The sequence below is a fragment of the Pseudarthrobacter defluvii genome (assembly GCF_030816725.1).
GTDB lineage: Bacteria > Actinomycetota > Actinomycetes > Actinomycetales > Micrococcaceae > Arthrobacter > Arthrobacter defluvii_A.
Genome location: NZ_JAUSYG010000001.1, coordinates 4,447,771 through 4,504,450, shown reverse-complemented (window position 1 = coordinate 4,504,450; position 56,680 = coordinate 4,447,771). Strand labels below are relative to the sequence as shown.

The window sequence follows — 56,680 nt, the reverse complement described above, 5'->3', positions numbered from 1 at the left end:
CCCTTGGAGCACCCATGTCCAAAGCCTCTGCCGCGCCCGGCGCCGGAGAAACCCTGACGCAACGCCAGATCGTCACCGTGATGGTGGGCCTGATGCTGGGCATGTTCCTGGCATCCCTTGACCAGACCATCGTCTCCACATCCATCTACACCATCGCCAACGACCTGGACGGGCTCTCCCTGCAGGCATGGGCCACCACCGCGTACCTGATCACCTCCACCGTCAGCACCCCGCTGTACGGCAAGCTGAGCGACATCTTCGGCCGCCGTCCGCTCTACCTGACCGCGATCGTCGTCTTCCTGGTCGGCTCGGTCTACGCCGGGTCCGTGCACTCGATGACCGAGCTTGCCGTGGCCCGCGGCATCCAGGGCCTCGGGGCCGGCGGCCTGCTGGCCCTGGCGCTGACCATCATCGGCGACATCGTCTCCCTGAAGGACAGGGCCAAATACCAGGGCTACTTCATGTCCGTCTTCGGCATCTCCTCGGTCCTGGGCCCGGTGGTGGGCGGGGCCTTCGCCGGCTCTGCCAACATCCTGGGTTTCGACGGCTGGCGCTGGGTCTTCTTCATCAACGTCCCCATCGGCCTCGCCGCCCTGGTGGTGGTGTTCCTGTTCCTGCACCTGCCGGCCAAGCACCTGAAGCAAAGGATCGACTACTGGGGCGCCGCCGCCATCACGGTGGGCATCGTTCCGCTTCTCCTCGTGGCCGAGCAGGGCCGCACGTGGGGCTGGGCGTCACCCAACTCGTTCCTCTGCTACGGCGTGGGCGTACTGGGCATCGTGTGGTTCCTGCTGGCCGAGAAACGTGCCGGCGACTACGCCCTGATCCCGCTGCGGCTCTTCCACAACGTCACGTTCGGGCTGTCCTCGCTGCTGAACTTCATCATCGGCATCGGCATGTTCGGCGCCATCGCCATGCTCCCCATGTACCTGCAGTTGGTGAAGGGCCTGACCCCCACCGAAGCCGGCCTGATGATGATCACCTTCACCATCGGCATCCTCTTCGGCTCGATCACGGCCGGCAGGACCATCTCGGCCTCCGGCACGTTCCGCATCTTCCCCATCATGGGCACCGGCATCCTGACCGCGGCTGCACTGGTGATGGGATTCGTCCTGGGAGTGGACACCGGTCTATGGGTGCCCGGCCTGATCGCGGTGTTCTTCGGCGTCGGCCTGGGCTTCTGCATGCAGCCGCTCACCCTGGCCATGCAGACCTCCGTGCCGCCGCGGGACATGGGTGTGGGAACCTCCTCCGCCGCCTTCTTCCGGTCCATGGGCGGCGCGGTGGGTACTGCCGTCTTCATTTCCATGCTGTTTAGCCTTGCTGCCGACCGGATTGCCGACGGCATGAAGACTGCCGCCGCCGATCCCGCCTACCCGGCAGTCCTCAAGGACCCGGCCGTGGCATCGGATCCCGCCAACGCCAAGCTGTACGACTTCTTCAAGGAGGGCGCGTCCAACGATTCGCTGAACGACACCAGCTGGCTGCACACCGCCAACAGCACCCTGACCCGGCCGATCACCGAGGGGTTCGCCGACTCGATTGACACGGTGATGCTGACGGCCGCGGCGCTGACCGGCCTGGCATTCCTCATCAGCTTCGCCCTGCCGCGGAAGAAGCTGACCGACCAGAACGCATCGCCGGAGGATAAGGACACCATGCAGGTCCCGGCGCATTAGCTGACAGCGCACTGACGGAACAGCGCCCCGGCCGGGAGCGCACCGAGCAGACGACGACGGCGGCACGGCCCGCCGTCGTCGTCTTCTTTTGGGCGCGCAACGGCGAGCCCGGGCAGCCCCGAAGTGGATCGAGGAGCCACGGCATGGAACACTGGCGGAAGCGCGCCGGCGTTGTGTCCGGTTCTGCAGCCGACGACGTCCGCACCGCTTCCACCCAATCCAGAACCCAGGGAGAATCATGCCCACTGCACAGGAGCAGACCAAAACCGGGACGCCGCGGCGCGTGATCTGGCTGGCGCTTGCGGGGGCGGTGGGCGGATTCCTCTTCGGTTTCGATTCGTCCGTGGTCAACGGCGCCGTGGATGCCATGAAGGATGAATTCGCGCTGTCGGAGGCCGTGACCGGCTTCGCCGTGGCCGTCGCACTGCTGGGCTGCGCCGCCGGCGCCTTCCTGGCCGGCAAGGTGGCAGACCGCTACGGGCGCATCCCGGCCATGAAGCTGGGCGCCCTGTTGTTCCTGGTCAGCGCACTGGGAACCGGCTTCGCCTTCGGTGTTTGGGACCTCGTATTCTGGCGCCTGGTAGGAGGACTGGGCATCGGCCTGGCCTCCGTCATCGCCCCGGCGTACATTTCGGAAATATCGCCCCGCCAGGTCCGTGGCCGCCTGGCTTCACTCCAGCAGCTGGCCATTACCACCGGCATCTTTGCCGCCCTGCTCTCCGACGCGGTCCTGGCTACCAGCGCGGGCGGCGCGGACCAGCGGTTCTGGCTGGGCATCGAGTCGTGGCGGTGGATGTTCCTGGCCGCCGCCGTTCCTGCCCTCGTATACGGCTGGGTTGCGTTCACCCTGCCCGAATCCCCGCGGTTCCTGGTGTTCCAGGGCAAGGACAATGAGGCCCGGAAGATCTTCGCCTCCATCGCCCCCGCCGAGGACACCGAGCGGCACATCCGGGATATCCAGGAAGCCATTGAAGAGGACAAGATCGCCGGCCAGAAAGGCTCCCTCCGCGGCAAGACCTTCGGGCTGCAGGCCGTGGTGTGGGTGGGAATCATCCTGTCCGTACTGCAGCAGTTCGTGGGCATCAACGTGATCTTCTACTACTCCACCACACTGTGGAAGGCCGTGGGCTTCCAGGAGAAGGACTCGCTCACCATCTCGGTGGCCACGTCCGTCACCAACATCCTGGTGACCCTAGTGGCCATTGCCCTGGTGGACCGGGTGGGCCGCCGTCCCATCCTGCTGACCGGTTCCGTAGGCATGGCCGTTTCCCTGGGCGCGATGGCCCTGGCATTCTCGTCGGCAACGGGCAGCGGCGAGGACATCTCCCTGCCGGGCGCCTGGGGCCCCGTAGCCCTGGTGGCGGCAAACATCTTCGTCATCAGCTTCGGCGCATCCTGGGGTCCGCTGGTGTGGGTACTTCTGGGCGAGATCTTCCCCTCCAAGATCCGAGCCCGGGCCCTGGGCCTGGCCGCCGCCGCACAGTGGGTGGCCAACTTCGTGATCACCCTCAGCTTCCCGGTGATGGCCTCCGCGTCCTTGCCGCTGACCTACGCCATGTACGCCCTGTTCGCGGCGGCATCCTTCTTCTTCGTCATGTTCAAGGTGCCGGAGACCAACGGCATGGCCCTGGAGCAGGCGGAGACCCTGTTCGTGCCGAAAGGTTCGGCAAAGGCCCTGTAACGCCCCATCACCTTTCGCAGGAAAACAGCAAACCCTCCATCACATGGCGTGATGGAGGGTTTGTTTGTTATCCGGCTGCTTACACGACATGCGGTTCGTGCGAGGACAGGTAGGCCCGGCCGCCGAAGGCGATCAGGATGGCGATCACCATGGCCACTGCGCCGGCGAAGAACGGAACCTGCGGGCCAAAGTGTTCACCGAGCTGCGCCGCCAGGAACGGGGCCAGCGCGCCGCCCATCCAGCGGACAAAGTTGTAGCCGGAGGATGCAACGGGCCGGGGCGAATCGGAGACTCCCATGGCCAGTTCCGTGTAGATGGTGTTGTTGACGCCCAGCAGCGCACCGGCAACGATCACCAGGACGACGACGGCAGGCACCGAGTGCCCGGCCGCCAGTCCCAGACCCGCCAGGTCCAGCATGAGCAGGAACAGCGTGCCGGTGAGTACCTTGACGGCACCAAAGCGGGCCTGCAGGGGCGGTGCGACGAAAACGGAGAAGATGGCCACAGCCACGCCCCAGCCGAAGAAGACCCCACCGATTCCATAGGCATTCATGCCCAGGATGAACGGGGTGAAAGCCAGGATGGTGAAGAAGCCGTAGTTGTAGAACAAGCCGCTTGCCGCCGTCGTCCGCAGTCCCTTGTGTCCCAGCGCCAGGAGGGGGTCCCGCAGCCGCACCTTGCGTTCGGGCAGCGGCGTGTTGGGCAGCAGGGCGATCAGGGCGATGAAGGCGGCGGCCATCAGGACGGCGGTGCCGAAGAACGGTGCGCGCCACTGCCAGCCGCCCAGGAGGGCACCGAGCAGGGGGCCGAGGGAGATGCCCAGGCCCAGGGCGGCTTCATAAAGGATGATGGCGGTGCCGGCGCCACCGCTGGCCACGCCCACGATCACGGCAAGCGCGGTGGCCACGAACAGGGCATTGCCCAGCCCCCAGCCCGCGCGGAAGCCCACCAGCTCACCAACGCTGGCGGACAGGCCGGAGAGCGAGGAGAACACGACAATGACGGCCAGGCCGATCAGCAGGGTCTTCTTGCCGCCGATCCGCGAGGAGACAAACCCCGTGATCAGCATCGCGAGCGCAGTAACCAGGAAGTAGCTGGTGAAGAGCAGGGATACCTGGCTGGGGCTGGCATCCAGGTTGGTGGCGATGGCAGGGAGGATGGGGTCCACCAGGCCGATGCCCATAAAGGCAAACACGGCGGCGAGGGCGGTGGCCCAAACCGCCTTCGGCTGCTTCAGGAACGAGGCTTTCTCGGCCTGCAAGGTGGATTCTGGTGCCTGCAGGGATTCTGCGAGCTGGCCGTCCATACGGAGGGTACTCCTAAGTTTCGTTTCTAATCAGTTCAGTTCTGGAGGGATGCGTTGATCTTGTCGATGACCGGCAGAGCTTCCGCCAGGGCTTTCCGGTCCTGGTCGGTGAGGGTGCTGAGGATTTCGGCCATCACCTGGTTGCGGCGCTTGTTCGCGGAGTCGACGGCGGCCCGGCCTTCGTCAGTCAGGATCACCCGGACGGCGCGGGAGTCTGCCGGGTCCGGTTCGCGGCGGGCCAGGCCTGCGCGTTCGAGCTTGATGATCTGTTCCGTTGCGCTGGGCACCCGGACGCCGAGGTTCCGGGCGATCTCGCCAACGCGCTGGCCTTCCCCAAGCAGCATCTTGAGCGTGCTGAGCTGGGCAGCGCTGAGTTCACCGTCGGCGTCGAGGCGTCGGACCAGGTAGACACTGTGGCGGAGGGCTTCGCGGAAACCGCTGGCAAGTTCCTGGAGGCCGTCATCGTTGATGTTCATCGTTAGGTAGCCTAACATTTAGGGTACCTAACGGTCAAGGGCTACAGAGGCAGCTTCATGCCGACGTGACTGGCTTCGAATCCCAGTTGTTCATAGAAGCGGTGCGCAGCGGAGCGGCTTTTGTGGGTGGTTAACTGCATGAGGCTGCAGCCGCGACGGCGGGACTCCCCGATGGCCCATCCCACCATCAGCTTTCCGATACCCTGTCCGCGAAGGGACTCCGCCACCCGCACGCCTTCGAGCTGGGAACGCCAGGCTCCGTGCCTGGAAATGCCAGGGAGGAAGCTCAGCTGGCGTCGTCAGCCAGCAACTGCACGATGGCGGGGGCGTTGCCGCCCGGGGAACTCACGACGCCGGCACCCGCCACTGGAATGTAAGTGGTAAGCGCCGGCGTCGTGGTTTATGCAGTACGTCGGTGAGCGTGGAAGACGGGCCGGGTCAGGCGGGGGCGCTGGCCATCTCTGCCTGCCGCTCCTCCACCAGGGTGGCAACGGCGTTGAACAGCGGATGGTCCTTCTCCAGCCCGGTGATCTTCGCCGTGGCGTCGGCCGGGCTGGCCGAGCCCAGGATGCCCGCCAGCTCGGTGGCCTCGGCATCTGCGGGATCGGTGAAGCGAAGAGCGGCGGCGATGGCCCCCAGCAGGGCTTCGGGCACCACGCCGCGTTCGGCCAGCTCCGCGGCCGGCCCGATGAAGCGTTCGTGCCGGCTGAGCTTCCGCAGCGGAGCCCGGCCCACCCGGTTCACGGTGTCCGGCAGGTACGGGTTGGAGAACCGGACCAGGATTTTCTGGACGTAGGCCTCCTGTTCGTCGTTGCTGAACCCGTGCCTGGCCACCAGGAGCTGCTTGGTTTCCTCCAGCACGGCCCGGACGTCCTCGGCCACATCCTGGTCCGCCATGGCATCGGAAATCTTTTCCAGGCCCGCCTCGAACCCGAGATACGCCGCGGAGGCATGCCCGGTGTTCACCGTGAACAGCTTCCGCTCGATGTACGGCGAAAGGTCGTCCACGAAGGTGGCGCCGGGGATCACCGGAGCTGCATCGCCGAACGCGGTGCGGTCGATGACCCACTCGTAGAAGGTCTCCACGGTGACATCCAGGCCCTGCCCCGCCTCCTGGTTGGGCACGATCCGGTCCACGGCCGTGTTGGCGAAGACCGCCTTTCCGTCGAGGACGGCGGCGGTGACCCCGGGCTGGGACGCCACTTCCTTGGCCAGGATGTCCGTGGCGTTGATGGCGTTCTCGCAGGCCATGACCTGCAGGGGCGCCAGGCCGGGCTCACGCGCGACGATGCCCTTGGCGATCACGGGCGCCACGAACTTCAGGATGTGCGGCCCCACCGCGGTGGTGACGATGTCCGCCGTCGCGATTTCCTGGACCAATTCCGCTTCCTGGGCGTTGGAATTCAGCGCCCGGAAGTTGTCCACGGTCCGCACGGCGGGGTTCTCGCCCACCTCGTGCACGGCATAGCTGCCCGCTTCCTTGAGCCGGTTGATGAGTTCCTCGGCCACATCCGCGAACACCACCTCGTAGCCTGCGTCATGCAGGAGCAGGCCCACGAAGCCGCGGCCGATGTTGCCGGCACCGAAATGTACTGCCTTCACTATGCGTTGACCTTTCCGAAGAGCTCCAGGACTTCATCCTCGGTGGTGGCGGCCTCAAGCCGGGCCACCTGCTCCTTATTGGTGAACACCTTGGCGATGGAGGACAGGATGTGCAGGTGCTCGTTGTTGATGCCTGCCACGCCCACCACGAACTTGACCTGCTTGCCGTTCCAGTCGATGCCCTCCGGATAGCGGATGACGGACACCGCGGACTTGCGGATGTGGTCCTTGGCGGCGTTGGTGCCGTGCGGGATGGCCAGGAAGCTGCCCATGTAGGTGGACACCGACTCCTCGCGTTCGTGCATGGCGGCAATGTATCCCTCGTCCACGGCGCCGCGGGCCAGCAGGAGCCGGCCGGCCTCGTCAATGGCGGCGTCACGGGTGGTGGCACTGCCGGTCAGGACCACGCTCTCGCGGGCCAGGATCTCGGCCGAGCCGTTGGCGCCGGCAGCGGGCGCTGCGTCCGCCGGGGCGTTGGCGGCGTGGGCACCGCGAGTGGTGCCGGCGTCGGACGCTGCCGCCATTGCAGGCCCGGATGCGGAGGCCCCGCCCGGCGTGCCCGCTCCCGCGTCCGGTCCTTCGGTTGCCGCAGCACCCTCGGTGTTGCTTTCGCGGACCAGCTCGACAATCTCGTCATAGCGGGGGCTGTTCATGAAGTTGTCCACCGAGTAATGCATGGCGCTGGAAGTGACGGGTTTGGCGCGTTCGGTCAGGTCCTGGTGGGTGACCACCACGTCGTAGGTGTCGCTGAGGTTGGCAATGGAGGCGTTGGTGACCTTGACGTCCGGGAAGCCGGCCGCCTTGATCTTGTTCCGCAGCACGGAGGCGCCCATGGCGCTGGAGCCCATGCCGGCGTCGCACGCGAACACGATGTTGCGCACGGGACCGGCCAGCACGCCCACCCCGCCGCGGCCGGCGGCACCGGCAGTCCCGGCACCAGTGAGGGTGGAGGCGACGGAGCTCTTCTTGCCCTTCATGGCCTCCATGCGGGCGGTGGCGTCGCCCAGGTCCGCCTCGTCGCTGTGCTTGGTGGTGCGGAGGATGACCGAGGACACCAGGAAGGAGACCGTCGCGGCGAGAACCACGGAGAGGATCACGCCGAAGTAGCTGTCGCGGGAGGTCTGCGCCAGGACGGCGAAGATGGAGCCAGGCGCGGCGGGTGCCACGAGGCCGGAGTTGGTGATGGCCAGGGTGGCGATGCCGGTCATGCCGCCCGCGATCGTACCCAGGATCAGCAGCGGGCGCATCAGGACGTACGGGAAGTAGATCTCGTGGATGCCGCCGAGGAACTGGATGAGGGCTGCGCCGGGAGCCGATGCCTTGGCGGCACCGCGTCCAAAGAATGTGTACGCAAGCAGGAGGCCCAGGCCGGGACCGGGGTTGGCTTCCAGCAGGAACAGGATGGACTTGCCCTGCTCCAGGGACTGCTGGACGCCCAGCGGGGTGAGGACGCCGTGGTTGATGGCGTTGTTCAGGAACAGGACCTTGGCCGGTTCGATGAAAATGCTGGTCAGCGGCAGGAGCCCGTTCTGCACCAGGAACTCGACGAACCTGCCGGCAGCTTCACTGAAGGCGGTGACCAGCGGGGATATGCCGTAGAAGCCCAGCAGGGCCAAGAGTGCGCCCCAGATCCCCGCGGAGAAGTTGTTCACCAGCATCTCGAAGCCGGGCCGGATCTTGCCGTCCCAGATCGAGTCAATCTTCTTCATGGTCCAGCCGCCCAGGGGGCCCATGATCATGGCGCCGATGAACATGGGAATGCCGGCACCGACGATCACGCCCATGGTGCCGATGGCCCCCACCACGCCGCCGCGGACGTCGTAGACCATCTTGCCGCCGGTGTAGCCGATCAGCAGCGGCAGGAGGTAGGTGATCATGGGGCCTACCAGGCCGATGTTGGGCTTCCCGCCGGTCTCGCCGAAACCACCGAGCTGCGGTACTGGCAGCCACCCCTTCTCAATGAAGAGGGCGGTGATGATGCCCCAGGCGATGAACGCCCCGATGTTGGGCATGATCATGCCGGACAGGAATGTCCCGAACTTTTGGACGTGCACGCGCGCGCTGGTGCGGGGTTTTGCAACTGTTTCTGTTGCCATGTGATTTCCTAACCGTCATTCCTGCTGCTCCGCAGGATTGGTCCGATGATTACGACGACGTACTGCTGGGTGTTGCGGTGTTGTGGGGCTAACCGGCCGGGCTGGTGGAGATCCGGTGCAGCCATTCGAGGAAAAGCTTGAGTTCCGAGCTGGAAAGCTGGTCTGAGTGCGAGGCCTGGAGTGCGGCGTTCAGGGCGATCGCTGCCACCACCACCGAGGACTTCCCGGTGCCGCCCGGGGCCGGGCCGCTTGCGGGCTCGGCGGACACCGCGAAGATCATGGCGTCCCGGGTCATGGTGGACAGTTCAAGGTTGCGTTCGGTGGCGGGCTCCGCAATCAGCATGAGCGTCACGCCCACATTGGCCGCCAGGATGGACCTGGCCGCTTCCCTGGGCTGGACGTTCAACTGGCCTGCCACCGCTGCCTTGTTCAGCATCTCCTCCATCAGCGCTTCGGCGTCGGCCACGATGGCCGGCCGGCTTTCCGGGCGGATGTTGCCGAACATCACCAGGTACAGTTCGGGCTGGTTCAGGCCGAACTGTACGTGGTTGTCCCACATTCTCCGGATGTCCTCAAGGGGCTGTCCGGAGGGGGCGAAATCCCTTTCGCCCGCGACATATTCTTCAAACCCTGCGGCGACGACGGCGTCGAACAATCCTTCCTTGTCACCGAAGTGGTGGTACAGCGTGGGAGCCGATACCCCTGCCAGCTGGGTGATCTGGCGGGTGGATACCGGAGCTCCCGCGGATTTTGCCAGCAGTTCCGCGGCAGCACGAAGCAGTCGCATTTTGGGGGGAAGCTGGCCATCCAAACTCATAACCGCTACCCTAGCACCTATAGCGTTGCTATATGAACTGAATCACATACACTTTTTTCAGGCACGTTTCCTGCCCCTGGATGTAACAGTCCTCCGGCTGGACCCGGCACGGCGCCGGAGCACTTGGCGGGCCTGTCTACCGGCAGAGAATGAGGACCTTCAGTGCAGAACTTCCCAGGAGTAGGCGTCAGCCCCGGCCGCGTCATCGGCACCATCCGCCAGATGCCCAAACCGATCAGCGAGCCTCCTGCCGGTGAACAGTTGGCTTCGGACACCACTGCCGAGGAAGCCACCGCAGCGCTGAAGGCAGCTTCCCAGGCCGTGCACGATGAACTGAAGGAGCGCGCCGCACACGCCACCGGTGACGGCCAGGCCGTTCTGGAAGCCACCGCCCTGATGGCCAAGGACACCATGCTGATCAAGGGCGCTGCCAAACTGGTGGCCCGTGGCGTTTCTGCCGAGCGCGCCATCTGGGAATCCGGCTCCTCCGTGTCCGAGATGCTGCACAACCTGGGCGGCTACATGGCCGAACGCGCCACCGACGTCCTGGACGTCCGCGCGCGGATCGTCGCTGCACTGCGCGGTGTGCCCGCCCCCGGCATCCCCGCCTCCAACACACCCTTCGTCCTGGTGGCAGAGGATCTGGCCCCCGCGGACACCGCGACGCTGGACCCCAACAAGGTCCTGGCCCTGGTCACCGCCGGCGGCGGCCCCCAGTCCCACACCGCCATCATCGCCCGGTCCCTCGGCCTGCCCGCCGTGGTGGCCGCCGTTGGCGTTGACGAACTCCCGGACGGCACCGAGGTGTACGTGGACGGCGCGGCCGGCCTCATCACGTCGGAGCCGGACGAGTCCCTCCGGGCAACAGCGGAAGCATGGGCGGCCACGGCGTCCCTCCTGGCTGAGTTCACCGGAACGGGCGCGACGGCGGATGGCCATGAAGTGCCGCTGCTCGCCAACGTGGGCGGCGGCAAGGACGCCGAAGCCGCTGCCAAGCTGGGCGCCCAGGGCGTGGGGCTGTTCCGTACCGAGTTCTGCTTCCTGGAACGGGATACCGAACCCAGCGTTGAGGAACAGGCCGCCGCCTACAAGAGCGTCTTCGACGCCTTCCCGGGCAAGAAGGTGGTCCTGCGGACGCTGGACGCCGGCGCCGACAAGCCGCTGCCCTTCCTGACCGACTCCACCGAGCCCAACCCGGCCCTTGGCGTCCGCGGCTACCGCACCGATTTCACCACCCCCGGCGTCCTGGACCGCCAGCTGGAGGCCATCGCCCTGGCGCAGCAGCAGTCCGAGGCCGACGTCTGGGTCATGGCCCCCATGATCTCCACGGCGGACGAAGCTGCCCGTTTCGCGTCCATGTGCGCAGACGCCGGCATCAAGACCCCCGGCGTCATGGTTGAGGTCCCGTCCGCAGCCCTCACTGCCGAAGCCATCCTCCGCGAAGTGGGCTTCGCCAGCCTTGGCACCAACGATCTGACCCAGTACGCCATGGCTGCCGACCGCCAGCTCGGCCCGCTCGCCAACCTGAACACCCCGTGGCAACCCGCGGTCCTGCGCCTCGTTGGCCTCACCGTCGAGGGATCCCGGGCAGAAGGCCACAACAAGCCCGTGGGCGTCTGTGGTGAGGCGGCCGCCGACCCCGCCCTCGCCGTCGTCCTTACCGGCCTTGGCGTCAGCACCCTGTCCATGACGGCCCGCTCACTCGCCGCCGTTGCCGCGGTCCTGAAGACTGTCACCCTGTCCGAAGCCCAGGAGCTGGCCAAGCTGGCCCTCTCCGCGCCCAGCGCCACTGATGCCCGCGCCTGGGTCCGGGAAAAGCTGCCGGTCCTGGCGGAGCTGGGCCTCTGACGCCTCAGGGCAGGCCGGCAGCGTCCGGGATAGGCTACGTGCATGGCACTGATAGCCCCCCGCGTCACGGCCGGCCTGCCCGCCGGCGACGCGCGCAGCCTCGCGCGCGCCCTTGAGGACAGCAACGACATCACCGTGTTCGTGGACGGGACCGTCCACCGGCTGCCCGGACAGGCGAGGGACGCCGTCGTGGACCTCCTCGCCAGGCTGGGACGCGGCGAAACGGTGACCGTGAGCAGCGTGGAGGAGATGCTGACCACCTCGCAGGCGGCTGAACTGGCCGGGATTTCGCACACCTACCTCCGCAACATGACTGACCGCGGCGAGATCCCGGTGGAGTACCGCGGCTCGCACCGGCGCATCCGGACGGCTGACATCATGACCTGGCTGGAAAAGCAGAAGCTTGCGGAGCAAAAGCGCAAGCAGGGAAAGAACGCCGGGGACGACGCCGGCACGGAGGAATAGTGCAGGCCCGAAAGCCTTGGCCAAGGGGCCGGAAAGCCGTTGCGCTTCACTCAGCCGACGTGGAAGCAAACGGTTTGAAGGGCCGCATCCTCTGGGCCGACGGGACACCCGCCCCGGGACCGGATGCTGCAGCCGGCACGGCGGCCCCGGCCTACATCCTCATCCACGGCATCGGGGTTTCGCACCGCTACCTGCGGCGGCTCCACCGCGAGCTCGCGGCCGTCGCCCCCACCTATTCGCTGGACCTGCCGGGGTTCGCCGCAACGCCCAAGCCCGGCAGGCAGCTGTCGGTGGCAGACTACGGCGCGTTTATCGCCCAGGCCTTGAAGGCGGGCGGCATCAGTTCGTACATCCTGGTGGGGCATTCCATGGGCGTGCAGTTCGCCATCGAGTCCGCGCTCTACGCACCGGGGCAGGCACGGCGGCTGGTACTGATGGGCCCCGTAGTGGATTCCCGGCACCGCAGCGTCCTGCGGCAGGGCCTGGCCCTGTTCCTTGACGCTCTCCTCCGCGAAAACGCGTCCTCCAACTGGCTGGTCTTCTCGGACTACTTCCGCTGCGGACCGCGCTGGTACTTCACCGAACTCCCCGTGATGATGTCCTACCCCACGGAGTCGCGGCTGGCAGGAGTGAACGTTCCCGTCCTGGTGCTGCGGGGCAATCATGACCAGGTGGCCGGCGCCGATTGGTCGCTCCGGCTCTCGCAGGTGGTGCCGCAGGGCAGCTTCGTGGAGATCCCCCGGGCCGGGCACGTGGCACAGCACCTGCGTCCGCGGGAGGTGTCCGAGGCCATCAGATCCTGGGCCGCGCCGCCCATCGACGCATCTTCAGGGCAGCGTGCAGTTCCAGCCGGGGAAGCCCCTTGAGCGGGTCCACGCCCAGCAGCTGCCGGATCCGGCCCAGCCTGTTGTAGATGCTGCTCCGGTGCAGGTGGAGCTTGCCGGCCACGTCCTGGACCGACCCGTCGTTGTCGTAGAGCAGCTCCAGGACCGGGATGAGCTCGCCGTTGCGGTCGTGGTCCTCAAGCATCCGGAAGTACACAGAGCCGGAGTCCGCCCAGGCCCCCACCCCTCCCCCGGCAGAGGCCAAGAGCTGATACACGCCGGTTGACCTGCAGTCCACCAGCTCGCCCAGCTGCGGATCCACCGCCGCCGCCTGGGCTGCTACCTTCGACTGCCGGTATGCCTCCGCGAGCTGTCGGGTCTTGGCGAAGCCCTCACTGATGCCCAGGATGATCCGGTGGACCGGCCGGCCGGAGCGCTTGGCCAGCTCCAGCTGGTAATGGACCAGGACCTGGGCATGGTTGGCACGTCCCGTCGACTCGCGGAACAGCACCACCGAATGGGTCTCTGTTCCGGCGCTGAAAAGGGCGGCGTCCATGCCCACCGTCGCCTGGAGTGCGGTTGAGCGGTGGATCAGGGTGGACGCGATGGGGTCCGGGCCGCCCGCCCAGCCATCTGCGTCCAGTACCGTGACCATCTGCCACGGCCCCCGGCCCTGGACTTCCTTCCATCCCGCCACTGCCGCCACCGCATTGGGTTCTCCGGAACATGCCAGCAGGAACTCACGCTCCCGGCCCCGCCGGAATTCGGATTCCGCCGTGTTTGAGTCGAGCAGGAGGCCGGACAGCAGCTCAAGCTCGTGGCTGACGCCCGGCAGCTGGGTGAGGATCGCCGTCGGGCTTTCCTCGGCCGAGTCCTGCTGCACCCAGAGGTACCCCACCCGGAAGCCCCGCACCATCAGCGGGACACAGACGCGGCCCAGCATGCCCAGGTCCGGATTGGCCGGGACGGCAACCGGCCGCACCGCGGTGGCGATGCCATGCGAGAGCTGCCACGCGCTCACGTCCGCCGGCACCTTTTTGCTCAACAGGAAATTTACCCGCACGCGGTCGGCGTGGGACTGGTTGGAGCTGTAGGCGAGCAGGAGGCCGTCCAGGTCCTCGAGGGACAGGCCGCGGCCCAGCTTCTGCGCCACCTGCTCGACGAGCTGTTCCACACCCTGCTGCTGCATGGGCCAACAGTACTGCCTCCGTGCAGCGGCGAACGAACCAACACGAGGCGACACTTGACGCTTCAGGGCTCGACATGTGTCGAGCTGAGACTGGGAAAAACCGCTAGTTTCCGCGGTTCCCGGACTTCCCGCACCAGCACGTTCATGTCGCCTGGCTCACACCGGGATTTATCGTTGAATCACGCAAACCCTTCCACCTTTCCGGCCCACCGGCCCCAAAAACTGGAGCAGACGATGATCATCGGCGTCCCCAAAGAAATCAAGAACAACGAATTCCGTGTGGCCATCACCGCAGCCGGCGTCCACGAGTTCCTTACCCACGGCCACACCGTCCTGGTGGAGCGCGGGGCCGGCCTGGGCTCGGGCATCACCGACGAGGAATACTCGATTGCCGGTGCCGAGATCGTCAACGAAGCCGATGACGTCTGGGCCCGCGCCGACATGGTGATGAAGGTCAAGGAACCGGTCAAGTCCGAGTACCACCGCTTCCGGAAGGGCCTGATCCTCTTCACCTACCTGCACCTGGCCGCCGAGCCGGAACTGACCAAGGAGCTCATCAACTCCGGCGTCACCGCCATCGCGTACGAAACCGTCCAGGAAGGCCGCGCCCTCCCGCTGCTGGCCCCGATGTCCGAAGTCGCAGGCCGCCTGTCCGTCCAGGTCGGCGCCACCTCCCTCATGGCTCCGGCCGGCGGCAAGGGTGTGCTCCTCGGCGGCGTTCCCGGCGTCCGCCCCGCCAAGGTCGTTGTCCTCGGTGCCGGTGTCGCCGGCACCAACGCCGCCGCCATGGCCCTGGGCCTCGGCGCCGACGTCACCATCCTGGACATCAACATCAACCGCCTCCGCGAACTGGACGCCCAATACCAGGGCCGGCTGAAGACCGTTGCCTCCAACGCCTACGAAATCGAAAAGTCCGTGGTGGACGCCGACCTGGTCATCGGTTCAGTCCTGATCCCCGGCGCCAAGGCCCCCAAGCTGGTCACCAACGACCTCGTGGCCCGCATGAAGCCCGGCTCGGTCCTGGTGGACATCGCCGTGGACCAGGGCGGCTGCTTCGAGGACACCCACCCCACCACGCACCAGGAACCCACGTACAAGGTGCACAACACCATCTTCTACTGCGTGGCCAACATGCCCGGCGCCGTGCCCAACACCTCCACGTACGCGCTGACCAACGTCACCCTGCGCTACGCCGTGTCCCTCGCCAACCTGGGCGTCAAGGCCGCCTTCGACCGCGACTCCGCCCTCGCCGCCGGACTCAACATCGCCGCCGGCCACGTGGCGCACCACTCCGTGTCCGAGGCCCACGGCCTGCCCCTCGTCGCTGACTGGCACGAGCTCGTTTCCGCCTAAGCCCCTCTGCTGGGCCCTTGCTCGTCCTGCTGCGCCGGACGACAGACATCCTCTGCGTGCTGCTCCTTCGTCGCTTTGACGCACGCTGCCGGATGCCTGTCGGCCGGCGTTCGGCATATCAAACGTCCGTCGAGGCGAGCTTGCGGGAAACTTCGATGATTTTGAGGACGTCGACCGCGTCCTTTGGATCTACTGGGAGGGGAAGGCTGGACTCTGCTCCGCCGTCGAGGATCTTGGCTGCCAGGATCCTGTAGAACTCCGGGTAGTTTCCGCGTTCCGTGGGGAACCGGTCCAGGTGGCCGTCGCGCCCCAAGAGGCCGGCCCACTCGGGTGCCTCCACGCCGTACGCCCCGTCCAGCGGGCTGCCCCCGGCGGCCATGTAGGGCTCCTGCGGGTCCACGCCGTTCTTGGTGAAGCCGCCAATGGAGCCCAGGACCCGGAAGCGGGGCCCCTGCTGCGCGCACAGCGCATTCATGGTCAGATGGCTGACCACCCCCGCATGATGTCGCAGGACCAGGAAGACGTCGTCATCCGCCCGCTCGTCGGACCGCCGCGCCTCCAGCTCTGCATGGAGGACGGTGGCCGGACCGAAAAGCTGCAGCGCCTGGTCGATCAGGTGGCTGCCGAGATCGAACAGGACTCCTCCCCCGTCGGCAGCGGTGGCCCGAGCCTTCCAGGCCTTGCCGATGCTCGGCGACCAGCGCTCGAAGTGCGACTCGAACCGGGTCACCGTACCCAGGGCCTGGGCGGCCAGCAGCTTTTGCAGGGTAAGGAAGTCTCCGTCCCACCTCCGGTTGTTGAACACCGTCAGGACCCGGCCACGCTGCCGGGCCAGGTCTACGAGTTCCTGTCCCTGTCCGCTGGTGACCGCGAAGGGCTTGTCCACCACCACGTCCAGCCCCGCCTCAAGCGCTGCCCTGGCCAGGGGGTAGTGCGTCGCCGGCGGTGTCGCCACGACCACGAGATCAAGGTCGGCTGCGCGCTCCAGGACAGCGGCGCCGTCGCGCACCACCTCCACACCCGGAAGCCGGGATGAGGCAGCTCCCTGCCGCCCGGCGTCGGACGTGGCAACAACCTCCAGCGAGTAGCTGGTATCGGCGGTGAGCAGCGGCGCGTGGAACACACTGCCGGCAAGGCCATAACCGACGACGGCCGTGCGGATGGTGCGGGAGTCACCTTCAGTTCCGGTCATGCAGGCAACGCTACCCCCGGTTTCGCCCGGTTAAAAGAAGCCGGCACCCCCGGTGAACTGGGCCAGTTCAGAGCAGGGGTGCCGGCTTTTGTTACGCGGCTGCGGCCGAGGGAGTGGTTGTTACTTCTTTTCCCAGCCGAGGGTGGTCCAGTCCGGAACCTGGGACAGGCTCTGGAACAGGGACGGCCCGTAGTTGGCCAGGCCCGTGCGGACGAAGGAGATCTGCGGCCCGTTCATGACCACGCCCATGGAGAAGTACTTCGCCATGTGCTCCTTTTCCACGTCCATGGCTGCCTTGTTGCGGGCTGCGTTGTCTTCGATCGAGGCGAGGTCCGCAATCTTCTTGTCCAGCTCGGCGTCGCCCAGCTGGTTCTCGTTGGTCTTGGAGTCGTAGTACTGCTTGACCGCATCCGTGGCGTCCGCGCCAACTGTGTACCCGGAAACGCTCATGTCGAACTCGCGGGAACCGAGAACCTTGCCGAAGTCGGCGGAGGCGCGCTGGTCGATGCCCACGTCCATGCCGCCGGCCTGGAGCTGCTTCTGCAGGGTCTGGGTGAAGGCGAGGGTGGTGGGATCGTCACCGAAGTTGCTGATCTTGAAGGCGGCGGGCTTGCCGTCCTTTTCCATGATGCCGTTGGCGTTGGCCGTGTAGCCGGCATCGGTGAGGACCTTCTTGGCGGCGTCAGGGCCTGTTTCCTTGACCGGGTAGTTGTCCTGGTAGTACTCGGAGAAAGGCAGCAGCATCATGGACCCGGAGCTGGGTTCTTCCCAGTTCAGGCCGTTGAAGCGGACCTTGCGGAGGGCTTCGCGGTCCACGGCGGCGAAGATGGCCTTGCGGACGGCAACGTCGGTGATGCGCTGGGCATTCAGGTTCATGCCGCCGGCGAAGAGGCGCTGGCCGCGGCGGATGTCGGAGTTCTTGGTGCCGTCAAGCTGCTTGTAGAGGGAGATGGTGTTGGCGGACATGGCGTCGATCTCGCCGTTCTTGAAGGCGGCGATCTGGGCGCTGGTCTCCAGCTGGCGGAAGGTGACGTTGGCCAGGACGGGCTTCTGGCCCCACCACTTGTCGTTCGGCACCAGGGTGACCGTCTTGGCTGCGGTGTCGTACTGGTCCAGCTTGAACGGGCCGGCCATCCATTCGGGGTGCAGGTTGCCGTTGTAGCCCTCGTTGAAGATCTCGGGGCTGTTGACGGCGGGGTGGATGAGGCCGAAGAAGAGCGAGTCCACCGGGAAGACCGGGCGGCTGGTCTTGACGATGACTTCCTTGTCGTTGCTGCCTGCCTCAACGGAATCAACGAACTCGTAGGCGCCGGAGCTGACGATGTCGTAGCCGGCATCCGGGCTCTTGAGGATGTTCCAGGTGTTCTTGAAGGCCTTGACGTCGATGGGGGTGCCGTCGTTGTAGGTGGCCTTGGGGTTGACCTTGATGGTGATGGTCTGCTTGCCGTCCTTGACCTCGCTGTCCACCGACTCGCAGAAATCCGTGTTGGGGGTGACCTTGCCCTTGAAGTCCACCTTCCAGCAGCCGCCCAGGCCGCCGCTGTTCATTCCCACCGGGTTCATGGGCACCTGGAGTGCGGAGTTGTCCGCGCTGTTGCCGTTGTTGGAGAACCCGTTGAAGTCGGGGCCGATGTTGCCCAGCGGCAGGGTGACGTTGCCGCCCTGCTGGAGATCGGCTGCCGGCTTCTCGTTGATGCTGATCAGCTTGGACAGGTCGCTTCCCGATTCCTGTCCCTTGGCCGTTTCGGGGCCGCTGGCACCGCCACCGCCGCCGCAGGCCGTCAGCGCCAGGGCCGCAGCAACTGCTGCAGCTCCGCCGATCCTGTTCAGTTTCCTCATGGTTTTCCCTTCATAGGTGCGAGTGGTGGAGCGTGTGGGTGGAGAAGTCTCAGGGTGCATGGTGGTCCGCCGGTTCGTGGACCACCAACATGTCCTCATCCAGTTCCCCGTCGGGGAAGAAGCAGGCGAACCGCTGGTCCGTGGCCGATGCAGCGGCTTCCAGGGGCGGTTCCAGGGTGAGGCACTTTTCCTGCTTGGCCGCCGGCAGCGCCGCGAACACAGGACAACGCGTGGCGAAGTTGCAGCCTTTGGGCGCCTGCAGCGGCGAGGGCAGGTCACCCTGGAGGATGATGCGTTCGCGGGTGCGTTCCAGCTGCGGGTCCGGCACGGGGATGGCGGAGAGAAGCGCACGGGTGTAGGGGTGGCGGGGGTTGTCGAACACCCGGTCCACGGCTCCGATCTCCACGATTTTCCCGAGGTACATGACGGCCACGCGGTTGGAGATGTGGCGCACCACGGACAGATCGTGCGCCACCAGGAGGTAGCTCAGGCCCAGTTCGGCGCGCAGGTGGTCCAGGAGGTTGATGACCCCGGCCTGGACGGACACATCCAGCGCCGAAACCGGCTCATCCAGGACCACCAGCTTGGGGTTCACGGCTAACGCCCGGGCAATCCCGATCCGCTGCCGCTGGCCGCCGGAGAACTGGTTGGGGAAGCGGTTGACGTGGTCCGGCTGAAGGCCCACCAGCCGCATCAGCTCCATGATCCGCTTCTTGATGGCGGGGCGGTCCATGCCCGCGTTCTGCAGCGGCTCGGCCAGGACTTCGTACACAGTGAACCGCGGATCCAGGGCGCCCGTGGGGTCCTGGAACACCATTTGGAGTTCGCGGCGCATTTTCGCCTTGGTCTTGGCGTCGGCCGCCTGCTTGTTGCTGAGGCCGCCGATCACCACCTCGCCGTCCTGGTCCGGATGGAACTCCATGATTTCCAGCAAGGTGGTGGTCTTGCCCGACCCCGACTCCCCCACGATCGAGAAGCACTCGCCTTCGCGGATGTCGAAGCTCAGCCCGTCCACGGCCTTGACGGTGCCGATTTTGCGCTTGATCAGGGCACCCCGGGTCAGCGGGAAGTGCTTCCGCACGTCCCTGAGCTGCAGCACCGTGGACCGCTCGGCGCGGGGAATCGCGTCGAAGCGGGACACCGGGACCGGCGGGGCGGCGAACACGTCGAGGACGTCCACGTCCCCGCCCAACGCGTCGGACTTGATGCAGGCGGCGCGGTGCAAACCCTGGCCGTCGACGGGTGCCAGGGCAGGCTCGCCCTCAAGGCATGCGTCCGACGCCAGGGGGCAGCGGGGTGCGAACGAACAGCCGGTGGGCGGGTGCAGGAGGTTCGGCGGCATGCCTTCGATGGGAACCAGCGAGGTCTTTTCCGCCACGTCCACCCGCGGAACGGCGCCCAGCAGGCCCAGGGTGTAGGGCATGCGCGGGTTGTAGTAGATGTCGTCCACCGCCCCGGTCTCCACGGGCTTGCCCGCGTACATGACCATAATGTCGTCCGCCATTCCAGCCACGACGCCGAGGTCGTGCGTGATCATGACGACGGCGGCTCCGGTTTCCTCCTGTGCCGTGTGCAGTACCTCAAGGACCTGCGCCTGGATGGTGACGTCCAGGGCGGTGGTGGGCTCATCGGCGATCAGGACGCGGGGATTGTTCGCGATGGCGATGGCGATCATGACGCGCTGGCGCATGCCGCCGGAGAATTCGTGCGGGAAGGCCTTGAGCCGTTCCTTTGGACTGGGGATGCCCACCATGGCCAGGAGTTCGACGGCGCGCGCCTCCTTGGCTTTGTTGCTCATGGTGGGGTGGTGGATGGTCAGCGCTTCGATGATCTGGGTGCCCACGGTAAAAACGGGCGTGAGGGAGGACAGGGGGTCCTGGAACACCATGGCAAGGTCATTGCCGCGGTACCGGCACATCTCTTTGTCGCTGAGCCCCAGCAGCTCCCGGCCTTTGAGCCGGACGGAGCCCGAGACCTCCGCCGTTGGCGGGAGGAGCCCCATGATGGCCAGGGAGGTGACGGATTTGCCGGAACCCGATTCGCCAACGATGCCCAGCGTCTTTCCGGGCATCAGGTCAAAGTCGACTCCCCGGACCGCATGCACCACGCCGTTCTCGGAATTGAACCGGACGTTCAGGTCGCGGACCGACAGGACCGCGTCGGTAGGGGCATGAAGTCCCGCCACGTGCAGGCGCTCGATGTCCGACCGCACTGGTTCGGTGGCTCCGGTGGTGGTTTCGCTGCTCATGCCGTCTTCTTTTCCGCGGTAATTTTCCGGACCCTGGCCTTTTTGGCCTTGCCGATGGAACTGGAGCTGGGGTCGAAGGCGTCGCGTAGGCCGTCGTTCATCATGGCCAGGGATCCGGTCAGCAGGAACATGACGGTGAGCGGAACCCAGAACATCCATGGGAAGGTCTGCACCTGGGATGTTGCGCCGCCGATCAGGACGCCGAGGCTCACGTCCGGGACCTTGATGCCGATGCCGATGAAGGAAAAGGCCACTTCGGCGAGGATTGCCGCGGTGACGCCGCGGGTGATGTCCAGGATCAGCAGCGAGCCGATGTTGGGCACCAGGTGCCGCCAAACGATCCGGCGCGGCGGGACTCCCATGTACTGCGCCGCCTTGACGAAGTCCCGCTGCATGAGGGACATGGACATGGAGCGGATCAGGCGGGCGGTTCCCATCCAGCTGAATACCAGCAGGACGATGATGAGGAGCAGCCACGAGGGAAGGTCGCGTTTGAGGCCGGCGCCTCCGCCGCTGGTGGCCACCGCCACCACCAGGAGCGCCGGCATCATGATGAGCGCTTCCAGGATGAACAGCATGACCTTGTCCACCTTGCCGCCGAAATACGCCATGCTGCAGCCGTAGACCGCGGCGATCAGGACCGAAACCAGGCCCACCACCAGGCCGATCAGGATGGAGATCCTGGTGCCCTCGACAGTCATGGCGTAGAGGTCGATGCCCGCCTGGGAGGTACCGAGGTAGTGGTCGGCCGACGGCGGCATCCCGATGTTGAAGGGGTCGATGGTTTCCTTGTCCCACTGGGTGAAGAAGCCGCCGATGAAAGAGAAAACCGTCAGGGCCAGGAAGATGGCCAGGCCGGCCACTGCCGTCTTGTTGCGCAGGAAGCGGCGGAAGATGATGGTGTTTTTGCCGATGACGACGTCGGCATTGTCCAGGTGCGCGTCCTGCGCCACGGCTGCCGGGTCAACGGCGTTCAGGTTGGTCATGGCTACTGCACCCGCACTCTCGGGTCGACAAGCGTGGTGGCGAAGTCCGCCAGGATGGCGCCAATGGCGAAGATCACGGAGCCGTAGGCCAATGTGGCCGTGGCGGCATTGACGTCCTGGAGGGAGATCGCATCAATGCTCCAGGAACCGACGCCGGGCCAGGCAAAGATTTTTTCGGCGAAGAAACCGCCGGCGAAGATGGCCGGGATGGTGAAGGCGATGCTTTGGGCCACCGGGATGAAGGAGACACGGAGTGCGTGCCGGGCGATCGCCTGGTTCCGGCTGAGCCCCTTGGCACGGGCAGTCCTGACGAAGTCGGCGTTCACGTTGTCAAGCAGGTATTGCCGCTGCGCTATCTGGTAGGCGCCCCAGCCCACCAGGGTGATAGCCACCGTGGGCACCACGTAGTGCGCCAGCAGGTCAATGAACTGGGGCCACCCGGGCGCAACGCCTGGAGTGGAGATGCCGGTGACAAAGAAGATGCGGTCACCGACGGATTCGTTGATGCTGATGGCGCCCAGCTGCACCAGGAAGTAGGCGATGGGTGCGGGCACGATGTAGGCGAGGTAGCTGTAGGACGTGATGGCGCGGTCCTGGAACTTGTACTGCCGTGCCGCCGAATAAACGCCAAGGGCGACGCCGATCACCAGGGTCAGGATGATGGACGCCAGGAAGAGCCGGGTGGAGATCCAGACCCTGTCCCCGAACTCGGCGTTGATGTAGGCGCCGTTGGGGCTGCGGCCCCAGTCCCAGCGGGTGACGATTCCGGTCAGCCAGTCAACGTAGCGCTCCCATGGGCTGAGGTCCGGGTCCAGCCCCTTCAGCCGCATGGAGTTGGCCACCTGTTCCGGGGTGGGACGGGGGATCCGCTCCTGCTCGAGGAGGGCCGGCTTAAGCGAGCTGACAGCCAGGAAGTAGCCGGCGGACGTGGTGAGGAAGATCATCACGACGTACGTGATGCCGCGCTTGGCGAGGTACTTGAGCATTGGCGCTGCTGGATCCTTCCGTCTTCCCGGACAAGCACGGGTTGTGCCGCCTCACCGGGTCCTGCACCAGCGGGTAGCTGGCATCCCGCGGCCTTGGGGGCTGGCCCTGGTGGACTATGTCGCGGGTCACATTCCAGAGGAAACTATCACAAGCGCCAAGCTGAAAAGCGCGGTATTCCCCTGAAACCGGCGCGCCGTATCAGATCGTTATGAACAGTTCTGTGAAGTTGGTGTGACTGGACGCGCGCACTTTCCAACGGGTACTATGCGCGCGTTACAATACGTGTCACAAGCTCCCGCCATGAGTTGGCAAGCCGCTCACTTGTCACTCCATGCTCACGGATGAGGTACAGGAGCCGTTCGGGGTCCAAGGTGGCGGTAAGGGAACCGGCCATCAACCAGGGGTCCGCGGACCCTGCCCCCGCTTCCCGCAGCAGCATCTCCACGTGCTGGTTCCAGAGGGCCACGGCAGGGACCTCGAACCGCCCACGGGAGCCATGGCCCGCAGCGAGGACCAGGTCCCCATACTCCACGACATAGGCAATCCGCTCGGCGCCGAAGGCGACCAGCCGTTCGAGGGGCGCCGCGCCTGGCCCAAGGGGCGGCGGGCCAAAGAGGAAACGGGCCTGAAAGGCGGCCTCCGAGTCGTTCAACAGGCTCAGCATCAGTCCGGCCCGGCTGCCGAAACGGCGGAAGACGGTGCCCTTGCCCACACCCGCATGCTCCGCCAGACGGTCCATGGTGAGCGCCGCGGCGCCGCCCTGCTCGATCAGTTGCCGGGCGGCCAACAGGAGGCGCTCCCTGTTCCGGGCGGCATCGCTGCGCTCCGCGGCCGTTACCGGCACCCTCTCCGGCCGCATTGGGATGGAACTCACAAGGACAGTGTAGCCAGAGGGAATAGAAGCGGACCGCGGTCCGTTTAGTCTGGGTGAAAGGCTCCCCGAGCCTGAAGTATGACCGCACACGGCCCCCGCCGTGCCCCTAGCCAGGAGTTCCCATGACCAAGAGCACCGTACTGACCCTCGTCGGCAGCCTCCGCACCGAATCCACCAACCAGAAGCTGGCCGAAGCCATCCAGCTCAACGCGCCGGAGCAGGTGGATGTAGTGATCCACGAAAGCCTGGGCAACATCCCGTTCTACAACGAGGACATCGACGTCGAAGGCAAGGTCCCGGCCGCCGCGGCGGCGCTGCGCGCCGCAGCCGAAGAGGCCGACACCGTCCTGCTGGTCACCCCCGAGCACAACGGCACCGTCCCGGCCGCCCTGAAGAACGCCATCGACTGGCTGTCCCGCCCCTTCGGTGCCGGCGCCCTCGCCGGCAAGCCGACCGCCGTCGTCGGCACCGCTTTTGGCCAGTACGGCGGCGTGTGGGCCCAGGATGAGGCACGCAAGGCGGCAGGGATCGCCGGCGCCAAGGTTCTGGAAGACGTCAAGCTCGCCGTTCCCGGCTCCATGGTGCGCTTCGCCGAAGTCCACCCGAAGGATGACGCCGATGTCGTGGAGCAGATCAAGGGCGTTTTCGACGTCCTGACCGCAGCCGCACCGGCCGCCTAGCCGCTCCCGCAGCACGCAATGCCCGGTACGCCCTAAGCGTGCCGGGCATTGGCTGCTTAAGAGCGTTCCTGGAATGCCGTGACCAACTCTTGTCCCAACCGGTACCTTGCGGACATCCGCGGCGCGGGAGGCAGCCGTAGCGTTAATCCACTGGAACTACCGGATCGGATTGCGGTGCCCCATGGCAGAAAAAAGACGCTCGGACCGCTGCGGGCCCAGCGCCATGGCGGCTGCGGGCTGCCTGGCCCTGCTGCTGGCCGGATGCAGCAGCCAGCTCCCGCTGACAGATCCACCCCTGCCCGCACAAGGTGGCCCCGGGTCCAGCGCCGCCCCACTGGCCCTCCTGCCCGCCACAACTTCCGGTACTGAAGCGGGGGGCGCCGCGGTGGGGGCTTCCCCGCTCCCGGGCAGCAGCACCGAGGCTACAGCCGCGCCCGTCACGGCGTACTTCGTGTTGGTGGACGACGGCGGCAGGCACGGCGTCCGCTTTGGCTGCAATGACAGCCTGGTCGGCGCGGCCCGGGCCGGCGGGGCGGGGGACGCCAGGCTTAAGGCCGCGGTCAGCGCCCTCCTGGACGGAGGGGGCCAGCCAGAGAACCTGTACAACGCGCTTGGCACCTCCCGCTTGAGGTTCCTGTCCGGCAGTTTTGACGGTACTACGGTCACGGTCTATCTGGCAGGCACCCTCAATCCCGGCGGTGCCTGCGATCTTCCCCGCGTGGAGGCCCAGCTCACCCAAACAGCCCTGGAGGCCGTGGGCGCCGTCAAGGCTGCGATCTATATCAACGGCGAAAGCTTGGCAGATTACCTGAAGCTGAGGTAGGAGCGGGTGAATCAGCAATCAACAGCCGTTGCTTTGAGAGCAACAGCGGACTGTATCCTGACACTGTGACCCACGAAACACTTGACGCTTCGGCAGGCACGCTGCCGGCGGAGGCCATCGATGCGATCGAGCGTGCCGCCACCTCGGCGCACCGCCATGAGGAGCTCTTCTCCGAGCGCGCGGCCAACATCCACCAGTCGGCCGTGCGCGACGTCTTCGATATTTCCCTGCGCCCCGGCCTGGTGTCACTGGCCGGGGGAAGCCCGTACCTGCAATCGCTTCCCCTCGACCGGCTGGCGGCGACGGCTGCGAAGATCATCGCCGAGGACGGCCTGAGTGCCCTGCAGTACGGCGCCGGGCAGGGAACCGAGGAACTGCGCGCGCAGATCTGTGAGGTCATGGCCGCCGAGGGCATCCTGGATGCCCACCCCCGCAACGTGGTGATCACTGCGGGTTCCCAATCTGCGCAGGATGTTGCCACGAAGCTCTTCTGCAATCCCGGCGACGTGGTGCTGGTGGAGGACCCCACGTATGTGGGCGCATTGAACACTTTCGAGGCTTACCAGGTCCAGGTGGAGACCGTGGAGATGGACCAGTACGGCCTGGTTCCCGAGCTGCTGGAGGCCCGCATCGCGGCCCTGCAACTCGCGGGCAGGAGCATCAAGTTCCTGTACACCATTCCCAACTTCAACAACCCGTCCGGCATCACCCTCGCCAAGGAACGCAGGCAGCAGGTGGTGGACATATGCCGGAGGGCGAATATTTTGGTGCTGGAGGACAACCCCTACGGCCTGCTTCGCTTCGAGGGGGAACCCCTGGCTCCGCTGCGCGCAGCCAATCCTGACGACGTGATCTACCTGGGCTCCTTTTCCAAGATCTTCGCTCCCGGCCTCCGGATCGGCTGGGCCTTGGTTCCGGAGCACCTGCAGCGCCGCTACTACCTCGCGGCTGAGTCGGTGACGCTCTGTCCTCCCGCCCTGAACCAGATGCTGGTGTCGGCCTACCTCAGCGAGTACGACTGGAAAGGGCAGATCGAGACTTATCGCGGGCTGTACGCCGAAAGGTGCCGGGCCATGTTGGCCGCGCTCAAGGAATACATGCCCGCCGGAACCACCTGGACCAGCCCGCAGGGCGGCTTCTTCGTCTGGGTGACCCTGCCCGAGGGCGTCGACACCTACCCGCTGCTGCACAGGGCGATCGACGCCGGAGTCGTGTTTATCCCGGGAGCCGCCTTCACGCCGTCGGACGAGCCGTCCAACAAACTAAGGCTCGCCTTCAGCGCCGTGCCTCCCGACGCCATTGCCGAGGGAGTGCGCAGGCTGGCGCCGGTGCTGCAGGAAGCCATCGCCGCGCTGTAGCGTAAGCCACACGGAAGCCGTAAACCGAGCAAAGGAGCATGCATATGGGTGGAATCATCGTTGTAGGTGTTGACGGCAGTGAGACCGCGAAGCGGGCAGCCGAATCGGCCAGGAACCTGGCTGCAGGGCTGGGCGCTTCGCTGCACGTTGTGTCGGCCTTCGACAGCGACCGGACCGAAGTGTTCGGCAGCGGCAGCGACCGGTGGATCGTCTCGGATGCGGACGCCGCGGAGCAGGTGGCGCGGACGGTGGCGGAATCGCTGGGGCGCGACGTGGCCGTCACGTATTCAGCGGCGCGCGGACGCCCCGCCGATGCCCTCATCAAGGAGGCCGTGCGCATGGACGCACGGGTCATCGTGGTGGGAAACCGGCGCATGCACGGCATCGGGCGGGTGCTTGGAAGCGTGGCCAACAGCGTGGCCCACAACGCCCCGTGCGACGTGTACATCGCCAACACCTACGACGCCGACTGAGGCGCAACCGGCGGACGTAACCCAGGACACCCCCTGCGGTGGCGGAGATCGCTGCAGGGGGTGTCCGTTCTCACCGCCCTATCACCGTTTCAGCTGCATTCGCAACGATAAAATTGGATGGGCCCCCAAAGGCGTGGACACTGACGAATCCACCCCGAGCGAAGGGCTCCCCTTGATTACTTTGCAGCGCCGCCAGCTTGTTGGCCACGACATCCTCCTGGCCCGCCACGGCAACCACATCAGCTCCATGCGGGTGGACCGCAGTAACGACAGGGTGGTTGCACTGCTGGACGACGGCAGCCTGGACAGCGCACCGAACCTCATCACTCCAAATCTCCAGCTGCCCCAGACCGTGCGCAGCGTCCTGCGTGAGGACTGGAAACTGCTGAGCGCCTGGGCCGGCATGGCCGCCCTGATGGCGGTCCTGATGACTGGCGCCGCGGTAGCCCTGGGAGCCACCGCTGATCCGGCGGTGCTTGACGCCCTGACCGCGTACAACGCTTACTAAAGCCGGCAAGCCAGGCACGCGGGGTGCCGGACTGGGGCTTCAGCGCACCAGCCAGCCCTGCAACAGCCACCACATTCCGGCCATCACCACGCCGCCGAAGAGCGAACCGGCCACCACCTGCGCCAGCGAGTGCGCCCTCAGGACCACGCGCGACCAGCTGACCGCTGGAGCCAGGAGCAGCAGCGGCGCCCACGCCGGGCCCAGCATCAGGACGTATACGACGGCGGCGCAGGACATAGCGGCGGCGTGCCCGCTCATCTTCCAGAATGGGCTGACCGCGGCCAGCACGGCGACACCGCCCACCACCGCCAGGACCATGGCCACCACACTCGGCGGCGTGTCCACGGCGTTGAGCACCAGCAGGCCCACGGCGATGCAGCCCAGCGCCATCAGGAGCACAGGCGCCCGCTGCTTCCGGTCACTGACGTGGTGGTCCGTCACCTTCCCCAGCCGGACCAGGACCAGCAGCACCACCAGCGGAAGCACGCACACAAAGAGGGCCGCCAGCGCACCGTAGCCGATGCTCCGCGGGAAGCCCGCCTCCGGGAGCGGACTGAGCAGCAGCTGGAGGGAAACCACCACCGGCGGCTGGAGGACCTCCGTCAGCCACCTGGCAGTACGGTTTTTAATCCGGATGGTCCCGCTGCTTACCGCCACTCCCTGTTCCACGCCGCCTAGTCCAGGAGGAGCGCAGGCTCTTCCAGGATGGCCGCGACGTCGGCCATGAAGCGGGCGGACAAGTCACCGTCCACCACGCGGTGGTCGAAGGATCCTCCCAGCGTGGTTATCCACCGGGGAATCACCTCACCGTCAAGGACCCAGGGCTTTTGCTTGATGGTTCCGAAGGCCACGATGGCCACTTCGCCCGGGTTGATGATCGGGGTACCCGTGTCGATGCCAAGGGCGCCGATATTGGTGATGGTGAGCGTGCCGCCCTGCATCTCCGCCGGCTGGGTCTTCCCGGCACGGGCGGTGGTGGCCAGGTTGTTCAGGGCCAGGGCGAGTTCCTTGAGCGACAGGTCCTGGGCGTTCTTGATGTTGGGCACCATGAGGCCGCGCGGGGTGGCCGCGGCGATGCCCAGGTTCATGAAGTGCTTGACCTGGATCTCTGCGGACCCGTCTCCGTTGTCCACCCAGGCGGCGTTCACGCTGGGGTTCCGGGCGGCCGCCCAGATAACGGCCTTGGCCAGGATGAGGAGCGGTGAGACCTTGATGCCCTCGAAGTCCCGGGAGGCCTTGAGCCGCTTGACGAATTCCATGGTGCGGCTGGCGTCAACATCCACGAAGATGCTGACATGCGGTGCTGCGAACGCCGATTCCACCATCGCCTTGGCCGTTGCCTTGCGGACGCCCTTGACCGGAATCCGCTCCACGCGCTGGTCCTGCGGTTTCCCTGCCTTGCCCCAGAAGCCGTCCGCCTTGTCCAGCTCGGCGTCGCGCTGCGCCTGGTAGCTCACCAGGTCCTCGCGCGTTACCTCGCCCCGGGAACCGGTGGCCACGACGTCGGCCAGGTCAATGCCCAGGTCGCGGGCGATCTTGCGGACAGGGGGCTTGGCCAGGACCCGGTTGACCAGCCCGGTGATGGTGCCGCTAAGGGTTGGCCGGTTGTCGACGGCGGCAGGTGCCGCGGCGGACACCTCCGCCGGGCTGAGCGGCTGCACCGGCTCAACCTCCGGGGCGTTGACCGTTACGGCAGCGGCCGGTGAGGTCTTGCGCGGGCGCCGCTTGACGGCGTCGGCCTTGGGACCGGAACCCACCAGCGGACCGCCGGCCGGGGCACCGCCGCCAGTGCCGCCGTCGACCGTCCCGTCCCCTGCCGCATCCTCAGAAAGCTTTCCGTAGAGCGGCTGCATCGCTTGCACTGGCTTCACGGGCGCCTCCGGTGCGCGGACGTCTGCGGGAGTGGGGTCCCCGGAAACTTCGTCGCTGACGCTGATGATGGCGGTCCCGACGTCGACAGTCACCCCTTCCTGCACCAGGAGTTCGGTGACGGTCCCGGCATACGGGGACGGCAGTTCCACGATCGACTTTGCGGTTTCGATCTCGCAGATGACGTCGTTGATCGCTACGGCGTCGCCCGGCTTGACCTTCCAGGAGACGATTTCCGCCTCGGTGAGGCCCTCGCCGACGTCGGGCAGGTTGAACTTGTTCAGGGTCATGGTGTCCTCAGTAGGAGAGGGCGCGGTCCAGCGCCTCCAGGATGCGGTCGATGTCCGGAAGGTAGTCTTCCTCCACCTTGGCAACGGGGTAGGGCATGTGGAATCCGCCCACGCGGATCACCGGGGATTCGAGCGAGTGGAACGCCCGCTCGCTGATCCGGGCTGCGATCTCGCCGCCGATTCCGCCGAACGTGGGGGCCTCGTGCGTCACGATCAACCGGCCGGTCTTTTGAACGGAAGCGGTGACGGTGTCGAAGTCGATCGGGGAAATCGAACGGAGGTCGATGACCTCGACGCTCCTGCCATCCTCCTCCGCCGCGTTGGCGGCCGCCAACGCCACGGGAACCAGCGGTCCGTAGGCCACGATGGTGGCGTCTGCCCCTTCGCGGAGCACGTGGGCCTTGAACGGATCCTCCGACGGCCCGGCCGCGTCAATGTCAACGTCGCCCTTGAGCCAGTAGCGGCGCTTGGGTTCGAAAATGATGACGGGGTCCTGGCACTCCACGGCCTGCTGGATCATCCAGTAGGCGTCATGGGGGTTGGACGGTGTGATGATGCGCAGACCAGCGGTGTGGGCGAACAGAGCCTCCGGGGATTCGGAGTGGTGTTCAATGGAGCCGATCCCGCCGCCGTACGGAATGCGGATGACCACGGGCACGCTGAGGTTGCCGCTGCTGCGCGAATGGATTTTGGCGAGCTGGGTGGTGATCTGGTTGAAGCCGGGGAAGACGAACCCGTCGAACTGGATTTCACAGACCGGGCTGTACCCCCGCAGGGCAAGGCCTATGGCGGTGCCGATGATGCCGGACTCGGCCAGCGGGGTGTCCACCACCCGGTCCGAGCCGAATTCGCCGATGAGCCCGTCCGTGACCCGGTAGACGCCGCCCAGGGGTCCGATGTCCTCCCCCATCAGCAGCGATTTGGGGTGGGCGGCCAGGGTGGCGCGCAGGCCTTCGTTGATGGCCTTCGCGATCGTCATGGTGGTCATCAGTGGCCTGCCTTTGCTGCCTGCCCGGCGGATTCTTCGTCGCCGGCGAATCCTGCGCTGTATTCCTCGAACCACGCCAGTTCCTCGGCCACCAGCGGGTGTGCCTCCCTATAGACATTGGCGAAGGCCTGGCGGATATCCGGGTTTTCAAGATCATGGGCGGTGCGGCGGACGTAGGCGGCCAGCTCATCGCCGTCGGTCTTGACCTTGGCGAAGTAGGCGTCGTCCGCCAGGCCTTCGGCACGCAGGTACTTCTCCAGCCGCGCCAGCGGGTCCTTGGCGCGCCAGGCGTCTTCCTCCGCCGACTGCCGGTACTTGGTGGGATCGTCTGCCGTGGTGTGCGCCCCCACCCGGTAGGTGAACGCCTCGATCAGGACCGGGCCCTTGCCCTGGCGGGCGTGCTCGAGCGCCCACTCCGTGACGGCGTGCACGGCAATCACGTCATTTCCGTCCACCCGGATGCCGGGGAACCCGTAGCCCTTGGCCCGGTTTGAAAGCGGCACACGGGTCCTGGACGTTGGTGGGCACCGAGATGGCCCAGTGGTTGTTCTGGCAGAAGAACACCACGGGGGCCTTGTAGGAGGACGCAAAGACCATGGATTCATGGACGTCGCCTTCGGAGCTGGCGCCATCGCCGAAGTAGGCGATGACTGCGGCATCCGGCTGCCTGCCGCCTGCATCCGACGTGGCGGCGAACTTCTGGTCCCGCTGAATTCCCATCGCGTAGCCCACTGCGTGGAGGGTCTGTGCGGCCAGGACCAAGGTGTACAGGTGGAAGTTGGTGTCCTTGGGGTTCCATCCACCGTTGGAAACGCCCCGGAACTGGCGCAGGAGTTCGGCCAGGTCCACGTTGCGGGTCAGCGCAACGCCGTGTTCCCGGTAGGTGGGGAAAATGTAGTCCTGCGGCTGACTGGCCCTGCCCGAGCCAATCTGCGCCGCCTCCTGGCCCGTAAGCGGCACCCACAGGGCCAGTTGCCCCTGGCGCTGGAGAGCGGTGGCCTCGACGTCGAATCGGCGGATGGCGGCCATGTCGGCGTAGAGGCCGCGGAGGTCCTCCGGGGTGAGTTTGTCCGCGTAGCCGCTGAAGACCGCGTCGGACCCCAGCTTCCCGTCAGGGCCGAGCAGCTGCACCATCGGGGCAGGGGGCTCGCCCATGACGGCCTCAGCATCGGCTTCCCGCTGGTCGTCTACCGCTGTTCCGTCGAACTCGGTGGAAGGCAGATGAGTGCCCATACCGTCTCCTTGCTTGCCGCATCCGGATGCAAATGCGATGTCGTGAGGATATATGCCTTACCGGGAATACATTCCCTTTACGGCATATACATTGGCTTACTGATCCTAACTTTATCTTTGGTAAGTAGCGGGAGGGCTACTTGTTAAGTGCTAGGAAGTTGCCGGCGCCTTTGTATAGTCGGCACACAACTGGAGGAATCGGGAGTTCGCCTCGGGTTCCCCGATGCTGACCCTCACGCCCTCCCCCGCGAACGCCCGCACAGACAGCGCCCTGGTGCCTGCAAACTCGGCGAACGCTGCACTTTCGGCGCCGAGGGCGAGCCAGACGAAGTTGCCCTGGGCATCGGGAACGGCCCAGCCGAGTTCCCGGAGACCGGCCTGGACGCGCGTCCGCTCATCCACCAGTCTTTGTACCCTTTCCACAACCTGGCCGTAATTCTCAAGGGAGACGATTGCCGCTTTTTCCGCTATTTGGGAGACGGCGAAAGGCGTGGCGGCCACCCGAAGGTATTGGGTCAATTCCGGATGGGAGACGCTGTAGCCAACCCGGAGCCCAGCCAGGCCGTGGGCCTTGGAGAACGTCCGAAGCACCACGACGTTTGGGTATTTGCGGTAAAGCCCGATTCCGTCCACCGCATCTTCGGCCCGGACGAACTCCTGGTAAGCCTCATCGATGACCACCACGACGTCGGCGGGGACGGACCGGATGAAGGCTTCGGTTTCCGCCGCGGTGAGGGCCGGTCCAGTGGGGTTGTTGGGTGTGCAGAGAAGGACCACTTTGGTGCGGGCAGTCACGGCTGCGGCCATGGCTGCGAGGTCGTGCCGCCCCTCGGCGGTGACGGGAACCTGCACGCTCTCGGCGCCCGCCAGGCCCACACTGATCGGGTAGGCCTCAAAGGAGCGCCAGGCATAGATGACTTCGTCTGCCTTGCCGTCCTCGTTCTGGCCGGCAAAGGCGGCAAGGATCTGGTTCAGCGCACCCAGGCTTCCAGCTCCGGTCACGATGTCCTCGGCAGGCACGCCAAGAAAGTCTGCAAGCGCCGCACGGAGCTTGCTGCTCAGGGGATCCGGATACCGATTGAAGTCTGCCTGGTTGGCGATGGCGGCCAGCACCGCCGGAATCGGTGGGAGCGGGTTTTCGTTGGAAGACAGCTTGTAGCTGGCCAGTCCGCTGACAACCGCCGGCGGCTTTCCGGCGGCGTAGCGGGGCAGCCGGTCCAGCACCGGGCGCGGTGCAATTCCGCCCGCCCTGGTTTCAGATGAAGTCATGGCCCCTAGCCTACTTCCAGCCCCCGAAGGGATCAGGGGAGCAAACGGCAGAAATTCATTGCCCGCCCACAGCCGCCCGGCAAGGCGGTATGGAAGCATAGTGGCATGGGTTCCCTCATCCTTCGGGTCGTCGTCAATGCCGCTGCGCTTTGGGCCGCCAGCTGGGTCCTGCCTGGCATGGACATCACCAGCACTGCTGCATCCGATGCCGTGGCCAGGACCGGCATCTCGCAGGACACCGGGACCATTGGGATTGTCCTGGCCTACCTCTTTATTGGACTTATCTTCGGCGTGGTGAACGCCTTCGTCCGGCCTCTGGTAAGGCTCCTTGCACTTCCCATCACCATCCTGACGCTCGGCCTGTTCGCGATCATCATCAACGCGGCCATGCTGTACCTGACGGCCTGGATCAGCAGCTATACGCCGGTGCACCTCACCATTGATTCCTTTTTCTGGACTGCGGTCCTGGCTGCGATCATCATTTCCCTTGTTTCGCTGGTTGCCGGTTTGCTGCCGGGCGGCCGGCGCTGACCTCCCTGCCGCGATCGGCCCGGACTTGCCGGGACTTGCCGGGACTTGCCGGCCTTGCCCTCCAAGCCGGACCCGACCGCCCAAGTAGGAAGGCCCCCGGAAACAGGTACATAACAAGTGCCGTTCCCCCTAAATGCTTCCTAAATTCCAGTACCGGCCACCCATGACCCCCGGGGCGCCGGCCTTTTAGGCTTCGAACCGGACCGTAAATGCGTCCGTCGCTGTCAATTCCGGAACACGGGGGCAAGGTATGAAGCCCATAAGAATCCTGCTCGCCGCCTGCCTGCTCTTCGCCTGGCAGGCCGGTCCGGCCTATGGGGACATGGAGACAAGGCCGGCGCCCGATCCCGCCGGGCTGGGCAACGACATCTCCTGGCCGCAGTGCGGCAGGGATCTTCCTGCGCCGCCGGCATTCGCGATCGTGGGCGTGAATGGCGGTCGGCCGGCTACAGCCAACCCGTGCCTGTCCGCCCAGCTGGCGTGGGCAGACCAAAGCGGCGACTCGACGGGCGGCACGCCGGCGGCAGTGTATGTGAACACGGCATCGGCAGGACCTGTGGAGTCCCTGTGGTGGCCGGCAGACAACATCTACCAGGGCACCGCTGTCGCCAACCCGTACGGGATGTGCGACGGCACCGCGTCGCCTGCCTGCGGTTTTGCGCACGGCTATGCCATGGCCGGCAATGCCGCCGGGATCCTACAAGAAGCCGGATACGCTATCGCACGCCGCATGTGGTGGCTCGATGTTGAATTCGGCAACAGCTGGTTATGGGACAAGGCAGTCAATGCGGCCGAACTGGAAGGCATGACCGCGTACCTGCAGGACGCCGGAGCAGAGGTGGGGATTTACTCCACTGGATACCAATTCAGTGAGATTGCGGGCGAAGTCAGCCCCGGCAGCAACCTCTACAAACTTCAAAACTGGCTGGCCGGCCCCCACTCTGCGGAGTCCGCGCAGGAGTACTGCGAGGCTGCCCCTTTGACGCCCGGCGGGACGGTAACCACCACACAGTTCACGGAAGACGACCTCGACTACAACTACCGGTGCCCTGCGGCGTTCCCGGCACCGGCCCCACAGCCGGCGCCGCAACCCGCCCCGCCACCGGAAAAGCCGCGCTCCAGTCTGCACGCTGAACTGCACGCGGCCCAGATCGCCTGACTCCCGCCGCCCTGGCAGCCGGCTTTCCTACCGTGCACCCGGCTGCGGCCGCCCGGAAAAAGGGTCCCGAGGGTCTTTGGGGACAGGCGGCGGCGGAGTTTTGGACAGGGAGAAACGGGTGGCAGTGGCAGCACCGCCTGTACCCAGGACGCCGCTTAGTACCGCCGTGGACTGGACCAGTGAGGGGTCTTTGCTGGCACCCACCAGGCGACCCGCTTCCTCGTAGCCCATGAGGCTGTGCCCGGGGCCCAGACCGGCGTCTTCTCCCCCGCGCACATAGAGGTCATTGGTCATGGTGACGGTGACCTGGTTCCTGGCGTCGCGGTTCGGCAAGCCGTCGCTGCCGGGCACCCAGTCCGTCCGGTGCTCCAGGTGAAGGGTGCTGACGTCAGGGGCAGGCATGATGCGCGAAACGGGAGAACCGGCAGTCAGGACGTATTTGAGGTGGTACTCCTTCAAGAAGCCTTCATCAGCGGCCAGGTTCATGGCGTGAATGCCACCTTGGCTGTAGCCCACGGCAACCACGTCCGCTCCCGGTTCCGCGCCGGCGGCATGCAGCGACTGCACTACAGCCGCATTCACGCGTTCGGAGCGGCTGCCCATGCCATCGACGATGCCGCCCAAATCGAAAGGATTGGTTCCGCCGTCGGATTCGTTCACCTGGGTCCCGGGAACCACCACAACGTAGGCTTTACCGCCTCCGTTATCAACCTCAATGATTTCGATGTAGCCGCTTCCACGCGCCTCGATCAGCCGCACCCGTTCAAGCAGCCCGGCGGGACTCGCATTGAGGTCAATACGCACGCTCTCTTCCTGCGTGGCCTTCACCGGGCCCGTACGCAGCGCAGGGATATTTTCTTCAACCGCGGGCTTGATCGCGGGAAGGAGGATGACGGCATCTGCCACCAGCATTTCAGTGGCATCGCCGTTAAGGAATCCCGTCCGCCAGAAGTCCACGTGCTTCTGGAGCTCCACGTCCGGATCCGACAAACCCAGCCGCCACTTCAGGTGGGCAGCGGATTCGGCAATCTCATACTCGCGCCTGCAACTGCGCACCTGGCCGCTTATCCGCTGCAGTTCCAGGCGAACTGTCCGGACGGTCTCCTTAGCCTCCCAAACGGCAATGAGGGCCGCTGTCCCCGTGCTGCGCGGGCGGTTCTGGTGCGCACCGAGCTCCTGCCAGGCGGCGAAAAGCCCAGCCTCGATGGCGGCAAGCCGTTCCGCGAGTCCATCAAGCCTTCCGGCTCCCAGGTCCAATTCCATCAACTGGACGCTGATGCCACCTACTCCGCCGGACACCGTCAGGATGCCATCCGTCGGCGGAGGTGAGACTTGAATGGGGCCCCCTGAACCGGAGGGTGTTGCCTCTGACATTAGAACCTGCTGTCAGGCGAGCATTCGGACATAAGCGCTGCGCGGGCATGGGCTGCCACAGCCGCAGACGCCTCCCGGATCCGATCCAAGGCCCGGCGGACCGCCACTGCCTGCAGGCTCACGGAATTACGGTATGCCTGGCCGGCCGGGGATTCCCAACTGGCCAACTGGATCTCGTGGAATCCTGCCAGGACCTCTTCCGCACTGTCGGCACATTGCGCCACCTTCCTGCCCACCTCCTCTACCGCCAGGCTGACCTCCAGCCCGCCGCCCCATATCCCGTCCATCAGTTCGTCCCCCCATGCTGCTTCCCGTCACGGCCTCCCCGGCCACATGATGCGCCCCAACCCTGCCGCTTCCAACGCTAAGGATGCTGCCCTTCCCCGGTAAGCGCCGCCGTCGGCTATGTGGACAAGTAACGTGAATGACGCGCTTAAGGCCGCGGCGGACTTCGTGAAAGAATCAGCACATGCCTGAAACTGCCGCCACAGCGGATACCCGCACGCCCTCAGGACGCCTGGCCCTCGCCGCGTCACCGGAAAAAATCGCGCTTGGACCCCTGGACGGCCGCTACCAGTCCGCCGTCGCGCCCCTCGTGGACTACCTGTCCGAGGCAGCCTTGAACCGGGACCGCGTGGCTGTCGAAGTCGAATGGCTCATCCACCTGACCAGCAACAGCGTCCTTCCCGGCGCCGGGCCGCTGAGTGCGGAACAGCAGGACCAGCTCCGCGCCATCGTCACCGAATTCAACGCCGCCTCCGTGGCAGAGCTGGCCGAGATCGAGGCCGTTACAGTCCATGACGTCAAGGCGGTGGAGTACTACATTGGCCGCCGGCTCCCCGGGATCGGCATCGAGAACCTGACCGCCATGGTCCACTTCGGCTGCACGTCCGAGGACATCAACAACCTCTCCTACGCACTGGGCGTCAAGGGCGCTGTGGAGGACGTGTGGCTTCCGGCAGCCCGCGCCCTGGTGGACCAGATCAGCAGGATGGCCGAGGACAACCGCGCCGTTCCCATGCTGTCCCGGACCCACGGCCAGCCCGCCACCCCCACCACGCTGGGCAAGGAACTGGCCGTCATCGCGCACCGCCTGACCCGCCAGCTGGACCGGATCGCCAGGACCGAATACCTCGGCAAGATCAACGGCGCCACCGGCACCTACGCCGCGCATTTCGCTTCTGTTCCCAGCGCCGACTGGCAGCAGGTGTCCAGGTCGTTCGTGGAGGGCCTGGGGCTTACCTGGAACCCGCTGACAACGCAGATCGAAAGCCACGACTGGCAGGCAGAGCTGTACGCCGACGTGGCCCGCTTCAACCGCATCCTGCACAACGTCTGCACCGACATCTGGAGCTACATCTCCATTGGCTACTTCGCGCAGATCCCGGTGGCCGGCGCAACGGGTTCGTCCACCATGCCGCACAAGGTCAACCCCATCCGCTTCGAAAATGCCGAGGCCAACCTGGAGATCTCCAACGGCCTGCTGGACACCCTGGCTGCCACCCTGGTGACCTCACGCTGGCAGCGCGACCTCACCGACTCCTCCAGCCAGCGCAACATCGGCGTCGCATTCGGGCACTCCCTCCTGGCCATCTCCAACGTTGCCAAGGGCCTGGAGCGCCTGGACGTTGCCGAAGACGTCCTGGCAGCGGACCTGGACACCAACTGGGAGGTCCTGGGCGAGGCGATCCAGATGGTGATGCGCGCCGAAGCGATTGCCGGCGTCGAGGGCATGGAGAACCCCTACGAGCGCCTCAAGGACCTCACCCGCGGCCACCGCGTGGACGGTGCCCGCATGCAGGAGTTCGTGCAGGGCCTGGGCCTTTCCCCCGAGGCTGAGGCACGCCTCCTTGCGCTCACGCCCGGCAAATACACGGGCATCGCGGAGCAGTTGGTGGACCACCTCAAGTAAGCCCCAAGCCAGGGCAGAAAAAGTACGACGGCGGCGCCGGGCTTCAAAGAGGCCCGGCGCCTTCCTTATGCCCTGGCCTTCCTTATGCCCGCCAGCGGGAAGACGGGCGGGACGCACGCCGGCGCCGCCGGGGGTGGGAAACTGGAAACATGAAGTTGCTCCTGATCCGCCACGGCGAAACCCCCGGCAACGTGCTGGGCCAATTGGACACCGACCACCCCGGGCCCGGATTGACCGAACTGGGCCAACGCCAGGCGGAGGCCATGGCGCGGGCACTGGCCAACGAACGCATCGGCGCCCTCTACGCCTCCACCCTGGTCAGGACCCAGATCACCGCTGCCCCGCTGGCCCGGTTGCACTCCCTCGATGTGGAGATCCTGGACGGGCTGCATGAAATCGAGGCCGGATCGCTGGAGAAGCTGACGGACCACGAAGCCCACAAACGCTACATGGGGACGGTCATCTCCTGGGCTGCCGGCGACCTTGACCGCCGCATGCCCGCAGGACCGGACGGCCACGACTTCTTCGGGCGGTTCGACGCCGCCATCGCGCAGGTGGTGGAGAGAGCTGAACGGCGGCAGTCCGGTACCGTCGCCGTGGTCAGCCATGGTGCCGCCATCCGCACCTGGGCAGGGCTCCGGGCCGACGGGGCGGACCACGAGTTCGCTGCGCGCCATGTCCTGGCCAATACCGGGATCGTTGCACTGGAGGGCAATCTGGCTGCCGGCTGGAACCTGATCCACTGGGACGGAAGCCCGGTGGGCGGCCTTGCCCTGGCAGACCCGACGGCCGAAGATCCGACCGGGCGGGACGTAGCCGCGCCCTAAGCCTGTTGCCGATGGCGCCGTGGCGCCAACATCACCGGACACGCCCCGGCGCCTCCCAGGCTGCGCCAACTGCCCTGGCTTCCTTGGCTGTGCCGGATGCGCTGGCTGCCTTGGCTTTGCGCCGGCGCCTCCGGGATCAGCCGGGCCGCCATCGCCGCGGCGACTGCCGCCGTCGGACGCTCAAGGGGGTCCATTGCAGTCAGGGATCGCAGCAGGACAGCCCAGTCCCCCAGGTGGTCCGGGATCTCGGGGGACCGCAGCGTGCGGGCCACGAGGGATTCAACGGCCGTACCCGGAAAGGCCTTGGTGCCGGTGAGGAGTTCCAGCAGGACCAACCCCATGGCGTACACATCCCAGGACGGCTCCGCCGCACCTCCGGCTGCCTGCTCCGGGCTCATGTAATGCACTGTCCCGGAAGAAATTCCGGGTTCGGGCGCCGAGCCGGTTGCCGCGGCAATCCCAAAATCGATGATTCGGACGGGACTTCTCCGCAAGCCGCTCAACATCAGGTTTGCCGGCTTGATGTCACGGTGCACGAGGCCCCTCGCGTGAAGGTATGCGAGCGCATCGAAAAAGCTCCGGGCCCAGGGCGCAACGTCAGCTGGCCGCGGGCGCTGCAGCCGGATGGTTTCGGCCAGGCTTGTTCCCAGCGCCAGTTCCTCCACCAGGAACGGACGTCCGGCATGCAGCCCGCCGTCAGGCATGACGCCCTGGGCAACCAGGCGAACGATGGAGGGGTGGTTGAGTCCGGACAGGACGCCGGCTTCGTTCTGAATCCGCTGGTGTTGCCTGCGGCCGTTGGCTGCCGCGATCTTGACCGCTACATCCGGACCGCCTTCAACGTCCACCCCACGAAAGACTTCGGCGGCGGACCCGCGGCCCAGGCGTTCCCTGAGCTGATAGCGGCTGGCAATGGTGGGCGCTGCGTGAACCCGCGGCACCGCCGACGGCTCCGTTGCTTCAAGAATGCTCATGCGGGGGAAACCTTGGAAGCGCGACCCAAGAAGTGGACTGCGGATTCACTCTGCGGCGCAGTGGTGCCGTCCAGGGTAAATCGCTTCACGCCCATGTGGTTGCCCGGAATGACAGAGCCTAGGGGACAAGGCGGTGAAACTGCGGTGTAAGTAACCAACACACTCACGACTCCGTTGGGAAGCATCTTCAGGAACGATCGTAAGCTTACATATAACTAGGTGAACTAGCTAGTCAGGCTAGTGAACTTTTAATTCTTCTTCCCGAAGCTGCAGTGACTCGGTCATGCGCTGCAGGAAATCGACCACGACGCGTGCCTCCTCGGCGCTGAGTCCTTCCGCAACGGCCATCATGCGGCGATGCATGGCACCGAGCGTCTCGCGAACCTCCTGGTCCGACTCCACGGTGGGGACGACCACCACCGAACGCCGGTCGGAAGGATGCGCCTCACGGCGAACGTGCCCACTGGCCACCAGCCGGTCGATCAGCGAAGTGGTGGAAGCGCTAGTAATATTGAGGAACCGGCTCAGATCCTTGGGGACGACCTGCTTGCCCGACGCCTGGACCCTGAGCAGGTACCGCAGGGCGAGGATGTCCGTTTCACCCATTCCCATGGAGTCCCTGGTGCTGCGGCGAATCTCGGTTTCGGCCGCACGGTAATCGCGCAGTGCCTTCAGTACCGCCGCACTGCAATCCAGTTGCCCGTCGGGTCCATACCAGTAGCCGGACCCGACGTTGCCCAAAGAAGCCATGCCATCATTTTAGACCAACTGGTAACTAGACCGCCAAGTAAGTTCTTTGACGGTCCCGCTGCGGAGGTTATCCCAGCCCTAACCCGGAGGAAACAAGGGTGTAACCGGCGGCGCCTAGCCTTGTGAGCCATACCCCTCCGGCGAATCGAGGCAGTTATGCAGACCAACCCCCGGCTGAACATCCGTCAAGTCTCCTGGTCCAACCCCGTGGGCGCGGACCTCCGCCGCGCCCAGCAGGCCGAGCTGGACGCCCGCTTTGGTGGGCCTGACCACGAACCCGGCCCGCCGCCGTCGGGCGCCGACTGCGCCGTCTTCCTCGTGGCTTACGACAAGGGGTCCGGCCAACCCGTGGGCTGCGGCGGGCTGCGGCTAATGGACGGGACGACGGCGGAAATCAAGCGGCTCTACGTGCTCCCCTACACACGCGGTTCGGGAGTGGCCAGCTCGATCCTGGCCGCCCTCGAGGCGGAGGCGTTCAGGCAGGGCATCACCCGGATCAAGGCGGAGGCGGGCTCAGCCCAGCCGGACGGCCGGAACTTCTACCAGAACTCAGGCTTCGAACCGATCCCCAACTTCGGGCCCTACATCGGAATCAAGCACTCATCCTGCTACGCCAAAACCATCAACGCCCACAGCGCCGCGCAGACCGCCATGGCCTAGCATCAGGTCCGTCACACTCGGATTGCGGGCTGCGGCTTCGGCTAATCTCGGCCTATGGAAACAGCGGACATCACCTTCCGGACCCGCAAATGGGTCCGGCCCGAGGACCTCAATGCCAACGGCACGCTCTTCGGCGGCAGCCTGCTGAAGTGGATTGACGAAGAAGCCGCCATCTACGCCATCCTCCAGCTGGGCAACGGCCGCGCCGTCACCAAGTACATCTCGGAGATCAACTTCGTCAGCTCCGCGGTCCAGGGCGACCTGATCGAAATGGGGCTGACCGCCACCCGGTTTGGCCGGACCTCCCTGACCATGCGGGCAGAGGTCCGCAACATGATCACCAGGCAAAGCATCCTCACCATCGAGGAGATCGTGTTCGTGAACCTGAACCAGGACGGCAAGCCCGAGCCGCACGGCTACACCGAAATCACCTACGACCGGGACCGGATCCCGACCCACCACCTCAGCGGGACCGCCGTCAAGGACTGACGCAACCCACGGCCAAGGTTTTCCCCCGGTTTACACCGCGGGCCCCAGCCGTTTCCCCAACTGGTCCACAGTGAGCAGCCGGACTGTTTATCGAATCGATAGCTATAACAGCCCGGTTTTCGTCATGCCCGGCTATAGGCTGTGCGGACATGCTCCGATTCCAGTCCAGAAATGAGTCCTGATCGTGCGTACATTGAAGACTTTGGTTGCCGCCGCCGTCGCCGCCACCCTTCTCGCCGGCTGCGGCGGGGCTTCCAGACCGCCGGCTTCGACCGGCGAAGCCTCCGGAGCCCCGGCAAATGCATCCGGGGACACCCTGGTTGTTTATACCAATTCCAACGGCGAAGGCCGTGGCGACTGGTTGGCCGCCAAGGCGGCGGAGGCCGGGTACAAGATCGAGATCGTGGGGGCCGGCGGCGCCGATGCCACCAACAAACTGATCGCCGAGAAGAACAACCCGATTGCAGACGTCGCTTTCGGCCTGAACAACATGTACTTCTCGCAGGTGAAGAACGAGGGCGCGCTGGAGGCCTATCAGCCCGCCTGGGCGGGCGACGTGGACAAGAGCCTGGGCGACGGGGAAACATACTGGCCCCTGGTGAAGCAGGCCATCCTCCTTGGCTACAACTCGGACAAGATCTCCAAGGACGCCGCGCCAAAGGACTGGACGGACCTGTGGACCAAGGACGAGTTCAAGAGCCGCTATGAGCGGGTCACCGGCCTGGGCACGGCCACCGCGCAGCTGGTCTTCGCGGGCATCCTTTCCCGGTACCGGGACGACTCCGGCGACTTGGGAATCTCCGACGACGGCTGGAAGCAGGTTGAGCAGTACTTCAAGAATGGCAGCCCCGCAGTGGCCAAGACCGACCTGTTTGCCCGCATCGCCTCCGGCGAAGTGGACATGGGCCAGATGCCGTCCTCGATCATTGCCGACCGCGAAAAGTCCTTCAAAGTGAACGTGGACACGGTCATTCCTTCCGTTGGGGTCCCCCTTGCCGTCGAGCAGATCGCCCTGGTGAAGGGAACCAAGAAGAAGGAGCAGGCGCAGAAGTTCATCGACTGGTTCGGCAGCGCAGACGTCCAGGGTGAATTCGCGCAAAAGTTCAACTCCATGCCGGTCAACAAGGGCGCACAGGCAAAGGCCAATCCCGAAGTGGTGGACTTCTTTGCCGGCCTTAAGCAGCAGGACATCGACTGGGACTTCGTCCAGAAGAACATGGGCGCCTGGGTGGAGAAGATCGAACTCGAGTACATGACGTAACCCGTACTGCCAGCCGCCATTCCCGCGTTCCATCAGACAGGGTTGCCATGATCCGCTTGGAAAACATCGAAGTTACCTTTGGCGATTTCACCGCCATCCCGCATCTGGACCTGCATGTCCAACCGGGCGAGTTTTTCACCCTCCTGGGGCCCTCCGGCTGTGGAAAGACGACGGCGCTGCGCACCCTGGCCGGCTTCATCCAGCCTGCCAGGGGTACCGTCCGGGTGGACGGGAAGGACGTGACCCGCCTTCCAAGCGACAAGCGGCAGGTGGGCATGGTGTTCCAGAACTATGCCCTGTTCCCGAGCATGAGCGTATGGGAGAACATCGCCTTCGGGCTCCGGGTCCGGAAGGAAAAACCTGCCGACAGCGACCGCCTTGTGCGGGACATTGCACGGCGCGTGGAACTCAGCGACGAGCAGCTGGCGAAGAACGTGGCCGAGCTGTCCGGCGGCCAGCAGCAGCGCGTGGCTGTTGCCCGCGCCCTGGTGCTGCGGCCCAAGATCCTGCTGCTGGACGAGCCGCTGTCCAACCTCGACGCCAAGCTCCGGCACCAGCTGCGCCAGCAGCTCAAGGACCTGCAGAGCGAATTCGGCATCACCACTGTGTACGTCACCCACGACCAGGACGAGGCCCTTGCCATGAGTGACCGGGTGGCGGTCTTCAACAAGGGCGTGGTGGAACAGGTTGGGACGCCCCAGGAAATCTACGACCATGCCGCTACGGAGTTCGTCTGCAACTTCATTGGTGACAGCTCAGCCCTGACGCCGGACTTCGTGGCGGAGGTCAACCGGCTCTCCGGCGCCGGCCTCAGCACGGATGCCAGGTCCTACCTGCGCGTGGAAAAGGCCTCCCTGGACCGGCCCGCGGACGGAGGCACCGCCGTCGGACTTCCCGCCACCGTGGTGTCCCGGACCTACCACGGCCTGCACAGCCGGTATGTGGTCCGCAGCCATGGCGCGGACATCCGCCTCCTGGTCAGGGAAGACGGCGCCGCGCACCCTGGGGCCGGCACGGCCACAACGGTCTACGTCCAGCCCGGGCACATCCTTCAGTACCATCCGGGATCCGGTGCCGCACTTGCAGAGGACCAGGCGGTTGCCCTGCCATGAGCGGCAACAACGCGGTGCGCAGCATGGCCCGCTCCCCGTTCGTCCTGGTGGTGGGGGTCATCCTCACCTGGTTCATTGCCGCGTTCCTGGTATGGCCCAACGTGAACATCCTGATCGCCACTTTCTTCCCTGACGGCAGCTTTTCGGGCCGCGCCGCGGAGAAGCTGTTCTCGTCCCAGCGGGCCATGAAGGCACTGGGCAACAGCTTCCTCCTGGCCGTGGCGCTGTCCGTCACCGTCAACCTGGTGGGCGTCTTCATCGTCCTGGTGACGCATTACTTCAGGATCCGCGGCTCGAGAATCCTCTTCCTGGGGTACGCCTCAACGTTCATCTACGGCGGCATCGTGCTGGCGGCGGGCTACAAGTTCATCTACGGGGACAAGGGCATTGTCACGACGCTGCTGGTCCGGGTTTTCCCCGGAATGGACCCCGGCTGGTTTTCCGGGTTCTTTGCCGTGCTGGTGGTCATGACCTTTGCCACCACCACCAACCACATGCTGTTCGTTGCCAACGCCCTCAAAGGCATCGACTACCAGACCATTGAGGCAGCGAAGAACCTGGGCGCCTCCACCTGGACCATCCTGCGGCGGATCGTCCTGCCCATGCTCAAGCCCACCCTGTTCGCAGTCACCATCCTGTCCTTCCTCACCGGCCTGGGCGCCCTGAGCGCACCGCAGGTGCTGGGCGGCCGCGATTTCCAGACCATCACACCGATGATCCTGACGTTCACCAACAGCCCCACCTCGCGTGACCTGGCGGCGCTGCTGGCCGTGATCCTTGGCCTGGCCACCATGGGGATGCTCGCCGTGATGTCCCGGCTGGAGAAGGGCGGCACCTACTTTTCGGTGTCGAAGGTGTCTTCCGAGCTGCAGAAACAAGACATTGCCAACCCCATGGCCAACGTGGCCGTGCACGCCGTGGCCTATCTCCTCTTTGCCGTCTACACGCTTCCCGTGGTGCTGATCGTGCTTTATTCATTTGCCGACGGCGCGGCCATCCAGACCGGACGGCTCTCACTTGCCAACCTGACACTGGACAACTACGTCCGCGTCCTGACCCAGCAGTCCGGGCTCCGGCCGTTCATCGTCAGCGTGGTGTACAGCGCCCTGGCGGCGCTCATCGCAGTGGGCGGCCTGCTCTTCGTGGCGCGGCTGCTGCAGAAGTACAAGAACTGGGTGGCCTCAGCCTTTGAATACCTGCTGCACATCCCGTGGATCCTGCCGTCGGCGCTGCTGGCCCTGGGACTGATCGTCAGCTACGACCACCCCAATCCCCTGGTGGGCGGGGCCGTCCTCACCGGAACAACGGTGATCCTGCTCATCGCCTTCGTCACAGTGAAGATCCCGTTCACGCTCCGGATGCTCAAGGCGTCCTTTGCCACCGTGAACTCTTCCCTGGAGGAGGCCGCCGCGATCATGGGCGCCAAGACGCTGTATGTCTTCCGCCGGATCCTCCTGCCGCTGGTACTCCCGGCGGCGGCAGCCATCACGGCCCTGAACTTCAACAGCCTGCTGGACGACTATGACACCGCCATCTTCCTGGCCCATCCGCTGGTGCAGCCACTGGGCCTGGTGATCAAAGCCAACACCGACGGAGCCGAAGGCACCGAGGGAATCGCGAACACGTTCGTGTACACGGTGCTCCTCATGGTCATCACCGGAGTGACGATGTACCTCGTGTACGGCAGGTCCGGGCGGCGGAAGAGCAGGAAGCGGCTGCCCGCCGCTCCGGCCGGCCCCCAGGTCTCCGGCGCCGGACTTCCCGGTGCCCAGGCGCCGGGTGAGGACGACGCCACGCGACCGGCAGCTGCCGTCCGCTGACTACCTCCCCGAACCGCTGCCGACGGCGGTCCGTGCGTTCCGCCGCCGGGCCAGGTTGAGCATGCGGTCACGCAGCGGCTGGGCACGGTCCGCCAGGGCGACACGTCCGAGGGCTGAGGAGGCCACGCTCACGGCGCGGGTGCGGAGCCTCCGCTGCCGGTTGTAGGCACCCAGCGCCTGGTCCTGGCCATGGCCGTCAGGCAGGTTGTTGAGGAAGTCGGCAAGTGTCACCGCGTCCACCAGCGATTCGCAGGCGCCGCGGCCAAGGGTCGGCATCATGGCATGGGCGGCATCGCCGATGAGAGCGGTCCTGGCATTCGCATAGGAGCGGAGGCGCGGAACCGTCCAGAGCCGCTGGACCAGGCATTCCTCCGGGGTGGCAGCGGCGAGCGTGCGGCGAATGGCGGGGGCGTGGGTGGCGAAGCGCTCCCGTGCCTGCTCCAGAACGGACGCTGGGTCAATTCCGTAGGGGCCGAGTTCCGATCGGTAGCTCGCGTACCAGAAGGAGCCACCCCGGGCAGCTGCCATGCCGAACAGATCGCCGCGGCCCCAGTATTCGCCCACCTCGTCCGGCCCCACCGGAGTAGGAAGGGTGCCGCGAAGGGCAAGGTACGGAGTGAGGCGGGCATCACTGGCTGCGCCCCAGACCTCGCGGCGGACCATGCTGTGCACGCCGTCGGCACCTACCACCAGGCTGCCGTCCGCGGGGACTGACTGCACGGTGTCGGTGACACGGCGGACGGCGGCGGGCACGGCGCCATCCAGCAGCCGGATCAGGTCGATCCGGGAAATGCCGAACATCTCCCCCGCGTCGACCGTGACCCACGGTTCACCCTGTGCATTGCGGACCGACCCGCTGCCCAGCACCGGGCTGACGGCCCGGGCTTGGTCCAGTATTCCCAGCCGGGCCAGGGCGCGCTGGGCGTTGGGCCACATCCCGAGGGCGTTGCCGACGGTGGGCAGTTCGGGCCGCTTCTCATACACCGTCACCTGAAAACGGCTGGAGTCCAGCGCCGCCGCAAAGGCGAGCCCGGCGATGCCGCCGCCAACGATCGTGATCCTTTCCATGCAGGAAATTCTACTACTTTTGTAGTAAATGAAAAGGGGTCCCATTACACTGAACGCATGCCGGACCGCCGCACCCAACTGCTCGATGCCGCCCTCGCCGTGGTGGCGGACAAGGGGATGAAGGGCCTCACGCACCGAGCGGTCGACGCCGAAGCCCAGGTTGCCCAGGGAACCACCTCGAACTACTACCGCAGCCGCGCCACCCTGGTTGGGGCAGTGCTGGAGCGGCTGTTGGAGCTGGACTCAGCGCTCCTGGCGGAGCAAGGACCTGCCGGGCCGCCTAAGGACGTTGAGGAACTGGCGAACCAGTTGGCATCCCTGGTGCTGGCCCTCGCTGGACGGCACGCTGACCTGACCCGCGCCCGGCTGGCACTATCCCTCGACAAGCCCGAATCGGTGACTGCGGGCCACTTCCGGCTGGTGGGAGGGCTGCGGCAGGCCTTGGCCGCGCTGGGGGTTCCGGACCCGGAAGCCAGGGCCCGGGACGTGGCGGATTACGGCGACGGAGTGCTGCTGCACCTGCTCACCGTGCGCCGGGATGAAGACCCCGACCCCAAGGCCATCGCGGCGGCTGTCCGGCGGCTGGTGGGCAATTGAGCCTCACCCAGCCGGCCGGCGTCGTACTTCCCCAGCCCCATTAGGCCGAAGCGGGCCAGCCCGTGTACGCCTCGGCGAGGTAGGCCTTGCCGTGGCGGGAGGAGACCACGGAGTTCAGCTCACCGAGCTGGCGGGCACGGGAGAAGTCGTCCGCATCGGCCGGAGTGTGCAGCATGGTGGTCATCCAGTAGGAGAACTGCTGCGCCTTCCACACCCGGTCCAGGGCGCGGTCACTGTAGGTGTCCAGGAGCCGGTCCGAGCCGGAGTTGTAGTGGCTGTCCAGCCCCTCGAAGAGGACCTTGACGTCATTGATGGCAAGGTTGAGGCCCTTGGCGCCGGTGGGCGGCACGGTATGCGCGGCGTCACCGGCCAGGAACAGGTTGCCGTGGCGCATGGGCGTGTGGACGAAGCTGCGGAAGGGCAGCACCATCTTTTCCAGGACCGGGCCTTCCTTGAGCTCGAAGCCGTTGCCGTTGACGCGGCTGCGGAATTCGGCCCAAATGCGGTCGTCATCCCATTCCGCCACGTTTTCCTTGGGATCGCACTGGAAGTACATCCGTTGGACGGTCTCCGTGCGCTGGCTGATCAGGGCGAAGCCGTTGGCCGAGTTGGCGTAGATGAGTTCGTCGGAGCTGCGCGGCGCCTCGGCCAGGATGCCGAACCAGGCGAAGGGGTATTCGTGGAAGTACCACTTGCGGTTGGCCTCGGGAATCTGGAACCGGCAGTGGCTGCGCGAGCCGTCAGCGCCCACCAGGAAGTCGGCCTGGATCTCGAACTCGGTGCCGTCGGAATCGGTGAACCAGACCTTCGGCTTGCCCTCCAGATCGTGGACCGAGGTGTCAGTGACGCTGTAGCGGACGTCGCCGCCGTCGTCCTTCCTGCGGGCGGCTAGGTCCAGGAAGACGTCCGTCTGCGGGTACAGCCACACGGACTCGCCCACCAGGTCCTTGAAGTCGATGCGGTGGCTCTCGCCGTTGAAGCGCAGCTCGATCCCGTCATGCCTGTCGCCGTCGCGCAGCACCCGGTCCGAGACGCCGCTGTCCACCAGCAGGTTGACGGTGCCGTGTTCCAGGATGCCGGCCCGGACGGTGTGGGAGATTTCCTCGTGGCTGCGGATCTCGATCACCGTGGACTCGATGCCTGCCTTCGCCAGCAGGTGGGAGAGCATGAGCCCCGCGGGACCGCCCCCCATGATGGCGACCTGGGTGCTGATGACTTTTCGTGCCATGATCTGTTCTCGCTTCATTGCGGGCCCGCCGTGGCGGCGCCGGATCGGTTCGTCTGCCACCAGTGTGGGCCAGTGGCCGTGACCGCCGTTACAGCAATTCCGTTGAACGGTTCAGGAGTCTGAGAGTTGCCGGGCTATTCCCCGGGCGGCCGTCTGCAGCGCGGGCACCAGTGCCTGCAGGCGCATCTCGCGGAGGGGAACCACGACGCCGAGTGACGCCAGGGCGCGGCGCCTGCTGTTCAGGACCGGGACGGCTATGCCCCAGGTGTCCGGGTCCACGACGCCCTTGAGTTGGGCGAAGCCCTGCCGTGAAGTTTCGGCGAGCAGCGCCCGGACGGTATCCGCCGTCGCTTTTCCCTCCGGGTCGGTAAACCGCGACAGGTATTCCTCCTGCATCATCTTGTCCTGGTGGGCCATCAGCGCCAGTCCCGCCGACGAAATGTGCACCGGCATCCTGCCTGCCACCTGCGCCCGGTTCGCCACCGAACCCCGCCGGGACAGACGCTCTACGAACAGCGCCTCCCAGCCGTCCAGCACGGCCAGGTTCACGTTCTGGTGCAGGACCTGCTGGATGTCTTCCATGAATGGCATGGCCGCCTGGCGCAGGGCGAGCGTGGGTGCGGTCCGGTTCACCAGTTCCCACAACCTCACCCCGGGCCGCACCATGCCGCCCGGCGCGGACTCAAGCAGCCCGTGGGCGGCAAGCTGGCCAACGAGGCGGTGCGTGGTGGTGAGCGGCAGGCCTGCACGCTGAGCGAGGTCGCTCAACTGCAGGGCGCTCACGTCCTGGGGGAACGCCGAAATTAACCGGACGATCCGGTCCACCACCGAGTCGCCGGACGGGGAGTTGGCCAGCGCGGACACCTGCTTCCATTGAATGGGAAAAGTTGTCCCAGATTACACCCCTCAGTGATACAAACCTCACTGGGGCTGTTGGCAATGCTGCCCTGACCACCAACGGCAAAGCAGACCGCCGCACGAACTCCCAGAAGATACACCGAGGTATTTCCATGTCCTTTGCGCCCACTCAGCAACGTTCCAAGTGGCCGGTCTGGCTTTGCTGGCTGGCGATGGTTCTTGACGGCTTCGACCTGGTGGTGCTGGGCACCGTCATCCCCACGCTGATCAAGACCCACGAGCTTGGCTTCGACGCCGTAGGTGCCACGTTGGCCGCCACGATCTCACTGGTTGGGGTCGGCGCCGGCGCACTGTTCATTGCCCCGCTGTCAGACCACTTTGGCCGACGCCGCCTTCTGGTGGCCTGCGTCCTGTGGTTTTCAATCTTCACCATTGCCGTGGTGTTCGCGCCGAACGTTGCAGTGTTCTGCATCTTCCGGCTCCTGGCCGGTCTGGGTCTGGGTGCGTGCCTGCCCGCGGCCCTGGCCTACATGAACGACTACGCACCGGCGGGTTCCGCCGGAAAATCGACCACCCGGACCATGACCGGCTACCACGCAGGCGCCGTGGCCACGTCCTTCCTTGCCCTGCTGCTGATCCCGGACTGGCGGATGATGTTCATCCTGGGCGGCCTCGCCGGCTTCGCCCTGGTACCGTTCCTGTGGTTCAAGCTCCCGGAGACCCTTCCCGCAGCTGCCGGAGGAAAGGAACCGGCTGCAGCCCGCAAAGGCTTCCGGGATCTGGCGCGGAAACCGTACCCCCTGGTGGCGCTGGCCATCGCGGCGGCTTCCTTCATGGGCCTGCTCCTGGTCTACGGCTTGAACACCTGGCTTCCGCAGCTGATGGCGGGCGCGGGCTACACCGTCAGCACCGGCCTGGTTCTGCTGCTGGTCCTCAACGTAGGCGCAGTGGTGGGTCTGGTGATCGCAGGGATCCTGGCTGACAAGCACGGCACCAAGAAGGTGGTGCTGCTGTGGTTCGGGCTCTCCGCCGTTTTCCTTGGTGTCCTGAGCGTCAAGATCCAAAGCGAGCTGCTCCTCAACCTGGCAGTCTTTGTCACGGGCGTGTTCGTGTTCAGCGCCCAGGTGCTGGTCTACGCGTGGGTCAGCCAGCTGTTCCCGGCAGCCCTCCGCGCCACCGCCCTGGGATTCGCTGCCGGCGTCGGCCGGCTTGGCGCCATCATGGGCCCTGCCGTGACAGGCTCCCTCGTGGCCGCGAACATTGCCTACCCCTGGGGCTTCTACGTCTTCGCGGCCGCTGCCGCCATTGCGGTGGTGGCACTGGCGGCAGTGCCGCACACCATCCGGGCGGTCCGGGAAGAGGCAGCAGCGGAGCGCCCGTAACGGCCCACCTTTGAGCCCGCCCTTGGCGCTGCAGGGGCGGGTTCAACGCAGTTGGCGGTCAGCCGCCGTCGTGCGTTGCCGTAAGCGGCGCCACGCGCCGGGGGCCAGCACCACTGCAATGCCGACGGCGGCGCCAATGACAGTCTCGACGATGCGGTCGCGCAGCAGGAAGGAAGGCGAGGCAGGAACCACCAGGAGCGTCGAGATCAAAGCCAGGGGGGTGACGAAGACCTGGGCCAGCAGGTACTGGCGGATGATGAACATTTCGGCGCCGAACTGGCACAACGCCATCACCAGCACGGTCTGCCAGGGCTGCAGCCCCACCAGCAGCACGGCAGCCAGGACCAGCAGGCCCAGCACGGTGCCGATGATTCTCTGGATGCCGCGGCGCACCCGGTGCCGTGTGGTGTGGCCCACCAGGGGAACCACCGCCGCCACCATGGCCCAGTAGTTGTGCCCGAAACCCAGGCGGGACCCGGCCCAGGTGGCCAGCGTGCCGGCAAGTCCTGCGGCCACCAGGTAGCCGAACCCCTCCAGCCAGGCGGCGCGCTTTTCCGCCGGGGTGCGCCGGATCCGCGGCGGCCTGGCCCAGGGGGTGCGGTGGCTGGGAAGGATCCGGGACGAAAAGCCGACGAGCAGGGCGAAGACCGTGGTGAGGACGGCCACCAGCATGCCCTGCCACAGAGGCGGCTGGTTGGGGATGGACGCGATCGCGGCGAACGCGAAGATGTGGAAGAGCGAACCTGCCGGGCGCAGCCGCAGCCAGGAGATGGCGACGGAACAGGCACCGGCCACCAAAGTGGTGGCCAGGACCAGCAGCCAGGTGTGGGCGGCGGCATCCAGGCCCCAGGCGGGACCCATCCGGGCTGCGAGCGCCGCCAGGAACATCACCAGGAGCATCAGCAGCCCGGCCCGCAGCTGCAGCACGAAGCGGACGGCATGGGGTTCGCCGCGGCCGTAAATTCCGGTGAAGGCGCCGAAGGACGCGAAGATTGCCAGGTCCAGCCGGCCCAGCAGCACCAGCGTGATGAGGGGAACGAAGACGCCGACGGCGCACCGAAGCGCCGGGTGGTGGTCCTTGTTTCCGGGGCCAATGCTGAACATCTCAGCGAACATCTTCACGGGCAGCGCCTTTCAGGGGGTGGGTTCTGACGGGCGGCCGCGCTGACGTTCCTGGTAGATCCTACGGCCCGGACCCCGGGCAGCGCCCGCTGCGTTCCCCTGAATGGAATCGGACGACAACGCGGCCGGCGACTGTAGTGGATCACGCAGGCCCACCGACTGGCTGAGTTGGCCGAAATTACTTCTTATCGGCAGGCCGCGTCCCCAACAGGACGTTGAGCCCCCACCCCACCATAGTGATCAGGACGATGGCCCCGGCCATGGAGGCCAACTGGACCGGGGTGGACAGGATGCCAAGGCTGACGATCAGCGTGGTGGCCCCGGCGGGCGGGTGGGGCAGGCCCAGCCAGGTCAGCACCAAGGTGGTGAGCCCCACCGACAAAACGCCGCTAAGGACATGCAGCGGCGTCAGTCCGCCCACGGTCGCGGACGGCTGGCCCTGCAGACCCAGGGCATACAGGCAGAGTGCCCCTGCAAGCAGTCCCACGCCATGTCCCACGAGGGTGTTGACGGGCCTTGATGCCTTTTGCTCGGGCGATTCGAAGAACAGCATCACCGTAGGGCCGAGGCTGGGAAACAGCCAGGGCAGGTGAAACAGGAGCCCCACCGCGCCGCTGACGGCGAGGACCACGATGCTGAGGATCCCGGCATAAACCCCGGCGCCCAGCTTGTTCCAGTTCTTCTTGGCCCGTTCCAGCACTGGTGTGTTCATTGGGGCTCTGTACCCCCGGACGGCAGTAACAATCGGTTGGCAGGCCACCCACCACCCGGAAAAACCTTTGACAGCGGTGGGAGTCACTCCTACCTCTGTTTTTGGGATCCTAGATTGGGATCCCAAAAACACAGAGCTTCCGCTCAACGCTCCGGGTCGTCAAGCGGACCCTCCCCAGCGGGCTACTACATCCGCAGGGTCAGGGCGCCGGGCTCCATGGCCATGAGCACGTGCTTGCCCTGGCCCTCGTGGTCGCCGTCCAACTGGTAGTCGTCCGCGTGCTCCAGCGTGATCTCGACGGTCTTGCCCTGGAAGTACTCAACGGAGGTGTCCTTGTTCCTGCCCTTCCCGATGATGCCCGCCAGCACGGACAGCCAGCCCAGCTTGCCGTGGTGCGGGGCCAGGACCGCGATGTCCAGCAGCCCGTCATCAATCTTGGCCTCGGGGAAAATCTCCAGGCCGCCCTGGACCTTACCGCAGTTGCCCACCATGACGCTGCGGACACCCCTGTGGACCGCCCGCTTGCCGTCAATCACCACGGTCGCCTTGACCGGTTTCCCGGGGAGGTTGCGGATGCCGGCGTCCACGTAGGCCAGCCAGCCCACCTTGTGCTTCAGTTCTTGGTTGGTGTCCGCCATGATCGTGGCGTCGTAGCCCATGCCGGCCATCACCAGGAACAGCTGATCCTTGTCGGGGTCGCTTCGGCGCGCGCGGACCACATCGATCTTCCTTTCGGCCCCTACCAACGCCCCGGACAGCGCGCCGTCATAGTCGGTTACGTCGATGCCGAGGTTGCGGGCCAGCAGGTTTCCCGTCCCCAACGGCAGCAGGCCCATGGGGATGTCACCGCCGGCGAGGACCTCGGCTACGCAGCGGACGGTCCCGTCGCCGCCGGCCGCGATGACCAGGTCCGCCCCCTGGGCCAGCGCTTCCTTCGTCTGCCCTACACCGGGATCCTCCTCGGTGGTCTCGAACCACAGGGTCTCGCCCCAGCCGTTTTCCTCGCAGTGCTTGGCCATGAGTTCGCGCACGTCGATGTCCACCGTCTTTGCGGGGTTGATCACGACGGCGGCACGTTTGGGCGAAGGGGAACTGGTCTCAGTCATGGCGTCCTCAGATGCTGGTGGAAAGCAAGCTTCTCAAAGAAGGGTAACCCGCGGCCTGGAGGGATCCGCGCCTACAGGGCCTTGACCGCGCCCAGCACCTGCGCCAGCGAGTCCTTGGCGTCACCGAACAGCAGCGACGTTTGAGGCTCATACAGGAGGTCGTTCTCGATGCCGGCGAAACCCGGGCGCATGGACCGCTTCAGGAACACCACCTGCCGCGCCTCCGCCACTTCCAGGATGGGCATGCCGTAGATCGGCGAGCCCGAGGAGGTCTTGGCCGCCGGGTTCACCACATCATTGGCGCCCACCACCAGGGCAACGTCCGTGGTCTTGAACTCGGGGTTGATCTCGCCCATCTCCTTGAGCGACTCGTACGGCACATTGGCCTCGGCCAGGAGCACGTTCATATGCCCCGGCATCCGGCCGGCCACCGGATGGATGGCGAAATCAACCTCGATGCCACGGGCTTCCAGCGCCTGGGCCAGTTCGGCGGCCGTGTGCTGGCCCTGGGCCACCGCCAGCCCGTAGCCGGGAACGATGATCACCCGCTGGGCGTAGCCCAAAAGCACCGCCACATCCTCCGCCGAGGACGACCGGACCGGACGCTGGCTCACGGCGGTGGAGCCCGCCGTCGAACCTCCCCGGAAGGCGCCGAACAGGATGCCCGCCACGCTCCGGCCCATGGCCGCCGCCATGGCCCGGGTAAGGATGGTGCCGGAGGCGCCCACCAGGGTGCCTGCCACCACCAGCAGGACGTTGCCCAGCACCAGGCCGGATGCCGCGACGGCCAGGCCGGTGAAGGCGTTCAGCAGCGAGATGACAATGGGGACGTCGGCGCCGCCCACGGGCAGCACCAGCAGTATGCCGGCGGCAAGGCCCAGGACGAGCAGCAGGACCGCAAGGGGCAGCGACCCGCTGAGCACCACGGCCACCCCCGCGGCCACCGCGGCGACGAGGACCACGGCCATCACCACCGGCAGGCCCGGGAACACCACCGGCCGGGTGGTCATCAGTTCCTGCAGCTTGGCGAACGTGACGCCTGAACCCGCAAAGGACACGGCACCCACCAGCAGCGTGAACACAATGGCCACGCGGACCCAGGCATTCTCCGCGTGGCCCAGTTCCAGGAGTGCCACCAGGGCGGCCGCACCGCCGCCCACCCCGTTGAACAGGGCCACGAGCTGCGGCATCTGCGTCATTTTCACGCGTCGTGCCACCGGCGCCGCCACTGCCGAACCCACCACGATGGCGGCCAGGATCCAGGGGATGTTCTCGAGCCGGGCGGACAGGAACACGGTGACGACGGCGATCAGCGCGCCGAGTGCCCCCACCAGGTTTCCGCGGCGGGCAGTGCGCGGGGAGCTGAGCCCGCGCAGTGCCAGGATGAAGCAGACGGCCGCGGCGAGGTAGAGCAGGGAGGTCCAGACGGGATCGAGGAGGCTCATCTCCCGCCTGCCTTGGGCTGCGCGCCGGTCCTGGCAACATCCTTTTTGGCATGGAACATGTGCAGCATCCGGTCCGTCACCACGAAACCGCCCACCAAGTTGGCGGTGGCAAGGACGACGGCGAGCAGCGCCACCGTGAGCACCCACGGGTCCGCTGCCTGGCCGGCCACGATGATGGCTCCCACCAGGATGATCCCGTGGATGGCGTTGGCGCCGGACATCAGGGGCGTATGGAGGGTGCTGGAGACCTTGGACACCACCTCGAAGCCGACGAACACCGCCAGCACGGTGATGGTCAGCAGGGCGGTCCCGTCCATCAGATCGCTCCTTCCTGCCGTGCCGCAGCCGTGGCGGTAGTTGCGGCCAACAGTTCCGCCGTGGGCTGGTGCCGCACCTGCCCGGCGTGGGTGAGACAGGCACCTGCCACCACTTCGTCATCGAAATCCAGCGTGAGGGCGCCGTCGCGGACCAGGAGCACCAGCAGGTTGGCCACGTTCTTGGCGTACAGGCGGGAGGCGTCGGATGCCATCGCGGACGCCGGGTCCTTCAGCCCTACGAGGGTGATGTGCCCGGTTCCGTCGGCCGTGGGGATGGGTATGTCCCGGCCCGGCACAGAGCCCTCCACGTTACCGCCGGACTCCGCGGCGAGGTCCACGACGACCGATCCCGGGCGCATGCCCTGCACCATCTCGCGGGTCACCAAAAGGGGCGCCGGCCGCCCGGGGACTGCCGCCGTCGTGATCAATACGTCTGACTGCGCCACGTGGGGTGCCAGCAACTGCCGCTGCCGGGTGCCCGCGTCGGAGCTCAGCTGCCGGGCATAGCCGCCGGCCGCCTCGGCCGTCTCCAGGTCCAGCCGGATGAACGTGCCGCCCATGGACGCGACCTCGTCCGCGGAGGCGGGGCGGATGTCATTGGCGAAGACGCGCGCGCCCAGGCGCTTGGCGGTGCCGATGGCCTGCAGCCCGGCCACGCCGGCGCCGAGCACCAGGACGCGGGCCTGCGGGATGGTTCCCGCGGCGGTCATGTACAGCGGGAAGAAGCGGGGCAGCCGGATGGCAGCCTCCAGCACGCAACGGTAGCCAGCCACCAAAGCCTGGGAGGTGAGGGCATCCATCGACTGGGCACGGGAGATCCGGGGCACGAGTTCCAGGGCGAAGGAGGTCACCCCGGCGTCTGCGAGCGCCTGGACGGCAGGGAGCTCGGACGACGGCGACGCGAGCCCCACCGTGACGGCACCCCTTTTGAGGGAGGCGGCGGTGCCCGGGTCAAGGGGGCGGACGTGGGCCAGGATGTCGAGTGCGGCGATGTCCAGTTGCGGGACGACGGCGGCGCCGGCT

Annotated in this window: 51 protein-coding genes and 2 pseudogenes (1 of these 53 cut by a window edge); 22 read left to right on the top strand and 31 right to left on the bottom strand. The window is 66.2% G+C overall.

All coding sequences use genetic code 11. The features are described 5' to 3' along the window. Window positions 1–14 precede the first annotated feature (14 nt). Window positions 15–1,679 carry an MDR family MFS transporter gene (locus QF031_RS21050; protein ID WP_307432863.1) on the top strand — a complete coding sequence of 555 codons (1,665 nt, stop codon included), beginning with the start codon at window positions 15–17 and terminating at the stop codon, window positions 1,677–1,679. 238 nt (window positions 1,680–1,917) lie between these two features. Further along, window positions 1,918–3,360: a sugar porter family MFS transporter gene (locus QF031_RS21045; protein ID WP_307432860.1), complete on the top strand. Its 1,443-nt coding sequence runs from the start codon at window positions 1,918–1,920 to the stop codon at window positions 3,358–3,360. Between the two features lie 79 nt (window positions 3,361–3,439). Here QF031_RS21045 and QF031_RS21040 read toward each other — a convergent pair whose 3' ends face one another. The 6 genes and pseudogenes from QF031_RS21040 to QF031_RS21015 all read right to left on the bottom strand — a co-directional run bounded on the left by QF031_RS21040 (window position 3,440) and on the right by QF031_RS21015 (window position 9,657). Further along, window positions 3,440–4,666, bottom strand: a complete 1,227-nt coding sequence (locus QF031_RS21040; protein ID WP_307432857.1) for an MFS transporter — start codon at window positions 4,664–4,666, stop codon at window positions 3,440–3,442. A 35-nt stretch (window positions 4,667–4,701) separates the two neighbouring features. Continuing rightward, on the bottom strand, window positions 4,702–5,142 hold the full coding sequence (locus tag QF031_RS21035) for a MarR family winged helix-turn-helix transcriptional regulator (RefSeq protein WP_307432854.1): 441 nt from the start codon (window positions 5,140–5,142) through the stop codon (window positions 4,702–4,704). Between the two features lie 41 nt (window positions 5,143–5,183). Next, window positions 5,184–5,435 (bottom strand): annotated as a pseudogene (locus tag QF031_RS21030) (GNAT family N-acetyltransferase); the annotation flags it as partial. A 145-nt stretch (window positions 5,436–5,580) separates the two neighbouring features. Further along, window positions 5,581–6,744 carry a mannitol-1-phosphate 5-dehydrogenase gene (locus tag QF031_RS21025; RefSeq protein ID WP_307432851.1) on the bottom strand — a complete coding sequence of 388 codons (1,164 nt, stop codon included), beginning with the start codon at window positions 6,742–6,744 and terminating at the stop codon, window positions 5,581–5,583. Next, window positions 6,744–8,840 (bottom strand): PTS mannitol transporter subunit IICBA, encoded by a 2,097-nt coding sequence (locus tag QF031_RS21020; protein WP_307432848.1) that lies wholly within the window; start codon window positions 8,838–8,840, stop codon window positions 6,744–6,746. Before QF031_RS21020 ends, QF031_RS21025 begins: the two co-directional genes overlap by 1 nt. Before the next feature lie 88 nt (window positions 8,841–8,928). Then, window positions 8,929–9,657, bottom strand: coding sequence for a TetR/AcrR family transcriptional regulator (locus tag QF031_RS21015; RefSeq protein WP_307432845.1), 729 nt, complete (start codon window positions 9,655–9,657; stop codon window positions 8,929–8,931). A 162-nt stretch (window positions 9,658–9,819) separates the two neighbouring features. Between QF031_RS21015 and ptsP the strand changes: the two genes are divergently transcribed. From ptsP to QF031_RS21000, 3 genes are read left to right on the top strand one after another with little or no spacing between them, the layout of a single operon-like run. After that, on the top strand, window positions 9,820–11,505 hold the full coding sequence (gene ptsP / locus QF031_RS21010; protein WP_307432842.1) for a phosphoenolpyruvate--protein phosphotransferase: 1,686 nt from the start codon (window positions 9,820–9,822) through the stop codon (window positions 11,503–11,505). A gap of 42 nt (window positions 11,506–11,547) precedes the next feature. After that, window positions 11,548–11,970 (top strand): helix-turn-helix domain-containing protein, encoded by a 423-nt coding sequence (locus tag QF031_RS21005; RefSeq protein ID WP_307432839.1) that lies wholly within the window; start codon window positions 11,548–11,550, stop codon window positions 11,968–11,970. A gap of 59 nt (window positions 11,971–12,029) precedes the next feature. Next, the gene (locus QF031_RS21000; protein ID WP_307432836.1) at window positions 12,030–12,836 is read left to right on the top strand and encodes an alpha/beta fold hydrolase; all 807 of its coding nucleotides are present in this window, start codon (window positions 12,030–12,032) and stop codon (window positions 12,834–12,836) included. On the opposite strand, the gene QF031_RS20995 is transcribed toward QF031_RS21000, so the two are convergent. Beyond that, window positions 12,763–13,983: a PucR family transcriptional regulator gene (locus QF031_RS20995; protein WP_307432834.1), complete on the bottom strand. Its 1,221-nt coding sequence runs from the start codon at window positions 13,981–13,983 to the stop codon at window positions 12,763–12,765. The two genes, QF031_RS21000 and QF031_RS20995, sit on opposite strands and share 74 nt — an antisense overlap. A 234-nt stretch (window positions 13,984–14,217) precedes the next feature. Here QF031_RS20995 and ald point away from each other — a divergent pair, with 234 nt between their 5' ends. Further along, window positions 14,218–15,336, top strand: coding sequence for an alanine dehydrogenase (gene ald / locus QF031_RS20990; RefSeq protein ID WP_307433565.1), 1,119 nt, complete (start codon window positions 14,218–14,220; stop codon window positions 15,334–15,336). 118 nt (window positions 15,337–15,454) lie between these two features. Here ald and QF031_RS20985 read toward each other — a convergent pair whose 3' ends face one another. From QF031_RS20985 to QF031_RS20960, 6 genes are all read right to left on the bottom strand, one after another. Further along, window positions 15,455–16,528: a Gfo/Idh/MocA family protein gene (locus QF031_RS20985; RefSeq protein WP_307432830.1), complete on the bottom strand. Its 1,074-nt coding sequence runs from the start codon at window positions 16,526–16,528 to the stop codon at window positions 15,455–15,457. A gap of 120 nt (window positions 16,529–16,648) precedes the next feature. After that, window positions 16,649–18,367, bottom strand: coding sequence for an ABC transporter family substrate-binding protein (locus tag QF031_RS20980; RefSeq protein ID WP_307432826.1), 1,719 nt, complete (start codon window positions 18,365–18,367; stop codon window positions 16,649–16,651). 49 nt (window positions 18,368–18,416) lie between these two features. After that, on the bottom strand, window positions 18,417–20,615 hold the full coding sequence (locus QF031_RS20975) for an ABC transporter ATP-binding protein (protein ID WP_307432823.1): 2,199 nt from the start codon (window positions 20,613–20,615) through the stop codon (window positions 18,417–18,419). Further along, window positions 20,612–21,601, bottom strand: coding sequence for an ABC transporter permease (locus tag QF031_RS20970; RefSeq protein ID WP_307432820.1), 990 nt, complete (start codon window positions 21,599–21,601; stop codon window positions 20,612–20,614). Before QF031_RS20970 ends, QF031_RS20975 begins: the two co-directional genes overlap by 4 nt. Window positions 21,602–21,603: 2 nt before the next feature. After that, window positions 21,604–22,587 (bottom strand): ABC transporter permease, encoded by a 984-nt coding sequence (locus tag QF031_RS20965; RefSeq protein WP_307432817.1) that lies wholly within the window; start codon window positions 22,585–22,587, stop codon window positions 21,604–21,606. A 263-nt stretch (window positions 22,588–22,850) separates the two neighbouring features. After that, window positions 22,851–23,462 carry a TetR/AcrR family transcriptional regulator gene (locus QF031_RS20960; protein WP_307432815.1) on the bottom strand — a complete coding sequence of 204 codons (612 nt, stop codon included), beginning with the start codon at window positions 23,460–23,462 and terminating at the stop codon, window positions 22,851–22,853. A gap of 122 nt (window positions 23,463–23,584) precedes the next feature. Here QF031_RS20960 and QF031_RS20955 point away from each other — a divergent pair, with 122 nt between their 5' ends. The 5 genes from QF031_RS20955 to QF031_RS20935 all read left to right on the top strand — a co-directional run bounded on the left by QF031_RS20955 (window position 23,585) and on the right by QF031_RS20935 (window position 27,304). Then, window positions 23,585–24,142, top strand: coding sequence for an NAD(P)H-dependent oxidoreductase (locus QF031_RS20955; RefSeq protein WP_307432812.1), 558 nt, complete (start codon window positions 23,585–23,587; stop codon window positions 24,140–24,142). A 181-nt stretch (window positions 24,143–24,323) separates the two neighbouring features. Beyond that, complete coding sequence (locus QF031_RS20950) at window positions 24,324–24,965, top strand: GerMN domain-containing protein (RefSeq protein ID WP_307432810.1); 642 nt, start codon at window positions 24,324–24,326, stop codon at window positions 24,963–24,965. A 65-nt stretch (window positions 24,966–25,030) separates the two neighbouring features. After that, window positions 25,031–26,323 (top strand): aminotransferase-like domain-containing protein, encoded by a 1,293-nt coding sequence (locus QF031_RS20945; protein WP_307432807.1) that lies wholly within the window; start codon window positions 25,031–25,033, stop codon window positions 26,321–26,323. 44 nt (window positions 26,324–26,367) lie between these two features. Beyond that, window positions 26,368–26,796, top strand: a complete 429-nt coding sequence (locus QF031_RS20940; RefSeq protein WP_307432804.1) for a universal stress protein — start codon at window positions 26,368–26,370, stop codon at window positions 26,794–26,796. A gap of 172 nt (window positions 26,797–26,968) precedes the next feature. Then, the gene (locus tag QF031_RS20935; protein ID WP_307433562.1) at window positions 26,969–27,304 is read left to right on the top strand and encodes a hypothetical protein; all 336 of its coding nucleotides are present in this window, start codon (window positions 26,969–26,971) and stop codon (window positions 27,302–27,304) included. A 39-nt stretch (window positions 27,305–27,343) separates the two neighbouring features. On the opposite strand, the gene QF031_RS20930 is transcribed toward QF031_RS20935, so the two are convergent. From QF031_RS20930 to QF031_RS20910, 5 genes and pseudogenes are all read right to left on the bottom strand, one after another. Beyond that, window positions 27,344–27,973, bottom strand: a complete 630-nt coding sequence (locus tag QF031_RS20930) for a phosphatase PAP2 family protein (RefSeq protein ID WP_370874546.1) — start codon at window positions 27,971–27,973, stop codon at window positions 27,344–27,346. 5 nt (window positions 27,974–27,978) lie between these two features. Then, window positions 27,979–29,463, bottom strand: coding sequence for a dihydrolipoamide acetyltransferase family protein (locus QF031_RS20925; RefSeq protein WP_307432801.1), 1,485 nt, complete (start codon window positions 29,461–29,463; stop codon window positions 27,979–27,981). 7 nt (window positions 29,464–29,470) lie between these two features. After that, entirely contained in the window at window positions 29,471–30,451 is a 981-nt protein-coding gene (locus tag QF031_RS20920; RefSeq protein WP_307432799.1) for an alpha-ketoacid dehydrogenase subunit beta, read from the bottom strand. After that, window positions 30,451–31,684, bottom strand: a pseudogene (gene pdhA, locus QF031_RS20915) (pyruvate dehydrogenase (acetyl-transferring) E1 component subunit alpha). Before pdhA ends, QF031_RS20920 begins: the two are co-directional and overlap by 1 nt. 150 nt (window positions 31,685–31,834) lie before the next feature. After that, on the bottom strand, window positions 31,835–32,953 hold the full coding sequence (locus QF031_RS20910; RefSeq protein WP_307432796.1) for a histidinol-phosphate transaminase: 1,119 nt from the start codon (window positions 32,951–32,953) through the stop codon (window positions 31,835–31,837). A 105-nt stretch (window positions 32,954–33,058) separates the two neighbouring features. On the opposite strand from QF031_RS20910, the gene QF031_RS20905 reads away from it, so the two are divergent. Both QF031_RS20905 and QF031_RS20900 read left to right on the top strand, forming a co-directional pair. Continuing rightward, complete coding sequence (locus QF031_RS20905; protein ID WP_307432792.1) at window positions 33,059–33,484, top strand: phage holin family protein; 426 nt, start codon at window positions 33,059–33,061, stop codon at window positions 33,482–33,484. Window positions 33,485–33,734: 250 nt separating this feature from the next. Next, entirely contained in the window at window positions 33,735–34,643 is a 909-nt protein-coding gene (locus QF031_RS20900; protein WP_307432789.1) for a hypothetical protein, read from the top strand. A gap of 27 nt (window positions 34,644–34,670) precedes the next feature. Here the strand turns inward: QF031_RS20900 and QF031_RS20895 are convergent, their stop codons facing one another. Both QF031_RS20895 and QF031_RS20890 read right to left on the bottom strand, forming a co-directional pair. Further along, the gene (locus QF031_RS20895) at window positions 34,671–35,906 is read right to left on the bottom strand and encodes a hypothetical protein (protein ID WP_307432786.1); all 1,236 of its coding nucleotides are present in this window, start codon (window positions 35,904–35,906) and stop codon (window positions 34,671–34,673) included. Between the two features lie 110 nt (window positions 35,907–36,016). Beyond that, the gene (locus tag QF031_RS20890; RefSeq protein ID WP_307432783.1) at window positions 36,017–36,304 is read right to left on the bottom strand and encodes a hypothetical protein; all 288 of its coding nucleotides are present in this window, start codon (window positions 36,302–36,304) and stop codon (window positions 36,017–36,019) included. 182 nt (window positions 36,305–36,486) lie between these two features. On the opposite strand from QF031_RS20890, the gene purB reads away from it, so the two are divergent. Further along, window positions 36,487–37,929: an adenylosuccinate lyase gene (gene purB / locus QF031_RS20885; RefSeq protein WP_307432780.1), complete on the top strand. Its 1,443-nt coding sequence runs from the start codon at window positions 36,487–36,489 to the stop codon at window positions 37,927–37,929. 149 nt (window positions 37,930–38,078) lie between these two features. Further along, window positions 38,079–38,756 (top strand): histidine phosphatase family protein, encoded by a 678-nt coding sequence (locus tag QF031_RS20880; RefSeq protein WP_307432777.1) that lies wholly within the window; start codon window positions 38,079–38,081, stop codon window positions 38,754–38,756. On the opposite strand, the gene QF031_RS20875 is transcribed toward QF031_RS20880, so the two are convergent. Together QF031_RS20875 and QF031_RS20870 are read right to left on the bottom strand one after the other, a co-directional pair. Further along, on the bottom strand, window positions 38,753–39,730 hold the full coding sequence (locus tag QF031_RS20875; protein ID WP_307432773.1) for a serine/threonine-protein kinase: 978 nt from the start codon (window positions 39,728–39,730) through the stop codon (window positions 38,753–38,755). The genes QF031_RS20880 and QF031_RS20875 overlap by 4 nt on opposite strands. Window positions 39,731–39,967: 237 nt before the next feature. After that, window positions 39,968–40,480, bottom strand: coding sequence for a MarR family winged helix-turn-helix transcriptional regulator (locus QF031_RS20870; RefSeq protein ID WP_307432770.1), 513 nt, complete (start codon window positions 40,478–40,480; stop codon window positions 39,968–39,970). Window positions 40,481–40,636: 156 nt separating this feature from the next. On the opposite strand from QF031_RS20870, the gene QF031_RS20865 reads away from it, so the two are divergent. From QF031_RS20865 to QF031_RS20845, 5 genes are all read left to right on the top strand, one after another. Further along, the gene (locus QF031_RS20865) at window positions 40,637–41,140 is read left to right on the top strand and encodes a GNAT family N-acetyltransferase (RefSeq protein WP_307432767.1); all 504 of its coding nucleotides are present in this window, start codon (window positions 40,637–40,639) and stop codon (window positions 41,138–41,140) included. 54 nt (window positions 41,141–41,194) lie between these two features. Then, window positions 41,195–41,629, top strand: a complete 435-nt coding sequence (locus QF031_RS20860) for an acyl-CoA thioesterase (RefSeq protein WP_255173709.1) — start codon at window positions 41,195–41,197, stop codon at window positions 41,627–41,629. A 184-nt stretch (window positions 41,630–41,813) separates the two neighbouring features. Continuing rightward, window positions 41,814–42,890, top strand: a complete 1,077-nt coding sequence (locus tag QF031_RS20855; RefSeq protein ID WP_307432762.1) for an extracellular solute-binding protein — start codon at window positions 41,814–41,816, stop codon at window positions 42,888–42,890. 47 nt (window positions 42,891–42,937) lie between these two features. Further along, window positions 42,938–44,002: an ABC transporter ATP-binding protein gene (locus QF031_RS20850; protein ID WP_307432759.1), complete on the top strand. Its 1,065-nt coding sequence runs from the start codon at window positions 42,938–42,940 to the stop codon at window positions 44,000–44,002. Further along, a complete protein-coding gene (locus tag QF031_RS20845) occupies window positions 43,999–45,822 on the top strand; it encodes an ABC transporter permease (RefSeq protein ID WP_307432756.1) in 1,824 nt (607 codons plus the stop codon). Before QF031_RS20850 ends, QF031_RS20845 begins: the two co-directional genes overlap by 4 nt. Here the strand turns inward: QF031_RS20845 and QF031_RS20840 are convergent, their stop codons facing one another. Next, on the bottom strand, window positions 45,823–46,890 hold the full coding sequence (locus QF031_RS20840; RefSeq protein WP_307432753.1) for an FAD-dependent monooxygenase: 1,068 nt from the start codon (window positions 46,888–46,890) through the stop codon (window positions 45,823–45,825). Between the two features lie 57 nt (window positions 46,891–46,947). Here QF031_RS20840 and QF031_RS20835 point away from each other — a divergent pair, with 57 nt between their 5' ends. Next, window positions 46,948–47,487, top strand: coding sequence for a TetR/AcrR family transcriptional regulator (locus QF031_RS20835; protein ID WP_307432750.1), 540 nt, complete (start codon window positions 46,948–46,950; stop codon window positions 47,485–47,487). A 40-nt stretch (window positions 47,488–47,527) separates the two neighbouring features. Here the strand turns inward: QF031_RS20835 and QF031_RS20830 are convergent, their stop codons facing one another. Together QF031_RS20830 and QF031_RS20825 are read right to left on the bottom strand one after the other, a co-directional pair. Next, window positions 47,528–48,715, bottom strand: coding sequence for a 4-hydroxybenzoate 3-monooxygenase (locus QF031_RS20830; protein WP_307432747.1), 1,188 nt, complete (start codon window positions 48,713–48,715; stop codon window positions 47,528–47,530). Window positions 48,716–48,826: 111 nt separating this feature from the next. Next, the gene (locus QF031_RS20825) at window positions 48,827–49,570 is read right to left on the bottom strand and encodes an IclR family transcriptional regulator (RefSeq protein WP_307433555.1); all 744 of its coding nucleotides are present in this window, start codon (window positions 49,568–49,570) and stop codon (window positions 48,827–48,829) included. Window positions 49,571–49,725: 155 nt separating this feature from the next. Between QF031_RS20825 and QF031_RS20820 the strand changes: the two genes are divergently transcribed. Then, window positions 49,726–50,955 carry an MFS transporter gene (locus QF031_RS20820; RefSeq protein WP_307432744.1) on the top strand — a complete coding sequence of 410 codons (1,230 nt, stop codon included), beginning with the start codon at window positions 49,726–49,728 and terminating at the stop codon, window positions 50,953–50,955. Between the two features lie 42 nt (window positions 50,956–50,997). Here the strand turns inward: QF031_RS20820 and QF031_RS20815 are convergent, their stop codons facing one another. The 6 genes from QF031_RS20815 to QF031_RS20790 all read right to left on the bottom strand — a co-directional run. Next, window positions 50,998–52,077 (bottom strand): FUSC family protein, encoded by a 1,080-nt coding sequence (locus tag QF031_RS20815; protein WP_307432741.1) that lies wholly within the window; start codon window positions 52,075–52,077, stop codon window positions 50,998–51,000. Window positions 52,078–52,255: 178 nt separating this feature from the next. Further along, on the bottom strand, window positions 52,256–52,789 hold the full coding sequence (locus QF031_RS20810; RefSeq protein ID WP_307432739.1) for an HPP family protein: 534 nt from the start codon (window positions 52,787–52,789) through the stop codon (window positions 52,256–52,258). A gap of 185 nt (window positions 52,790–52,974) precedes the next feature. Next, on the bottom strand, window positions 52,975–53,895 hold the full coding sequence (locus QF031_RS20805) for a diacylglycerol/lipid kinase family protein (protein ID WP_307432736.1): 921 nt from the start codon (window positions 53,893–53,895) through the stop codon (window positions 52,975–52,977). A 71-nt stretch (window positions 53,896–53,966) separates the two neighbouring features. After that, window positions 53,967–55,340: an NAD(P)(+) transhydrogenase (Re/Si-specific) subunit beta gene (locus tag QF031_RS20800; RefSeq protein WP_307432733.1), complete on the bottom strand. Its 1,374-nt coding sequence runs from the start codon at window positions 55,338–55,340 to the stop codon at window positions 53,967–53,969. Continuing rightward, window positions 55,337–55,657: an NAD(P) transhydrogenase subunit alpha gene (locus QF031_RS20795; RefSeq protein ID WP_307432731.1), complete on the bottom strand. Its 321-nt coding sequence runs from the start codon at window positions 55,655–55,657 to the stop codon at window positions 55,337–55,339. Before QF031_RS20795 ends, QF031_RS20800 begins: the two co-directional genes overlap by 4 nt. Then, a protein-coding gene (locus QF031_RS20790) for a Re/Si-specific NAD(P)(+) transhydrogenase subunit alpha (protein ID WP_307432729.1) crosses the window boundary here: on the bottom strand, window positions 55,657–56,680 show its 3' portion. Its footprint extends 155 nt past the window's final position; the window shows 1,024 of its 1,179 coding nt (coding positions 156–1,179); the start codon falls outside the window, past its right edge; the stop codon is at window positions 55,657–55,659. Before QF031_RS20790 ends, QF031_RS20795 begins: the two co-directional genes overlap by 1 nt.

Bases quoted from the DNA above. Each gene is read 5' to 3' on its own strand.
- QF031_RS21050 (WP_307432863.1), top strand. From the start codon at position 15: ATGTCCAAAGCCTCTGCCGCGCCCGGCGCCGGAGAAACCCTGACGCAA.
- QF031_RS21045 (WP_307432860.1), top strand. From the start codon at position 1,918: ATGCCCACTGCACAGGAGCAGACCAAAACCGGGACGCCGCGGCGCGTG.
- QF031_RS21040 (WP_307432857.1), bottom strand. From the start codon at position 4,666: ATGGACGGCCAGCTCGCAGAATCCCTGCAGGCACCAGAATCCACCTTG.
- QF031_RS21035 (WP_307432854.1), bottom strand. From the start codon at position 5,142: ATGAACATCAACGATGACGGCCTCCAGGAACTTGCCAGCGGTTTCCGC.
- QF031_RS21020 (WP_307432848.1), bottom strand. From the start codon at position 8,840: ATGGCAACAGAAACAGTTGCAAAACCCCGCACCAGCGCGCGCGTGCAC.
- QF031_RS21015 (WP_307432845.1), bottom strand. From the start codon at position 9,657: ATGAGTTTGGATGGCCAGCTTCCCCCCAAAATGCGACTGCTTCGTGCT.
- QF031_RS21005 (WP_307432839.1), top strand. From the start codon at position 11,548: ATGGCACTGATAGCCCCCCGCGTCACGGCCGGCCTGCCCGCCGGCGAC.
- QF031_RS20995 (WP_307432834.1), bottom strand. From the start codon at position 13,983: ATGCAGCAGCAGGGTGTGGAACAGCTCGTCGAGCAGGTGGCGCAGAAG.
- ald (WP_307433565.1), top strand. From the start codon at position 14,218: ATGATCATCGGCGTCCCCAAAGAAATCAAGAACAACGAATTCCGTGTG.
- QF031_RS20985 (WP_307432830.1), bottom strand. From the start codon at position 16,528: ATGACCGGAACTGAAGGTGACTCCCGCACCATCCGCACGGCCGTCGTC.
- QF031_RS20980 (WP_307432826.1), bottom strand. From the start codon at position 18,367: ATGAGGAAACTGAACAGGATCGGCGGAGCTGCAGCAGTTGCTGCGGCC.
- QF031_RS20975 (WP_307432823.1), bottom strand. From the start codon at position 20,615: ATGAGCAGCGAAACCACCACCGGAGCCACCGAACCAGTGCGGTCGGAC.
- QF031_RS20970 (WP_307432820.1), bottom strand. From the start codon at position 21,601: ATGACCAACCTGAACGCCGTTGACCCGGCAGCCGTGGCGCAGGACGCG.
- QF031_RS20965 (WP_307432817.1), bottom strand. From the start codon at position 22,587: ATGCTCAAGTACCTCGCCAAGCGCGGCATCACGTACGTCGTGATGATC.
- QF031_RS20955 (WP_307432812.1), top strand. From the start codon at position 23,585: ATGACCAAGAGCACCGTACTGACCCTCGTCGGCAGCCTCCGCACCGAA.
- QF031_RS20950 (WP_307432810.1), top strand. From the start codon at position 24,324: ATGGCAGAAAAAAGACGCTCGGACCGCTGCGGGCCCAGCGCCATGGCG.
- QF031_RS20940 (WP_307432804.1), top strand. From the start codon at position 26,368: ATGGGTGGAATCATCGTTGTAGGTGTTGACGGCAGTGAGACCGCGAAG.
- QF031_RS20925 (WP_307432801.1), bottom strand. From the start codon at position 29,463: ATGACCCTGAACAAGTTCAACCTGCCCGACGTCGGCGAGGGCCTCACC.
- QF031_RS20920 (WP_307432799.1), bottom strand. From the start codon at position 30,451: ATGACCACCATGACGATCGCGAAGGCCATCAACGAAGGCCTGCGCGCC.
- QF031_RS20910 (WP_307432796.1), bottom strand. From the start codon at position 32,953: ATGACTTCATCTGAAACCAGGGCGGGCGGAATTGCACCGCGCCCGGTG.
- QF031_RS20905 (WP_307432792.1), top strand. From the start codon at position 33,059: ATGGGTTCCCTCATCCTTCGGGTCGTCGTCAATGCCGCTGCGCTTTGG.
- QF031_RS20900 (WP_307432789.1), top strand. From the start codon at position 33,735: ATGAAGCCCATAAGAATCCTGCTCGCCGCCTGCCTGCTCTTCGCCTGG.
- QF031_RS20895 (WP_307432786.1), bottom strand. From the start codon at position 35,906: ATGGAATTGGACCTGGGAGCCGGAAGGCTTGATGGACTCGCGGAACGG.
- QF031_RS20890 (WP_307432783.1), bottom strand. From the start codon at position 36,304: ATGGACGGGATATGGGGCGGCGGGCTGGAGGTCAGCCTGGCGGTAGAG.
- purB (WP_307432780.1), top strand. From the start codon at position 36,487: ATGCCTGAAACTGCCGCCACAGCGGATACCCGCACGCCCTCAGGACGC.
- QF031_RS20880 (WP_307432777.1), top strand. From the start codon at position 38,079: ATGAAGTTGCTCCTGATCCGCCACGGCGAAACCCCCGGCAACGTGCTG.
- QF031_RS20875 (WP_307432773.1), bottom strand. From the start codon at position 39,730: ATGAGCATTCTTGAAGCAACGGAGCCGTCGGCGGTGCCGCGGGTTCAC.
- QF031_RS20870 (WP_307432770.1), bottom strand. From the start codon at position 40,480: ATGGCTTCTTTGGGCAACGTCGGGTCCGGCTACTGGTATGGACCCGAC.
- QF031_RS20865 (WP_307432767.1), top strand. From the start codon at position 40,637: ATGCAGACCAACCCCCGGCTGAACATCCGTCAAGTCTCCTGGTCCAAC.
- QF031_RS20860 (WP_255173709.1), top strand. From the start codon at position 41,195: ATGGAAACAGCGGACATCACCTTCCGGACCCGCAAATGGGTCCGGCCC.
- QF031_RS20850 (WP_307432759.1), top strand. From the start codon at position 42,938: ATGATCCGCTTGGAAAACATCGAAGTTACCTTTGGCGATTTCACCGCC.
- QF031_RS20845 (WP_307432756.1), top strand. From the start codon at position 43,999: ATGAGCGGCAACAACGCGGTGCGCAGCATGGCCCGCTCCCCGTTCGTC.
- QF031_RS20840 (WP_307432753.1), bottom strand. From the start codon at position 46,890: ATGGAAAGGATCACGATCGTTGGCGGCGGCATCGCCGGGCTCGCCTTT.
- QF031_RS20835 (WP_307432750.1), top strand. From the start codon at position 46,948: ATGCCGGACCGCCGCACCCAACTGCTCGATGCCGCCCTCGCCGTGGTG.
- QF031_RS20830 (WP_307432747.1), bottom strand. From the start codon at position 48,715: ATGGCACGAAAAGTCATCAGCACCCAGGTCGCCATCATGGGGGGCGGT.
- QF031_RS20820 (WP_307432744.1), top strand. From the start codon at position 49,726: ATGTCCTTTGCGCCCACTCAGCAACGTTCCAAGTGGCCGGTCTGGCTT.
- QF031_RS20810 (WP_307432739.1), bottom strand. From the start codon at position 52,789: ATGAACACACCAGTGCTGGAACGGGCCAAGAAGAACTGGAACAAGCTG.
- QF031_RS20805 (WP_307432736.1), bottom strand. From the start codon at position 53,895: ATGACTGAGACCAGTTCCCCTTCGCCCAAACGTGCCGCCGTCGTGATC.
- QF031_RS20800 (WP_307432733.1), bottom strand. From the start codon at position 55,340: ATGAGCCTCCTCGATCCCGTCTGGACCTCCCTGCTCTACCTCGCCGCG.
- QF031_RS20795 (WP_307432731.1), bottom strand. From the start codon at position 55,657: ATGGACGGGACCGCCCTGCTGACCATCACCGTGCTGGCGGTGTTCGTC.